The organism is Bacillus sp. RC240, assembly GCF_044907945.1.
GTDB lineage: Bacteria > Bacillota > Bacilli > Bacillales > Bacillaceae_G > Bacillus_A > Bacillus_A mycoides.
This window is the reverse complement of the sequence record NZ_JBIYCT010000005.1, coordinates 288,357-346,027: the sequence shown is the minus strand read 5'-3', so window position 1 is coordinate 346,027 and position 57,671 is coordinate 288,357. Positions and strand designations below refer to the sequence as shown.

At 36.8% G+C, this 57,671-nt stretch carries 56 protein-coding genes and 1 pseudogene (2 of these 57 cut by a window edge); 16 read left to right on the top strand and 41 right to left on the bottom strand.

Translation table 11 applies throughout. From position 1 onward, the window contains the following. The 10 genes from uvrB to ABH955_RS19035 form a co-directional block, all read right to left on the bottom strand. Positions 1-1,732 carry the 5' portion of an excinuclease ABC subunit B gene (uvrB, locus tag ABH955_RS19080; RefSeq protein ID WP_002016097.1) on the bottom strand. It extends 245 nt beyond the left edge of the window, so only the first 1,732 of its 1,977 coding nucleotides appear in the window; it begins with the start codon at positions 1,730-1,732; its stop codon lies off the left edge, out of view. Between the two features lie 150 nt (positions 1,733-1,882). Continuing rightward, positions 1,883-2,314, bottom strand: a complete 432-nt coding sequence (locus ABH955_RS19075; RefSeq protein ID WP_404454910.1) for a DUF4362 domain-containing protein — start codon at positions 2,312-2,314, stop codon at positions 1,883-1,885. A 46-nt stretch (positions 2,315-2,360) separates the two neighbouring features. Then, positions 2,361-2,981 (bottom strand): hypothetical protein, encoded by a 621-nt coding sequence (locus ABH955_RS19070; protein ID WP_404454592.1) that lies wholly within the window; start codon positions 2,979-2,981, stop codon positions 2,361-2,363. After that, positions 2,978-3,739, bottom strand: coding sequence for a MerR family transcriptional regulator (locus ABH955_RS19065; RefSeq protein WP_404454595.1), 762 nt, complete (start codon positions 3,737-3,739; stop codon positions 2,978-2,980). Before ABH955_RS19065 ends, ABH955_RS19070 begins: the two co-directional genes overlap by 4 nt. Before the next feature lie 100 nt (positions 3,740-3,839). Continuing rightward, a complete protein-coding gene (locus ABH955_RS19060; protein ID WP_404454598.1) occupies positions 3,840-4,067 on the bottom strand; it encodes a hypothetical protein in 228 nt (75 codons plus the stop codon). Positions 4,068-4,083: 16 nt separating this feature from the next. Next, positions 4,084-4,476: a hypothetical protein gene (locus ABH955_RS19055; protein ID WP_012261978.1), complete on the bottom strand. Its 393-nt coding sequence runs from the start codon at positions 4,474-4,476 to the stop codon at positions 4,084-4,086. Beyond that, the gene (locus tag ABH955_RS19050) at positions 4,473-4,694 is read right to left on the bottom strand and encodes a hypothetical protein (protein WP_002143738.1); all 222 of its coding nucleotides are present in this window, start codon (positions 4,692-4,694) and stop codon (positions 4,473-4,475) included. The genes ABH955_RS19055 and ABH955_RS19050 overlap by 4 nt, the downstream gene beginning before the upstream one ends. Positions 4,695-4,711: 17 nt before the next feature. Next, a complete protein-coding gene (locus ABH955_RS19045) occupies positions 4,712-5,101 on the bottom strand; it encodes a hypothetical protein (protein WP_404454601.1) in 390 nt (129 codons plus the stop codon). A gap of 11 nt (positions 5,102-5,112) precedes the next feature. Then, a complete protein-coding gene (locus ABH955_RS19040) occupies positions 5,113-5,310 on the bottom strand; it encodes a helix-turn-helix transcriptional regulator (protein ID WP_002143740.1) in 198 nt (65 codons plus the stop codon). A gap of 122 nt (positions 5,311-5,432) precedes the next feature. Then, on the bottom strand, positions 5,433-6,455 hold the full coding sequence (locus ABH955_RS19035) for a YeiH family protein (protein ID WP_404491490.1): 1,023 nt from the start codon (positions 6,453-6,455) through the stop codon (positions 5,433-5,435). Between the two features lie 152 nt (positions 6,456-6,607). Here ABH955_RS19035 and ABH955_RS19030 point away from each other — a divergent pair, with 152 nt between their 5' ends. The 4 genes from ABH955_RS19030 (at position 6,608) to abc-f (ending at position 10,371) form a co-directional block, all read left to right on the top strand. After that, positions 6,608-7,501: a LysR family transcriptional regulator gene (locus tag ABH955_RS19030; RefSeq protein ID WP_044439365.1), complete on the top strand. Its 894-nt coding sequence runs from the start codon at positions 6,608-6,610 to the stop codon at positions 7,499-7,501. Between the two features lie 51 nt (positions 7,502-7,552). Next, entirely contained in the window at positions 7,553-7,921 is a 369-nt protein-coding gene (locus tag ABH955_RS19025; RefSeq protein ID WP_002016114.1) for a MerR family transcriptional regulator, read from the top strand. 4 nt (positions 7,922-7,925) lie between these two features. Then, on the top strand, positions 7,926-8,471 hold the full coding sequence (locus tag ABH955_RS19020) for a flavodoxin family protein (RefSeq protein ID WP_404454608.1): 546 nt from the start codon (positions 7,926-7,928) through the stop codon (positions 8,469-8,471). A gap of 265 nt (positions 8,472-8,736) precedes the next feature. Next, entirely contained in the window at positions 8,737-10,371 is a 1,635-nt protein-coding gene (abc-f, locus tag ABH955_RS19015) for a ribosomal protection-like ABC-F family protein (RefSeq protein ID WP_404491489.1), read from the top strand. 133 nt (positions 10,372-10,504) lie between these two features. Here the strand turns inward: abc-f and ABH955_RS19010 are convergent, their stop codons facing one another. The 10 genes from ABH955_RS19010 to ABH955_RS18965 all read right to left on the bottom strand — a co-directional run bounded on the left by ABH955_RS19010 (position 10,505) and on the right by ABH955_RS18965 (position 23,176). Next, on the bottom strand, positions 10,505-10,816 hold the full coding sequence (locus tag ABH955_RS19010) for a heavy metal-binding domain-containing protein (protein ID WP_002068307.1): 312 nt from the start codon (positions 10,814-10,816) through the stop codon (positions 10,505-10,507). 65 nt (positions 10,817-10,881) lie between these two features. After that, positions 10,882-12,597 (bottom strand): ABC transporter ATP-binding protein, encoded by a 1,716-nt coding sequence (locus tag ABH955_RS19005; RefSeq protein WP_002089591.1) that lies wholly within the window; start codon positions 12,595-12,597, stop codon positions 10,882-10,884. Between the two features lie 128 nt (positions 12,598-12,725). After that, positions 12,726-13,910 (bottom strand): PDZ domain-containing protein, encoded by a 1,185-nt coding sequence (locus ABH955_RS19000; protein ID WP_404454614.1) that lies wholly within the window; start codon positions 13,908-13,910, stop codon positions 12,726-12,728. A gap of 95 nt (positions 13,911-14,005) precedes the next feature. Further along, a complete protein-coding gene (locus ABH955_RS18995) occupies positions 14,006-15,442 on the bottom strand; it encodes a S41 family peptidase (RefSeq protein WP_012261984.1) in 1,437 nt (478 codons plus the stop codon). A gap of 118 nt (positions 15,443-15,560) precedes the next feature. Continuing rightward, a complete protein-coding gene (gene ftsX, locus ABH955_RS18990) occupies positions 15,561-16,454 on the bottom strand; it encodes a permease-like cell division protein FtsX (protein ID WP_002089596.1) in 894 nt (297 codons plus the stop codon). Continuing rightward, on the bottom strand, positions 16,444-17,130 hold the full coding sequence (ftsE, locus tag ABH955_RS18985; protein ID WP_002016128.1) for a cell division ATP-binding protein FtsE: 687 nt from the start codon (positions 17,128-17,130) through the stop codon (positions 16,444-16,446). Before ftsE ends, ftsX begins: the two co-directional genes overlap by 11 nt. A 323-nt stretch (positions 17,131-17,453) precedes the next feature. Then, the gene (gene cccB / locus ABH955_RS18980; RefSeq protein WP_002089600.1) at positions 17,454-17,777 is read right to left on the bottom strand and encodes a cytochrome c551; all 324 of its coding nucleotides are present in this window, start codon (positions 17,775-17,777) and stop codon (positions 17,454-17,456) included. 456 nt (positions 17,778-18,233) lie between these two features. Then, positions 18,234-19,332 (bottom strand): peptide chain release factor 2 gene (gene prfB, locus ABH955_RS18975; protein WP_100248371.1). Its coding sequence is split into 2 segments (ribosomal slippage): positions 18,234-19,259 and positions 19,261-19,332, totalling 1,098 coding nucleotides; the frame shifts between segments, so codons are not numbered across the junction. Between the two features lie 143 nt (positions 19,333-19,475). Next, positions 19,476-21,983, bottom strand: coding sequence for a preprotein translocase subunit SecA (secA, locus tag ABH955_RS18970; RefSeq protein ID WP_002034761.1), 2,508 nt, complete (start codon positions 21,981-21,983; stop codon positions 19,476-19,478). Positions 21,984-22,237: 254 nt separating this feature from the next. Further along, entirely contained in the window at positions 22,238-23,176 is a 939-nt protein-coding gene (locus ABH955_RS18965) for a helix-turn-helix transcriptional regulator (RefSeq protein ID WP_085312788.1), read from the bottom strand. Between the two features lie 82 nt (positions 23,177-23,258). Here ABH955_RS18965 and ABH955_RS18960 point away from each other — a divergent pair, with 82 nt between their 5' ends. Next, complete coding sequence (locus ABH955_RS18960; protein WP_002139133.1) at positions 23,259-23,702, top strand: VOC family protein; 444 nt, start codon at positions 23,259-23,261, stop codon at positions 23,700-23,702. A 103-nt stretch (positions 23,703-23,805) separates the two neighbouring features. Here ABH955_RS18960 and hpf read toward each other — a convergent pair whose 3' ends face one another. The 7 genes and pseudogenes from hpf to ABH955_RS18925 form a co-directional block, all read right to left on the bottom strand. Continuing rightward, complete coding sequence (gene hpf, locus ABH955_RS18955; RefSeq protein WP_000671183.1) at positions 23,806-24,348, bottom strand: ribosome hibernation-promoting factor, HPF/YfiA family; 543 nt, start codon at positions 24,346-24,348, stop codon at positions 23,806-23,808. A 320-nt stretch (positions 24,349-24,668) separates the two neighbouring features. Further along, positions 24,669-24,866, bottom strand: a complete 198-nt coding sequence (gene cspC / locus ABH955_RS18950; RefSeq protein WP_002034757.1) for a cold shock protein CspC — start codon at positions 24,864-24,866, stop codon at positions 24,669-24,671. Between the two features lie 126 nt (positions 24,867-24,992). Then, positions 24,993-25,697: a ComFC family protein gene (locus tag ABH955_RS18945; protein ID WP_404454619.1), complete on the bottom strand. Its 705-nt coding sequence runs from the start codon at positions 25,695-25,697 to the stop codon at positions 24,993-24,995. After that, positions 25,697-27,046: an ATP-dependent helicase ComFA gene (gene comFA, locus ABH955_RS18940; protein WP_404491492.1), complete on the bottom strand. Its 1,350-nt coding sequence runs from the start codon at positions 27,044-27,046 to the stop codon at positions 25,697-25,699. Before comFA ends, ABH955_RS18945 begins: the two co-directional genes overlap by 1 nt. 130 nt (positions 27,047-27,176) lie before the next feature. Continuing rightward, positions 27,177-28,620: pseudogene (locus ABH955_RS18935) on the bottom strand (C40 family peptidase). Between the two features lie 138 nt (positions 28,621-28,758). Continuing rightward, positions 28,759-29,073: a winged helix-turn-helix transcriptional regulator gene (locus tag ABH955_RS18930; protein WP_002089608.1), complete on the bottom strand. Its 315-nt coding sequence runs from the start codon at positions 29,071-29,073 to the stop codon at positions 28,759-28,761. Positions 29,074-29,246: 173 nt separating this feature from the next. After that, positions 29,247-30,089: a DegV family protein gene (locus tag ABH955_RS18925; protein WP_002016143.1), complete on the bottom strand. Its 843-nt coding sequence runs from the start codon at positions 30,087-30,089 to the stop codon at positions 29,247-29,249. A gap of 238 nt (positions 30,090-30,327) precedes the next feature. On the opposite strand from ABH955_RS18925, the gene ABH955_RS18920 reads away from it, so the two are divergent. Both ABH955_RS18920 and ABH955_RS18915 read left to right on the top strand, forming a co-directional pair. Continuing rightward, positions 30,328-30,963 (top strand): YigZ family protein, encoded by a 636-nt coding sequence (locus tag ABH955_RS18920; protein ID WP_002034752.1) that lies wholly within the window; start codon positions 30,328-30,330, stop codon positions 30,961-30,963. Between the two features lie 74 nt (positions 30,964-31,037). Then, the gene (locus ABH955_RS18915; RefSeq protein WP_002016146.1) at positions 31,038-32,165 is read left to right on the top strand and encodes an LCP family protein; all 1,128 of its coding nucleotides are present in this window, start codon (positions 31,038-31,040) and stop codon (positions 32,163-32,165) included. A gap of 52 nt (positions 32,166-32,217) precedes the next feature. Here the strand turns inward: ABH955_RS18915 and wecB are convergent, their stop codons facing one another. Together wecB and ABH955_RS18905 are read right to left on the bottom strand one after the other, a co-directional pair. Beyond that, positions 32,218-33,333, bottom strand: coding sequence for a non-hydrolyzing UDP-N-acetylglucosamine 2-epimerase (gene wecB, locus ABH955_RS18910; protein WP_002034751.1), 1,116 nt, complete (start codon positions 33,331-33,333; stop codon positions 32,218-32,220). Positions 33,334-33,408: 75 nt separating this feature from the next. Continuing rightward, on the bottom strand, positions 33,409-34,779 hold the full coding sequence (locus tag ABH955_RS18905) for a UDP-glucose dehydrogenase family protein (protein WP_404491488.1): 1,371 nt from the start codon (positions 34,777-34,779) through the stop codon (positions 33,409-33,411). A 450-nt stretch (positions 34,780-35,229) separates the two neighbouring features. Here ABH955_RS18905 and ABH955_RS18900 point away from each other — a divergent pair, with 450 nt between their 5' ends. The 3 genes from ABH955_RS18900 (at position 35,230) to ABH955_RS18890 (ending at position 40,112) form a co-directional block, all read left to right on the top strand. Beyond that, positions 35,230-36,303 carry a glycosyltransferase family 4 protein gene (locus tag ABH955_RS18900; RefSeq protein WP_002068377.1) on the top strand — a complete coding sequence of 358 codons (1,074 nt, stop codon included), beginning with the start codon at positions 35,230-35,232 and terminating at the stop codon, positions 36,301-36,303. Positions 36,304-36,511: 208 nt separating this feature from the next. Continuing rightward, positions 36,512-37,249 (top strand): polysaccharide deacetylase family protein, encoded by a 738-nt coding sequence (locus tag ABH955_RS18895; RefSeq protein WP_404454627.1) that lies wholly within the window; start codon positions 36,512-36,514, stop codon positions 37,247-37,249. A 184-nt stretch (positions 37,250-37,433) separates the two neighbouring features. Beyond that, on the top strand, positions 37,434-40,112 hold the full coding sequence (locus ABH955_RS18890; protein WP_404491487.1) for a sigma-54-dependent transcriptional regulator: 2,679 nt from the start codon (positions 37,434-37,436) through the stop codon (positions 40,110-40,112). Between the two features lie 187 nt (positions 40,113-40,299). Here the strand turns inward: ABH955_RS18890 and exsM are convergent, their stop codons facing one another. Further along, the gene (exsM, locus tag ABH955_RS18885; RefSeq protein ID WP_404491486.1) at positions 40,300-40,713 is read right to left on the bottom strand and encodes an exosporium regulatory protein ExsM; all 414 of its coding nucleotides are present in this window, start codon (positions 40,711-40,713) and stop codon (positions 40,300-40,302) included. Positions 40,714-40,902: 189 nt separating this feature from the next. Here exsM and ABH955_RS18880 point away from each other — a divergent pair, with 189 nt between their 5' ends. Further along, on the top strand, positions 40,903-42,084 hold the full coding sequence (locus ABH955_RS18880; RefSeq protein ID WP_404491484.1) for a chromate transporter: 1,182 nt from the start codon (positions 40,903-40,905) through the stop codon (positions 42,082-42,084). A gap of 40 nt (positions 42,085-42,124) precedes the next feature. Here ABH955_RS18880 and chbG read toward each other — a convergent pair whose 3' ends face one another. The 8 genes from chbG to ABH955_RS18840 form a co-directional block, all read right to left on the bottom strand. Beyond that, positions 42,125-42,829 carry a chitin disaccharide deacetylase gene (gene chbG / locus ABH955_RS18875; RefSeq protein ID WP_404491482.1) on the bottom strand — a complete coding sequence of 235 codons (705 nt, stop codon included), beginning with the start codon at positions 42,827-42,829 and terminating at the stop codon, positions 42,125-42,127. A 51-nt stretch (positions 42,830-42,880) separates the two neighbouring features. Further along, complete coding sequence (gene celF / locus ABH955_RS18870; protein WP_002034744.1) at positions 42,881-44,206, bottom strand: 6-phospho-beta-glucosidase; 1,326 nt, start codon at positions 44,204-44,206, stop codon at positions 42,881-42,883. A 3-nt stretch (positions 44,207-44,209) separates the two neighbouring features. Next, the gene (locus tag ABH955_RS18865) at positions 44,210-44,533 is read right to left on the bottom strand and encodes a PTS lactose/cellobiose transporter subunit IIA (RefSeq protein ID WP_000989054.1); all 324 of its coding nucleotides are present in this window, start codon (positions 44,531-44,533) and stop codon (positions 44,210-44,212) included. A 183-nt stretch (positions 44,534-44,716) separates the two neighbouring features. Further along, positions 44,717-46,024 carry a PTS cellobiose transporter subunit IIC gene (gene celB, locus ABH955_RS18860; RefSeq protein ID WP_012261997.1) on the bottom strand — a complete coding sequence of 436 codons (1,308 nt, stop codon included), beginning with the start codon at positions 46,022-46,024 and terminating at the stop codon, positions 44,717-44,719. Positions 46,025-46,040: 16 nt separating this feature from the next. Continuing rightward, positions 46,041-46,343: a PTS sugar transporter subunit IIB gene (locus tag ABH955_RS18855; RefSeq protein WP_002089627.1), complete on the bottom strand. Its 303-nt coding sequence runs from the start codon at positions 46,341-46,343 to the stop codon at positions 46,041-46,043. Between the two features lie 308 nt (positions 46,344-46,651). After that, positions 46,652-46,969: a PTS sugar transporter subunit IIA gene (locus tag ABH955_RS18850; protein WP_002016162.1), complete on the bottom strand. Its 318-nt coding sequence runs from the start codon at positions 46,967-46,969 to the stop codon at positions 46,652-46,654. Positions 46,970-46,978: 9 nt separating this feature from the next. Beyond that, a complete protein-coding gene (gene celB / locus ABH955_RS18845; RefSeq protein WP_242247621.1) occupies positions 46,979-48,280 on the bottom strand; it encodes a PTS cellobiose transporter subunit IIC in 1,302 nt (433 codons plus the stop codon). 14 nt (positions 48,281-48,294) lie between these two features. Then, positions 48,295-48,597, bottom strand: a complete 303-nt coding sequence (locus ABH955_RS18840; RefSeq protein ID WP_002139105.1) for a PTS sugar transporter subunit IIB — start codon at positions 48,595-48,597, stop codon at positions 48,295-48,297. Positions 48,598-48,821: 224 nt separating this feature from the next. On the opposite strand from ABH955_RS18840, the gene ABH955_RS18835 reads away from it, so the two are divergent. The 3 genes from ABH955_RS18835 (at position 48,822) to ABH955_RS18825 (ending at position 51,941) form a co-directional block, all read left to right on the top strand. Next, positions 48,822-50,039: a dicarboxylate/amino acid:cation symporter gene (locus tag ABH955_RS18835; protein WP_002089631.1), complete on the top strand. Its 1,218-nt coding sequence runs from the start codon at positions 48,822-48,824 to the stop codon at positions 50,037-50,039. A 168-nt stretch (positions 50,040-50,207) separates the two neighbouring features. Further along, positions 50,208-51,365, top strand: coding sequence for an acyltransferase family protein (locus tag ABH955_RS18830; RefSeq protein ID WP_404491479.1), 1,158 nt, complete (start codon positions 50,208-50,210; stop codon positions 51,363-51,365). A gap of 195 nt (positions 51,366-51,560) precedes the next feature. Continuing rightward, on the top strand, positions 51,561-51,941 hold the full coding sequence (locus ABH955_RS18825) for a VOC family protein (protein ID WP_219300911.1): 381 nt from the start codon (positions 51,561-51,563) through the stop codon (positions 51,939-51,941). A 40-nt stretch (positions 51,942-51,981) separates the two neighbouring features. Here ABH955_RS18825 and ABH955_RS18820 read toward each other — a convergent pair whose 3' ends face one another. Next, entirely contained in the window at positions 51,982-53,982 is a 2,001-nt protein-coding gene (locus ABH955_RS18820) for a YhgE/Pip family protein (RefSeq protein ID WP_404491477.1), read from the bottom strand. A 135-nt stretch (positions 53,983-54,117) separates the two neighbouring features. Between ABH955_RS18820 and ABH955_RS18815 the strand changes: the two genes are divergently transcribed. Continuing rightward, positions 54,118-55,002 carry a LysR family transcriptional regulator gene (locus tag ABH955_RS18815; RefSeq protein WP_002129960.1) on the top strand — a complete coding sequence of 295 codons (885 nt, stop codon included), beginning with the start codon at positions 54,118-54,120 and terminating at the stop codon, positions 55,000-55,002. Between the two features lie 67 nt (positions 55,003-55,069). Here the strand turns inward: ABH955_RS18815 and ABH955_RS18810 are convergent, their stop codons facing one another. Next, on the bottom strand, positions 55,070-56,155 hold the full coding sequence (locus ABH955_RS18810; RefSeq protein ID WP_404491475.1) for a transcriptional regulator: 1,086 nt from the start codon (positions 56,153-56,155) through the stop codon (positions 55,070-55,072). A gap of 89 nt (positions 56,156-56,244) precedes the next feature. Beyond that, complete coding sequence (locus ABH955_RS18805) at positions 56,245-56,394, bottom strand: hypothetical protein (RefSeq protein ID WP_404491473.1); 150 nt, start codon at positions 56,392-56,394, stop codon at positions 56,245-56,247. A gap of 252 nt (positions 56,395-56,646) precedes the next feature. Here ABH955_RS18805 and cydA point away from each other — a divergent pair, with 252 nt between their 5' ends. Then, a protein-coding gene (gene cydA, locus ABH955_RS18800) for a cytochrome ubiquinol oxidase subunit I (protein ID WP_002034780.1) crosses the window boundary here: on the top strand, positions 56,647-57,671 show its 5' portion. It continues 331 nt past the right edge of the window; 1,025 of the gene's 1,356 nt are visible here — the first part of the coding sequence; it begins with the start codon at positions 56,647-56,649; its stop codon lies beyond the right edge, outside the window.

Sequence of the window (57,671 nt, the reverse complement as noted above, 5' to 3'; positions counted from 1 at the left end):
TGTAAGCTTCTTGTATACTACGACGACGCTGTGTTTCTTCAATTGCAATTCCCATTGATCTCGTTATGCGATCTGCGTACATAATAACGCGGCCGTTTGCATTACGCGCCGCACGACCAATTGTTTGAATTAATGAACGCTCTGAACGTAGGAACCCTTCCTTATCAGCATCTAAAATAGCTACAAGTGATACTTCTGGAATATCTAATCCTTCTCGTAATAAGTTAATACCGACAAGTACATCAAACTTACCAAGGCGAAGATCACGGATAATTTCAATACGCTCTAATGTTTTAATTTCAGAGTGAAGATAATTCACTTTAATTCCTACATCTTTTAAATAGTCCGTTAAATCCTCTGACATTTTCTTCGTTAAAGTCGTAATTAATACACGTTCATTTTTCGCAATCCGGTCATGGATTTCTCCTAATAAATCATCTATTTGTCCTTCAATTGGTCGTATATCAATTGGTGGATCTAAAAGCCCTGTTGGACGAATAATTTGTTCTATTGCTTTCGGTGACTGCTCTAACTCGTACGGTCCTGGCGTTGCCGAAACGTAAATAACTTGATTCGTTTTCTCTTCAAACTCATCAAACGTGAGCGGTCTATTATCTAAAGCTGATGGCAGACGGAATCCATGATCAACAAGCACTTGCTTACGTGCTTGGTCCCCGTTATACATCGCTCTTACTTGCGGAACCGATACATGCGACTCATCCATAACGATTAAGAAATCCTCTGGAAAATAATCTAAAAGCGTATACGGCGTTGAACCTGCTGGACGAAGTGTTAAATGACGGGAATAGTTTTCAATCCCTGAACAAAAGCCCATCTCTCGCATCATTTCTAAATCATAACGCGTTCGCTGTTCTATGCGCTGCGCCTCTAACAACTTACCGTTATCATTTAATTCTTTTAAACGCTCTTCTAATTCTTTTTCGATATTTTCAATAGCGACCTTCAGCTTTTCTTCACGTGTAACGAAGTGAGATGCCGGGAAGATTGCTACATGATCACGTTCTGCTAATACTTCACCCGTTAATGCATTTACTTCTCGAATACGATCTATTTCATCCCCAAAAAATTCAATTCGAATACAATGCTCATCAAGTGATGCGGGGAAGATTTCAACTACATCCCCGCGCACACGGAATGTACCACGCTTAAAATCAATATCATTACGTCCATACTGTACATCAACAAGTTCACGAAGCAATTGATTGCGGTCCTTTTCCATACCAACTCGTAGCGAAACAACTAACTCGCGGTATTCTTCCGGAGAACCTAAACCGTATATGCACGAAACACTCGCAACGATAATAACATCATCTCTTTCAAATAAAGAAGACGTTGCCGAGTGGCGTAATTTATCAATTTCATCGTTAATTTGCGCATCTTTTTCAATAAACGTATCCGTATGTGGTACGTACGCTTCCGGCTGATAATAATCGTAATAACTAACAAAATACTCCACAGAATTGTTAGGAAAGAAATCTTTCAGCTCACTATATAACTGTCCTGCTAACGTTTTATTATGAGCCATTACAAGTGTTGGCTTCTGCACTTCTTTAATGACATTTGAAATCGTAAATGTCTTACCCGTTCCTGTCGCTCCAAGCAACACTTGCTTTTTCTTTCCACTATTAATTCCCTCTACAAGCTTCTCTATCGCTCCCGGCTGATCACCTTGCGGGGAATACTCTGAGATAATTTCAAATGGATGTTCCAACTAAAAACCGACCTCCTCATAAAAATCTGTATTATTATTTTACCACGAATGCCCATAAAAAACCTAAAAAAACGAACAGATATTCGGTAAAATTTTCGACAAGATATACATAAAAAAAGAAGGAATAAATACTTCCTTCCCCTACTAACTCTATTTTTTAAGTACATATAATAAGTCATATCCATTGCGCCCATTTTCATTCGTACAATCTATTAACCTATATGCCGTTTCTGATTCACGTTGCTCTTTAACAATCCTTTTACAACTATCTTTATGTAACCCTTTATGGTCACCAGCAAATTGATCTTGCCTATTATCTAACACATAAAGTATATCTTTCTCACTATGCTCTAACGTTTGAAAAATCGGGTCACCTTCATGTGTATACTGTACAATTCTTATTTTATCAGCTTTCCCTTGTTCCACATTCCAAATGAACTTTTCGAATTTATCTAGATTAGAAATTTCTGCCCACTTCGCAAAGACATCATTCTTCCTATCAATTGCACTGTTAGGTTGTGAACATGCTACTAAACTAAAGAGAAATAAGCATATGAAACCTGTTCTTTTTCCTGTTGTTATCCTCTCCTATACAAACTATTGGTATACTAGAAAAAGCTACTTTCCTCTATGAAAGTAGCTTCTTGTTTCCTTTCTCCTTCTTCGGAAAAATAGCATATGAAAATGAAATCACAGTATCCACTAAAAGAATAATAGCCCACACTTTGCTTACACGGCTTGCTGTTTTATTTAAAACGATTCCTGACTCTAACCAATTTCCCCACTGCTCTACCGGAATAAGCCCATACATGAAGAAAAAGAATATATGAACCGCAACAAACAAAATAAGATGTAAAACCCAATTTTTTATTTCCTGCTTCGCATGCGCCATCCCTGTTACTTCAAGTGGTTCTTCGATAATAGGCGCCGGTTCATTCCGCCACTTCGCAACTAATTTTTGTACATATATATCTAATTTCTTCAAATCCTTTTTCCCATAAAAAACTGCATATAATAAAATGATTACCGTAATGATTTGAAAATTAGAGAACTTCCCTGTTTGATAATAGTCCACTACCCCTAAAGTTAAAATAAACACTTCATTTACGAGGAGTACAATCCCCATAATAAAACTCGCCTTTTTCAAACGGAATCCGTAACGAAGTAAAAAGAAACCGATAGCTGATAACCAAAATACAATTTCTGCCCCAATTAAAAAATACCAACGATATTCTGCGAGTATACTCATTTATCCCTCTCCTTCTCATCATATATACGAAAAGCCTCATCCATATATAATAAAAGTTCTTCTTCAATTGGATACATGCTCATTTTCTGTGAATCTTCCTTCGATTTTCTAACTTCCCATAACTTATCTAAAAACGCTTCGTCACCATTGGCCATTTCTAAACACTTCTGCATTAATCTCTTCGTTGCCCCTTGTACCTCATCACTCGCGGCTTCTTTGCCGTCTTTCATAAAAGTACGTAATTGCTTTAATAAATCTACCCATTCTAAAATATTCGGATCCTCTTCACTCATATTCGGCAAGTTATGAAGCAATTTTTGTTCTTCCTTTGAAAATACTTCATTTTGAAACATTTCACGTATACGAGACGACTGTTTCGAAAGCTGAATAAGTTCAAACATAACTTTCCAATCAAGTTCTCCTTCCACATCTACCGAATAAACAACAGCTTGTAAAACACGCTCCATTCGATTGAATTTCTTTTGTTCTTCCTGTACAAACCGAAGTTGTTTTTCAAGAGAATCCTTTAAGTTAAGCTCACCTTTTACTAACATATTCGCAGCCTCTTTTAATGAAAATCCCATTTCCTTTAAAAACAAAATTTGTTGTAGTCGAATGACATCAGTTTCACTATATAACCGATGTCCACCCTCCGTTTTCCCGCTCGGCTTTAATAAATCTATTTGATCATAATAACGTAATGTACGTACTGTTACCCCTGTCTCTTTCGTCAATTGTTGTATTGAAATCACTACCATCACCTCTTCCCCTTCATTATAAAAGATGACGTTACGTAACTTTCAAGACTTTTGTAAAAAAAATACAAAAAGCTGTTTATACTCTTTGTATCAACAGCTTTTACGGAAATAATCCCTTTTGTATAGAGCGCCCACAAAATAAAATAAGTGCGCCAACAACAACACTCGTTGCTGTTTTATGATAATGAGTTGAAACTAATAAATAATATGATAAACCTACAGTACCAAGCATAATACAAATACTTGGCACTGGATTACGAGAGAAATTTTGCATCCCCCAAAACAAAGCAAAAATAGCCGTAGCGACACATAATACCGGTAATCCCATCCCAGTTCCCCTTTTTCTATCTATTCCTTGTTGCTAACACACTCGTCGATGCCATACTTATTAATAAACCAAAAATAGCAATATATAATAACTCATTTACATGCACTGCTTGCCTATCTAAATACTTATTTACACAAAGATACATAATGAACAAGAAAATGAAGCTTGTAATACAAATCGTAAAATACGACTTTATCTTATTCACAACTCGCTCATCAATCGACGGTACTCCCTCTTCTTTCAAACGCTTTTGTTCTCTATATTCCGAAATACCATATAAAATGACTAGTGCTACATTTGAAATCAATATCGCTCCCCACGAAATATTTAAAATGACTAAACTTGTATTTAAAATAAGCCCCGCTAAAGATAAGCTTCCTATAAACCTCATAACTTCTTGCTTATTCATGTATTACCAGCCTCTTTCTTATTTCTATACTTCCACTTCGGCCAATAATTCACAAAGAAATAAACAAACTGTCCTAATACAAATAAAACAAATGGCATGCCCGCATTTCCATAAACAATTAAATTATACAAACTCCATACCGCTAAACTCATTGTTAAAAACAACCCTAAATATTTAAACGCTTTATCCGACTGAAATCTCTCAAACTCATCTTGCATTTTCATTCCTCCTATCGTTATGCCCGTTTTCCCGCCATTACTCCTATGATGAGACTACCCGCAAATAAGGAACTACATATCATAAATATTTCTTGCACTGGTATAACAGCTCTGCCTATTGCTTTACTCGCAACAATATAAACAATAAGCAATAAAAACGCGCATACAAATGAAACATTTACATACCTTTTTATGTTTTCATTTACTCGCTCATCTATATCTGGAAGTTCTTCTTTTTTGTACTTACGCTTTTTGTAATACACACACACTATCAAAAATGCAATTGCTAAAATGTTACTCACTACGATTGATAAAATTGGTATAGCCGGATTCATAATATGAACTACAATGTCTCCCAAAAACAATCCAAAAGTCACACCGGTAAATAATTTTTTAGTATCGTTCATTTTTTCTCCCCTTACTCTAGCGTAAATATTTCCTCCACCTTCATCCCAAAATATTTGGCGATTTTTAAGGATAACTCTAGACTCGGGTTATAATGATGGTTTTCAATCGCCACAATTGTCTGCCGCGTCACTTGCATCGCCTTTGCCATTTCAACTTGCGTTATATGATTTTGCTTTCTTAACTCTTTTATTGTATTTTTTACACCCATAGGCTCCACCTTCGAAAGTAAAGATATCTTTACTTTAATTATAAATATTTTCCAATTGCAAGTAAAGATATCTTTACAAAAAAAGGTAAAAAAAGAGACACCTATAAGATGCCTCTTTGCTACTACATAAATCCTAATGCATATACAAGAACGTACCCAAGAACAGATAAGCAAACCGAGCCAATCAATCCTGCCACGAATGCCCTACTTCCTAATTTGCGGAACGTTTTAAACTCTACATTTAAACCTAGCCCTGCCATTGCCATTGCAATAAGCATGTACGCAATTACTACAATATATCCGGCAACAACTTCTGGGATAATCCCAATCGAATGCACCGCACTCATTGCTAAAAATCCGAAGATGAACCAAGGAATCGGAAGGTCGCGCCACGATCTTTTTTCCTTGCTTTCCTCGCTCTTACCAAACCATAATCCAATTAAAATCGCTACTGGCACAAGCATCGCTACGCGCGTTAATTTCACAATAACCGCGATATCTACAGCCGTGCTACCTCCTGGCGCCGCCGCAGCGATAACGTGAGCAATTTCGTGCAATGTCGCACCTGAAAACACCCCGTAACCGTACGGTGAGAAGCCAAGCACTGGGTATAATAGCGTATAAATAAGTGTAAATATTGTACCTAAAATTGCAATAATTGCTGCCCCGACTGCTGCTTCTTCATCTTTCGCTTTCACTTGCGGTGCAATTGCCACGACCGCTGCCGCACCACAAATTGCCGTCCCACATGCTGTTAAAATCCCAAGTTTCTTTTCTACTTTAAATACTTTCGTTAGTCCATATACAACGAAAATTGTAAATGTAATAACAACCGCTGCGATGACCAATACTTTCGGCCCCGCCTTCGCAATATCTACAAGATTTAACCGCATTCCAAGTAAAATAATCCCAAAGCGAAGCAACTTCTTACTCGCAAAGTTCGTTCCCACTATCGCTTCTTGAGGAATCCCGATTGCCGCGCGCCAAACCATCCCGATTAGAATAGCGATTACTAATTGTCCCATAATATTTAAAAATGGAAGCTCTGCTAAATATTTCGCGGCGATTGCGATTAATAACGTAATCCCAATACCTTGCGAAAATCCAAAGCCCTTCTTCTTTTGTATAACAAGTGTTTGTTCCACTTTGTACCACCCCAATAATCGTATTGGAACATGCATGTTCTTTCTAGTTACATTATAAGAGAGTTTTAATAATAAGTTTAATATCAATATTTAATCCCTATCATCAGAAATACTTATGATAAAATAAAAGCAAAAATAAAGGGGCCTAACAAATGAACGTCGACATTTTAAAGATTTTTGTTACTGTCGTTGAACAAAAACATTTTTCGCGTGCTGCGGAACTATTAAACCTTTCACAACCTGGCGTTAGTATGCACATTCGCAACCTGGAAAATGAATTTGGGACTACACTTATTCAGCGGTCCCCAAAGCACGTCCAAGTTACGGAAGCTGGAAACATATTATACATACACGCAAAGCAAATGCTTTCACTTTATGAAGATGCAAAACAGGAAATTAATGCGCTGCATAACGTCGTAACAGGGACACTTCGCATCGGCGCTAGCTTTACAATTGGCGAATACTTACTTCCAAAAATACTTGCGCGCTTTGCCAATGAAAATGCACACGTCGAAGTTCATACATTTATCTCCAATACGGAAGAAGTTTTGCAAAGCCTCCGCTCTAATCAAATTGATATCGGCTTAGTGGAAGGCCAAGTCGTATACGCTGACGTAGATGTTGAAACTTTTATGCAAGATGAAATGAAACTCGTCGTCCCGCCAAACCACCCATTGCTCCATATCGAGGGAATTAACGAAAATACATTGCAAGATCAAGTCTGGGTATTAAGGGAGAGCGGCTCTGGCACACGTGCCTATAGCGATCGCTTTATACACCAACATCATTTAAAAATGAAACGCTTCTTTACATTTAGCAGTATTCAAAGCGTGAAGGAAGCCGTTGCAGCCGGTCTTGGCATCGCTATCCTTTCAGATTGGACTGTTCGAAAAGAACTATTAGCACAAGAAATATTCCACATCCCTGTTCCTAACGAAGAGCTAATCCGTCCATTCTCCATCGTGCGCGGCAAATATTTTATCCCGTCTAAAGCTATTCAAGTCTTTTTAAAACACGTAGATTCTTTTGCGAAAAAACAGAGTTGACCTTCACATTAGTGTGAAGGTTTACAATACATGTAAAAGGAGTGAAACGCATTGCGAATTGGAGAGTTATCAAAAGAAACTGGGGTTAGCGAAAGGGCACTAAGACATTATGAAGAAAAGGGATTACTTCCTTCGAAACGCCTAGCAAATGGCTACCGTGATTTTGATGAAAGTGCAATCGAAAAAGTAGAGCTGATTCAAATGTACTTGCAAATCGGCTTAAATTTAGAAGAAACAGAACGAATGCTACGTTGCCTTGAAATCGAGCCACATCTCTACGAAAATCCGTGTAGTAGTATCCTTGCACTTTACGAAGACAAACTTGATGAGGTAACGAAGCAAATCACATTACTTTCCAACATTCAAACGAATTTACAAAAACACGTTTCACTCCTAAAACAAGCAAAAGAAAAGGGATGATTACATGTTTGTTATACATGGCAGTTCAAGACAAAACGGAAATACGGAAGCTTTAACACATATGGTGATTGATGGGATTGAAACAGAACAAATTTACTTGCGTGATCATATCGTCCACCCAATCATAGATCAGCGCCATGATGTAGAAGGATTTCAACCTGTAAATGATGATTACGAGCAGTTAACCAAACGCATGCTAGAGCACGACACGATTATCTTCGCTACACCGCTATACTGGTACGGAATGAGCGGCCACATGAAGAACTTCGTTGATCGCTGGTCACAAAGCTTGCGTAATAAATCTCTTCATTTCAAAGAAAAAATGAAAGGCAAAAAAATGTACGTTGTCATCGTTGGCGGAGACAGTCCAAAACTGAAAGCATTGCCGCTTATCGCCCAGTTTCAATATATCTTTGATTTTGTTGGTTCATCATTTGAAGGGTATATTATTGGGGATGCGAATGGACTAGATGAAATCAAGAACGATGCTGAGGTGCTGGCAAAAGCACAATTGTATAATAATAAATTCAAAAATAGCACACAGAAATAAGTTTGACAAATCCATTTGTATGCGCATACAATAAAAATAATATTATGAAAGGAAGGTACTTTGACCAATGAAGTTCTAATTCTCTTATTTATTTCATCCATCACAAATAGTGAACAAAAATGATGAAAACTAGCAGAGGATTAGTCTGTCCATTTGTCGATACTTTCTTTCGATACGATCATGTAAAAAATCGTTTATTTATGTACGATTTTTACATTGAAGGGCGACATTTATCCTCTCTAGTGAAACTAGGGAGGTTTTTTTTATGACTATTTTAATCGCACGTAATATCGAAAAGAGCTTTGGTGATCGCACCATATTTACGTTACCATCACTAGAAATTCAAGCAAACGATCGTATAGGGATTGTCGGAGTCAACGGAGCTGGAAAATCTACGTTATTACAAATATTAAGTAAAGAAATAGAAGCTGACAAAGGCACAGTAACTCATCATAGTTCTATCGCCATCATTCCACAGCTTAGCGAGGGGATACCGGAAACCGCTTCTTCCCTCGCTAAGGGCAAATGGAATATTTCAAACGTCGCAAATTCAATGAGCGGCGGTGAACGAATGCGCCTAAAGATCGCCCATGCCCTCGAACAAGATGCAGGCATTCTATTTGCTGATGAGCCAACAAGTCACTTAGATATGTTCGGTACAGAGCAATTAGAAAAGGCACTTTTATCTTATAAAGGTGCACTTGTTTTAATATCGCATGATCGTGATCTTTTAGATGCCATATGTACAAAAATCATCGAAGTTGAAGACGGTACTATTCAAGAATATAAAGGTAATTATTCAAACTATCGAAAGCAAAAAGAACGTGAGCGAATACAAAAGCAAGCAGAATATGATCAATATATACAAGAAAAAAATCGGTTAGAACAGTCAATTTCACAAAGAAAGCAACGTGCTTCTAGCATGACAAAAATCCCAACAAGGTTCAGTTCATCTGAATCTAAACTTTATAAGTGCAGCGGGGCTCATGGGCAAGAAAATGTTAGCAAAGTAGCGAAAGCACTAGAAACACGCCTTGAAAAGTTGGAACAGAAAGAAAAACCGAAGGACTTTTCTCAAGCTCAGTTTGACGTACAATACCACACACCAATTCATAGTAAAGCAGTTGTTCAGTTTAATAAAACAACGAAGAAAATAGGGGATCGCACATTATTTAAAAATATGAATGGAACAATTGTCCCTGGGGCAAAGCTTGCTATTTTAGGGACAAACGGAAGCGGAAAAACAACTTTGTTCAAAATGCTTCTCACGAACGAGCGTGGCATTCAGCTTTCGAAAAGTTGTAAAATTGGATACTTTGAACAAACATTATCTATTTTAAAAACAGATAAAACAATTTTAGAAAACGTTCTAGAAGAAACAAACTATACAGAATCGTTCGTTCGAACAATACTTGCACGGCTCCTATTCCGCCGTGAAGATGTTCATAAACCTGTGCACATCTTAAGTGGTGGAGAACGAATGAAGGTTGCACTCGCAAAAGTATTTTTAGGAAACTATAATATGCTTCTGCTCGACGAACCGACAAACTATTTAGACTTGGCAACGCAAGAAGAATTAGAAAGCATGTTACAGGAGTATCCTGGTACAATATTTTTCATTAGCCATGACCGTGCCTTTATTCGTTCTGTTGCAAACCATATTCTACAAGTAGATGAGAGCGAACCAAGAATATTCCACGGCAATTACGAGCAATACACAAAAAGAACCACCCAAGCTTCTGTAAACGTTACTGAACAAGAATTATTACGATTACAAACAAAATTAACTGAAATCATCAGCCGGATTTCTATTCCAAATCAGCATGATGACATCACATTTCTCGAACAAGAATACGAAAAATTATTAGTTCGAATTCGGCAGTGTAAAGAAGCGCTCTAATGTCTTCCCCATATATCGACGGGACCTTCCACATTTCCCAAGAAATATCGAGGCTTCGACATAGAATATCACCCTACCTATCATGTTAGACACAATAACAACAAAAAGCCGTGCACCAGCACGGCTTTTCACTTTATATACGGACAGCAGTCCCACTCACCGCAACCATTAGCATTCCTTCGCGAACTACTTCGTAGTCCACGTCGATACCAACAATGGCGTTCGCATTTTTTTGTCTTGCGAGAGTTTTCATCTCTTCCATTGCAATGTCGCGCGCTTCTTTTAATTTACTTTCGTAGGCGCCTGCGCGACCACCGACAACGTCACGGACAGAAGCGAAAAGGTCACGCACGATATTCGCACCCATGATTGCTTCGCCATTAACGATATCGATATACTCAATAATTTCTTTCCCTTGAATTGTAGAAGTTGTTGTTACAATCATGCTTTATAGCCTCCCATATAAGATTTTCACTTACTTATGGTGCACTAATTCAGCAGAAATTATATTTACGAACTAAACTGCGCCTCATACAATCGGCTGTAACCCTCGCCTCGTTCGATTAGTTCCTCATGTGAACCTTGTTCTGCAATACCGTCTTTATTTACAACGACGATGCGATCTGCATTTTTAATAGTTGCAAGCCTGTGAGCGATAACTAATGTTGTACGACCGACAGATAGTTCTGCAAGTGATTTTTGGATAGCAAGTTCTGTCTCTGTATCTAGCGCAGAAGTTGCTTCATCTAAAATTAAAATTGGCGGGTTCTTCAAGAACATACGTGCAATCGCTAAGCGCTGCTTTTGTCCTCCTGAAAGTTTCACACCACGCTCACCGATAACTGTATCTAAACCGTCTGGTTGCGAGTAAATTAAGTCCTCTAGCTGAGCACGTTTTACCGCCTGCCAAATTTCAGATTCTGAAGCTTTTAAGTTTCCGTAAGCGATATTTTCACGAATTGTTCCTGAGAATAAGAAAACATCTTGCTGTACAATTCCGATTTGCTTACGAAGTGACGATAAAGTCATCTCTTTAGTGTCAATGCCATCAATTTGAATTGATCCAGATGAGTGTTCATAAAAACGAGGTAATAAACTACATAGTGTTGTTTTCCCTGCCCCTGATGGTCCAACGAAAGCAACTGTTTCACCTGCATGTATTTTCAAACTAATATCGTTTAAAATCGGCTCTTTATTTTCATATCCGAACGTGATGTTATTGTATTGAATATCGCCGTGTACATGTTTAACTTCTATTGCATCTTTAGAATCTACAATATCCGGCTCTGTTTCCAGAAGTTCTACATATCTTTTAAAACCAGCGATCCCTTTCGGATAACTTTCAATAACCGCATTAATTTTTTCAATTGGGCGGAAGAAAATATTCGTTAATAAAACAAATCCAATAAATCCACCGTACGTTAATTCACCTTGCAGAACAAACCATGTACCACATATTAATACAAAGAGTGTTACAAGACGCATCAGCATATAACTAATCGATGAATTTAACGCCATAATTTTATACGCCATTAATTTTGTTGTACGGAAACGAGCATTATTTACAGCAAATTGCTCTTTCTCAAACTTTTCATTTCCGAATGCTTGTACAACGCGGATACCACCTACATTGTTCTCGATACATGCATTGAAATCAGCAACGTCTGAGAATAAACGTCTAAACGTACCTGTCATTTTTTTATTGAAGTAAAGTGCCAACCATAATAAGAACGGGATTACGAAGAATGTTAGAAGTGCTAACTTCCAGTTAATCATCATCATAAATGAAAATGCTCCAACTAAAGTCATAATGGCAATGAATAAATCTTCTGGTCCATGGTGAGCAATTTCCCCAATTTCCATTAAATCGTTTGTAAGACGTGAAATTAAATGACCTGTTTTATTATTATCAAAAAATCTGAATGATAGCTTTTGAATGTGATCAAATAATTTCTGCCTCATATCTGTTTCAATGTTAACCCCAAGCATATGTCCCCAATATGTAACGACATATTGCAAACCTGCATTTAACACATAAACTACGAACAAGCCGAAACAAGCCCATAAAATAAGCGTCCAGTTTTGTCCTGGTAATAACTTATCAATAAATTGATTTACGATAAGCGGGAAACCAAGTTCGAGTAAACCTGCGATAACTGCACAGGAAAAATCGAGTACGAATAAACCTTTGTACGGTTTATAGTAAGAAAAAAATTTACGTAGCATATCTTTCCTCCCTTTTCCAAATTAAAAGACTCTCTAAATGATAACCATTATCAAATAATTATTCAAGTTATCCGTCTATGAAACTAAAAAAACCTTCATCTATATTTGATGAAGGTTTCCATTTTATTTTATATAGCTTCCGAATCCCACTCGTGCTCTTGCTGAACAAATACAACACCTAATTCATGATGTCCCCCGGCGTATAATGCCGTTTGAGCAAGACGAAGCTCACCATTTGTATCTACTACTTCTAATTTACAAAACGCTCCTGTCGTCTTCGTTTGAAGCGCGTCATAAAACTCTTCGGTACTTCTTGGAATGATTCCATTTACTTTCGTAATAACTTCTCCAGGTTTTAAATTCATCTCTGCCCCAATTGTATTAGGAATTGTATCTAACACAACAAGTCCATCATTACGTGCGGCAAAGTATGCTGGTCTTTTCTCGTCTGCAATTTTCTCTTGCATCGAGATTGTAAAGCGTCCAAGCATTGCGACTCCCATCGCGATAATTGCGAATACGTGCCACCAGTAACTTGCGATACCTAAAACGAGTACGAGCCCCGCTAAACCATAGACACGTCTTCCTGTAAATAATAAAGCTTCCGTCGGCTCATAACTTCTAACCTTTCTCATAAATCCAATTAAAAATGGAACGAGGAATAAAGAGTATGTAGTCGAACCTATTGAAACGACAGGCCACCAAGAAATAAATCCTGTCACCGCGTCTCCTGGTATAAGAATAAATACTGGTACAAGCCATAAACGATTGGATTCATGTAGTCCAATTCGTAGCCCACGCTTACCTTTGTTAATTTTTGGCGTAGAATAACGAACTGCATTTTTAGAGATTAATAAACCCTCTACAACGAGCATAACGCCTAGTAAAATAGCAAGGGATACAATCGTACCCTCTTCACCTTCTCCAAGCTGTAAGAAGGAAACTGGCATCTTAGACGATAACAACACGAGTGCAATCGCGATTCCGAAAGTATAAGCTACAGATAAATATCGATACATAGCAGTTAATCCGAATAATAACGTCCAAAGTAAAATTGCCCATAAACTCGCTTTTGAAACAACAAGCCCGAGTCCAATCGTAATAATAGATACGATTAATCCGTACCCAATACCTGCAAATAGAGTTGTTCGTAGTTCAAACCAAATATCATATACTTTAAAAGAAAAATCTTTTCGTTCTCGTAATATACGTAAGTATCCAACGAAGATACTACTAATTAAAAATACATAGACAGCAGGGTGTAAGAAAAAACGTCCAACTCCTCGTAGTATTTCAAAAATCCATGCCTCCACGAATTCATTCACCACCATTTATATCATTCTTTCTTTTTATTTTATCATATTTAACACATAAAAAAATACAGGCATCGAAGTGCCTGTATTCTTTCTTATTTCGCTATTAATTTCAATGCCGTCTGTAATTGTAAATCGTTTTCTCCAGAACGGATTTTTTCAATGATTTTAGTTTGAATCGCTTCAGCTGTCTTTTTATCGAGTTGTCCTGTTGCTTCCATCTCATTCGCATTTTGGAATGCTTTTAGTGCTGATTCTGTCTCTTTGCTAAAGTATCCATCTTCACGTCCTGGTACATATCCTAAGCTCTTAAGCATTTCTTGTGCGTGTTTTACTTGTACATCATTTGAATTGTATGAAAGTGTCTTTTCAATTTGAATTGGTGTCGCATGATAATAATCTGGTTGCTTCACTTCTACAGTTGGCGCGATTCCTTTTTTATGAATCCAATTGCCATCTGGTGTTAACCATTTAAACATTGTTAATTTAATGTTGCTGCCATCTTTAAATGGAACAGCCTGCTGAACAGTACCTTTACCAAACGTTTTTTCACCAATTAAATCGTATCCTTCTCCTTCTTTTAGCGCACCAGCTAAAATCTCTGAAGCAGAAGCACTTCCGTTATCAATTAATACTGAAATTGGATATGACTTTCTCTCTTTCAGTTCCGTAGAGAATTTCTTCTTCTCACCATTTCGCTGTTCTACTTGTAGCATTGGCTTTTTATCTGTCATGATGTCTCCTAGTATATCTTCTACACTATTTAAATAACCGCCAGGATTACCACGCACGTCAATAACTAAGCCTTTTATGTTTTTCTTCTCTAGCTCTTTTAACTGATCCTTAAATTCTTTCGCAGTATTTTCAGCGAAAGAAGTAATTTGCATATAACCGATATCTTTTCCGCTATCTTGCTTTACGGAACTAAATACAGTGAAAATCGGAATCTTTTCACGCTTAATTTTAAATTCTATCGGATCAGCCACTCCTGCGCGCTTAATTTCAATTGCAACAGTCGTTCCTTTTTTACCACGAATTTTTAATACTGCTTCTTCACGTGATAAATCTTTCACACTATTTCCATCTACAGATAAAATTTGGTCATTCGGTTTAATTCCTATCTTTTCTGCTGGTGAACCTTTAATTGGCGATACGATAATAAGCTTACCGTCCGTCTTGTTCACTTCAGCTCCAATCCCTTCAAGTTCAGGATCCAGTGACTGACTAAACTGTTTTGCCGTTTCTTTATCCATATACGTGGAATAAGGGTCCTTCAGCGTAGACAACATTCCCTGTATCGCACCTTCGACTAATTTGTCGTCTTTCACGTCTTCCACATAACGTGAATCAATTAGTGCATACGCCTCATTAATCTTTACCAAATTCCCTTGCGCTGTGCCAGCATTACCATTCGATACTGTTTGCGTTACATACGCTGGGTTTATCCCAAACCAGTACATACCACCAAACATCCCGCCAGCACCAATTAAAAATGCAACAACCATTCCAATAATTGCAACTCTACGTTTCAATGCGGAATTCCCCTTTCCAGAACACACAGGTGGTGTAGCAAAAGGCATCACACGATGTGTGATGCCTTTACCTATTTCTACTATATGATAAGCTTGTACGAATTATGTTTGCAACTTTTTATACTTTTAAGAAGCGACGAATTGACATTACACTTCCCCACATACCGATTAATGCACCGATTAACATTAATAAACCAGCTAATTGGAATACGAATGGGTTGTATGGTAGAAGCTCGAAAATTGTTCCGCCAAGTTTTTCATTAAACACACCTTGCAACGAATTATACATAACTAAAATTAGGCCAATTGGAATAATTGATCCTAATACTCCTAGGAATAATCCCTCTAACAAGAACGGCCAACGAATAAACCAGTTTGTTGCACCAACAAGTTTCATAATTTCAATCTCAGTACTACGAGCATAAATTGTAATTTTAATTGTGTTAGAGATTAAGAACATCGCTGTGAATAGAAGACCCGCAATTAACGCAATCCCGATGTTACGACCAGTTTTTACAGTATCAAATAATTTTTCAACTTGACCTTTACCGTATTGAACATTACTTACAAACTGCATTTTCTCAATCTTTTTCGCAATTGTTGCCGTATCTGTTGGTTCTTTCGCCTTTACAACAAATACGTTTTTCAGTGGGTTATCTTGCTCAAATAACTCGAACGTTTTTCCACTATCGCCTAAGCTTTTAATTAAACGTTTCAACTCTTCTTCTTTAGAAGAATATTTAATAGAATCTACTTTCGCAATTTTACTCATATCTTCTTCTAATTTCTTTTGATCAGCTTCTTTTGCTGCTGGATCAACATGCACACGAATTTCTACATCTTGCTCTACTTTCGTCGCAAAATGGTTCATATTCATAATCGCTGTCAAAAAGACACCTACAAGTAATAATGTAACTGTTACTGCACTTACAGAAGCAAATGTCATCCATCCGTTACGGGATAGATTTTTCACACCTTCTCGCAAATGTCGACTAAGGGTTTTAGCCTTCATATCCGTATCCTCCCTCAATCTCGTCTCGAACAATTCTTCCGCCTTCAATTGCAATTACACGATGACGAATTGTATTTACGATATCTGCGTTATGTGTCGCCATAACAATCGTTGTACCACGCTCATTAATACGTTTGAAAATCTTCATAATATCAAGAGCTGTTTCAATATCTAAGTTACCTGTTGGCTCATCGGCAATTACAACCTTTGGCTTATTTACAATCGCTCTTGCAATCGCCACACGTTGTTGCTCTCCGCCCGAAAGCTCATTTGGAAGTGCATCGGCACGCTCTTCAAGACCAACAAGACCTAACACTTCTGTAACGCGCTCACGAATCGCTTCCTTCTCTTCTTCAATTACTTCTAAAGCAAACGCAACATTCTCATATACCGTTAATTTAGGTAGCAATTTAAAATCTTGGAAAATTACGCCTAATTGACGACGGAAATACGGAACATCTCTTTCTGCTAATGTTTCAATTACAAGTCCATTTACATTAATTGATCCTGTAGATGGCTTCTCTTCACGATACATCATTTTAATAAATGTAGATTTTCCGGCTCCACTCGGTCCAACTACGTATACGAATTCACCTTGTTTAATGTTAACTGTGAGACCAGCAATGGCTTTCATACCATTTGGGTACTCCTTATAAACATTCGTCATTTTTATCATTATTTATCACCCAATACTTAATGATTTTTTTCGAAATACTTTTCTGTACATTTGAAAATAAAAAAACAACCTTTATTTTCGCTCGACCATTCTTGTTGAAGGTAGCTTCCATACATGCTCTTTATTAGCAACGCTACTCTATGTAATATATTTCATCAAAATTCTACAAACCCCATTGTAACATCAATCGGTTTCCAATTCGGATACAGTTTTGTTACAGTTCTGTTACATCCCAAGAAAAGGTAAACGAGCTCATGTAATTACTTAACCCGAAGCACTTTTCGGTCAAGTTATACAATCAGCTCGTTTATTAATTACGTTTCTTATTTATGCTCCGCTAACCATTCAGCTACTTTTTTTGCGTCTTCACCTTGAATAAGTCCAGGTGACATTGAGCCGCGACCTTTTTTAATAATTTCTTCGATATCTGCAGCGTCATACTTACTGCCTACTTTTCTTAAATCAGGTCCAGTTGCTCCTGATAAATCTTTAGCGTGACAACCTATACAACTTTTTTGGTAAATTTGCTCTGCGCTATCTGTGCTTGCAGATTGTTTTGATGGTTTACTCTCTTCTTTATTTCCACATGCTCCTAAAGCAAAAACGACTGATGTCCCCAGCGTAATAGCCAACAATTTCTTTTTCACTTCTATCGCTCCCCATTGTTGATATTCTTTTCATTCATAACTAGGCAATAGTTTTCATAACACATTCAATATTCATTATAAGCATTATCTTTATATAGAAAAACTAAGGTGTATTTCATATTTTTTACAAATATAGTGAGAAGCCTAATGAAATAAGCTTTCATAAATTGTTTCAATTCTGTGAACACCTTAGAAAGTTCTATAAAGAGCCTTTTTCTCCAATCAAAACTGAGAAATTCTATATAAAGTCCTACTCTATTACCACTTTGTTTTACTATTCTCTACCTTTTACAAAACAATATACGGCATTGTATTCTACATATAATCTCATCAAAAAGAGAAGTTGTCGTTTCCAACTTCTCTTCCTCTTTATTTCATCAATATAAATAAGATAAGCCTCTTTATATCCTCTTGGACCTCAACATGTGCCAACAATTCTGTTGGCTTTTTCTCTTATTAAATACGAGAACGTAAATACGCATCAATAAACGGATTAATTTCTCCATCCATAACTGCTTGTACGTTACCAACTTCTGTATTTGTACGATGGTCTTTCACAAGAGAATACGGGTGGAATACGTAAGAACGGATTTGGCTTCCCCATCCAATTTCTTTTTGCTCTCCGCGAATCTCATCTAATTGTGCTTGTTGTTCTTCTAATTTCTTTTGATATAATTTCGCTTTTAGCATTTTCATCGCATGCTCACGGTTTTTAATTTGAGAACGCTCTGACTGACATGTTACAACCGTGTTTGTTGGTAGATGAGTTATACGAACTGCTGAATCTGTCGTATTAACGTGCTGTCCACCTGCACCACTTGCACGATACGTATCTATTTTCAAATCTTCTGTACGCACTTCAATTTCAACTTCATCATTGAATTCAGGTACAACTTCACAAGATACGAACGATGTATGACGACGACCTGAAGAATCGAACGGTGAAATACGTACAAGACGATGTACACCTTTCTCCGCTTTCAAGTAACCGTAAGCGTTATGACCTTTAATTAATAATGTAACACTCTTAATACCAGCTTCATCGCCCGGTAAGTAGTCAACCGTTTCTACTTTAAACCTACGTTTTTCAGCCCAGCGCGTGTACATACGTAATAACATAGAACCCCAGTCTTGTGACTCTGTTCCACCTGCACCTGGGTGTAATTCTAAAATAGCGTTATTTTTATCATAAGGATCGCTTAATAGTAACTGCAGCTCGTACTCATTCATTTCTTGAATTAAAGTTTTCACTTCAGATTCTAGTTCCTCATGTAAATCTTCATCATACTCTTCTTTAAGTAAGTCATGCGTCATTTCTAAGTTTTCGAACGTCTCATCTAACTGACGGAACCTTCCAACCATATCTTTCAGCGCATTCGCTTCATTAATTACAGCTTGTGCGCCTTGTTGGTCATCCCAAAATCCTGCGCCCATCATCGTTTCTTCTAATTCTGCAATTTGTTTTTCCTTAGTAGGAAGGTCAAAGAGACCCCCTAAAAGCCGCTAATCTCTTAGCCATTTTTTCTAATTCTTGCCTAATTTCTACTAATTCCATTTCCTTCACCTCTATGTAATTGCTGTTACTTTCATATGAAAACAAGGGAAACTCTCTCCGCTTATTACGGAGAGAGTTTAATCCTTTTCATTATACATTTTTGATGTAAAAATTTGCAAAGCAGTCTAAACTACAGTTTCTTATTACTGCCCAATGCCACAACAGTTTTTATATTTCTTGCCACTACCACATTTACATAAATCGTTGCGTCCCATTTGGTCACCTTTTACAACCGGTTTTTTCTTCGCGTCTTCGCCATCGCTTGATGGATGAACAGCTTCACCTTGAACAACTTCTTGACGCTCTAAGTTTTGCTCAATTTCAGCTTTCATAATGTAACGAGAGATTTCCTCTTCAATAGAAGCGATCATCGACTCGAACATTGCGAATCCTTCCATTTGGTATTCACGAAGTGGATCGATTTGCCCGTAAGCACGTAAATGAATACCTTCACGAAGATGATCCATTGCATCGATATGATCTGTCCATTTCGTATCTACAACACGGAATACAACAACCTTTTCGAATTCACGCGTCTGCTCTTCAGGTAGAAGCTTCTCTCTTTCATTATAACGCTCTAACAATTTCGCGATAATTGATTCGCTCATTTCTTCTGGAGCAAGGCGACGTAACTCTTCTTCTTTTACATCTCCTTCTTCAAGAAGGTTTGTATTTAAGTAATCGACAAGACCTTTAATGCTCCAATCTTCTTCGATTTCTTCTTGCGTATGAAGTGCAACAGCACGTTCTATCGTAGATTTCATCATACCTTCAATAATACTGCGTAAGTTCTCTGAATCCATTACTTCTTGACGCTGTTTATAAATTACTTCACGTTGTTGACGAAGTACATCGTCGTATTGCAATAGTTGCTTACGTGCATCATAGTTATTTCCTTCCACACGTTTTTGTGCAGATTCTACAGCACGAGAAACCATTTTACTTTCGATTGGCTGTGAATCATCCATACCAAGACGATCCATCATCGCTTTCATATTGTCAGAACCGAAGCGGCGCATTAGTTCATCTTCCATTGATAAGTAGAACTGTGTTACACCAGGGTCCCCTTGACGACCAGAACGACCACGTAACTGATTATCAATACGACGGCTTTCGTGACGCTCTGTACCGATAACTGCTAGACCGACGTTTCTAATATCGTCGCCTAACTTAATATCCGTACCACGACCAGCCATATTCGTCGCAATTGTTACAGCGCCTTTCATACCAGCTTCTGCAATGATATCTGCTTCACGCGCATGGTTTTTTGCATTTAAGATATTATGACGTACACCTTTACGTGTTAACATTTTTGAAATAAGCTCTGACGTTTCAATTGCAACTGTACCAACAAGAATAGGTTGCCCTTGCTTATGACGATTTACAATATCCTCAACAACTGCATTGAATTTACCTTCCATTGATTTGAAGATTAAATCAGCACGATCATCACGAATAATATCTTTATTCGTTGGAATTACGATAACATTCATATTGTAAATACTACGGAATTCTTCTTCTTCCGTTTTCGCTGTACCAGTCATACCAGATAATTTTTCGTACATACGGAAGTAGTTTTGGAACGTAATTGTTGCAAGCGTCATACTTTCATTTTGAATTTCTACGCCTTCTTTTGCTTCAATAGCTTGATGTAAACCTTCGCTATAACGACGACCTTTCATAAGACGACCAGTGAATTGGTCTACGATTACGATTTCGCCTTCTTGTACAACATAATCTGTATCAAGGTGCATAACAACATGTGCACGAAGCGCCTGATTAATATGGTGAAGAAGTGCTACATGTTTTAAATCGAATAAGTTATCGATATGGAAAGCTTTCTCAGCTTTCGTAATACCATCTTCTGTTAACATTACATTTTTCGTTTTCACATCAAATGAATATTCTTTTTCATTTTCTAATGTACGAACGAATGCATTTGCAAACATGTATAGCTCTGCTGATTTTTGAGCTTGTCCCGAAATAATAAGCGGCGTACGTGCTTCATCGACTAAAATAGAATCGACTTCATCGATGATAGCAAAATTAAGTGGACGCTGAACGCACTGCTCTCTATATAACACCATGTTGTCACGTAAGTAATCGAACCCAAGCTCGTTATTTGTGCTATACGTAATATCAGCAGCATAAGCAGCTTGTTTCTCTTCACGTGACATACTATTTAAGTTAATCCCTACAGTTAAGCCAAGGAACTCATGAAGTTGTCCCATTTCGCTCGCATCACGTTGCGCTAAGTATTCATTGACTGTAACAACGTGAACACCTTTTCCTGTTAATGCGTTTAAATATACAGGTAAAGTAGATGTTAACGTTTTACCTTCACCTGTTTTCATCTCAGAGATATTTCCTTCATGTAAGGCGATACCACCCATTAGCTGTACGCCATATGGACGCATTCCAAGAACACGATTCGCTGCTTCACGAACAACCGCAAAAGCTTCAGGAAGTAGATCATCTACTGTCTCACCTTTTGTCAGACGTTCTTTAAATTCAATCGTCTTTCCTTTTAATTGTTCATCAGTTAGCGGCTTAATAGATGATTCTAATGCATCAATTTGCTCCACTGTCTTCTGCATACGTTTAATTTGGCGTTGGTTGACATCAAATACCTTTTTTAAAATACCGATCATAGGAAATACGCTCCTCTTTTATTAAAATAAAACTTCCGATTGCTTTCTTTTTCTCTTTACAATCAGTCGTTATAAAAATCAAATTTATGTTATGCCAATTTTTCTCCTAATTTAAAAAGCTAAAATGTATAAACCTAATGATAATTGTAACACTTGTCTTATAACTATGACAACAATCGTCCAAATGTCGAGCCATAGATTCAGAAAAAATTTTTATTTTATTTTATTTCTTCCAACAAACTACTATCTCTTCGTTACAAATTTTGTATTAAATCTAAGTAGTATTCTTTCAAGTTCTCTTTTAAAGAAGATGGCTCAATTATTTTTATAGTTTTACCAAAACTAGCTAGATATGAAATGATAAAGTTGATTTCAGCAGGCTCATAAGTTCCTATTAAATATGTATCTTCACATTCTTCCCATAATTTCATCGAAGGATATTGTTGTTGCTTGAATATCTCTATCCCCCTCGCAGTAATTGAGCATTTAAATTGAATAGCTTGTTCAGTTGCCTTCCAAAGACTATGTGCGTTATGTATATTTATATTTTCCAAATCCAGACTATCCTGAGCATCTACCATTTCTAACGACCTAATACGATCACAGCGAAACACTCGATAAGTCGCTTTATCTAAATCGTAAGCCTGACAATACCAATAACCTTTCATTGCATAAATCGAAATCGGCTGAATACGGCGCATTGTCGTTTGTTTCGGCGTTACATAGTTTATAGTTAAAGCCCTATTTTGAACAGCAGCTAACAAAATCTCTTCTAGATAACCACATTCATGTGCTTGTTCCAAATGAAAAAAGGATACTCTTTTTTGCAAGTTTTCAATTTGCTCACGCTGTTTTGACGAAACACTATCTAAAAATTTCTTATTAATGGAACGAAACGAGATTTGAAAAGGAATACTTACAAAACTACTTAGTGCCTGCATTGCAAAATAAAGTGCAAAAACTTCATGATTTGTAAATGAAATCGGTGGTAATGTCATCGTTTTTATTAAACGATACCCTCCATACCGACCATACTCTGCAAAAAGAGGTACACCCATTTCCTCTAATGATGCAATATCACGTAAAGCTGTCCTTTTTGAAATTTGAAATTCATCCATTAAATCTTTCAATGTGAATATTTGTTTTTGATTAATAAAACGTAGCATCTGATTTAAACGCTCAACTTTTTTCATAAACTCTCCCTATAGGTGCCACATATTGGCACCTTATATTTGTATAGTAATAAGTGTAAACATATATGAAGGAGGCAATACAATGAACTTTGAAGTAATCCCTTTTTTATCATTAAATGGGCAAGGTGCTAAAGCAATTGCATTTTACGAACAGTATTTAGACGCAAAAGTTTTATTTAAAAAGAATTATAAAGAAATGAAAGAAATAGATCCGAATTTCACGTATAAAGAAAGCCAAGAACATTATATTACCCATTCCGTTTTACAAATTGGCACTAATAAAATTATGATTGCAGAACAGGCAGTGGATTCCACACGCCCTTGGCAATTAAGTAATAGCTCATCATTATGCATTCAATCTAAAGATTTCCAAACCATTGAAGCACTCTATCACAATCTAATTCAACATGATGAGGTTTATATTTTAACACCTTTTGAAAAAAACTCCTTCAGCCCTGGTTACGCCATTGTGCGAGATCCTTTTGGAATAGTAATACAATTGACCGTTACAAAACATGACTTCTAAATTTCATTACGAATAAGCCATTTAAATTCATATCAATATTACAAGATAGGAAGGCAAAAACATATAAAAAAAGCGCAGCCATTTCGGCTGCGCTTTTGAATGATTATTTTGTTTCGATTAAACCATATTTCCCATCTTTACGGCCATATACAACATTAGTTTCATTTGTATCAGCATTTGTGAAGACGAAGAAATTATGTCCTAGCATATCCATTTGTAAGATCGCTTCTTCAACGTCCATCGGTTTTAAATCGAATCGTTTTGTACGTACAAGTTCTAATTCATCCTCTTCTACCGCATCCAGAACAGCTACTGCTTCTGGAAGGATAAAGTTAGTTTTCACAGAACCTTTTTCACGTAATTTACGGTTTACTTTTGTTTTATGTTTACGAATTTGTCGCTCAAGTTTATCAACTACTAAATCGATAGCAGCGTACATATCGCTATTTGTTTCTTCTGCACGAAGTAATAAATCTGTAAATGGAATTGTTACCTCGATACGTTGCTTGTCAGAGTATACTTTTAAATTAACTTTAATCTCTGGGAATGTATCAAAATAACGCTCTAATTTACTTAGTTTTTTCTCTACATATTCCTTTAATGCTGGAGTTACTTCAATATTTTCACCACGAATGTTGAATTTCATAGATGAATTCCTCCTTTCAAGCCTATGTACTATAATTTCGACATTGGCTTAAAAACTCCTTCTAATTTTTTTGAAAAATTAGTGGAATTGCGATTTTTTTATCGTTTTTTGTTGAAATGAAAAGATGCATCGTTTCTATCTTTATTTTATCCTATTAACATCATGAATAACGAATGTAACTGTGGACAATTAGTTACAGAAAAGAAACAACTTTTTGACAACTTACCCACAACAAAAAAGCCCTTGTTACGAGCAAGAGCTTTCGCCATCTATATAATGCTGCTAAAAATACAGCTCTATCTTTTCCAAAAACTTAATTTTTACAGTTTCACAACATTATCCGCTTGTGGCCCACGTGCTCCATCAACAATATCAAACTCCACTTGTTGACCTTCTTCTAACGACTTATACCCATCTTGTTGAATAGCAGAAAAATGAACAAACACATCGTCACCATCCTCACGCTCAATAAACCCAAATCCCTTTTCTGCATTGAACCATTTTACTCGTCCTTGCATGTTCATTCCATTCCCTTCACTCTTAAAATCAGGGCATTCGCCCCATATTCTGACTATAGCGAATGACAAGACTGTAAGTCAAAGAAGACCTGTCGTCTTTTTATTACCCCTTTCGACATTCACATATTAACCTCTACAAAGCGTCAAACAAGAAACCTCTCTCGCTCCTCGATCATACAAAAGGCTTCCAATTTGCCTAACAGTAATTCCTGTCGTATACACATCATCCACGATTAAAACATGTTGCTCATGAAACATCTCTTCTCCCTGAAAATAAAAAGGATTAACTCCTGATATCCTTTCTTTACGCTTCTTCTTACTTTGTTTTTCTGTTTCAATTCTTCTTAATGATGTACAAAACATTTTGATAGGCAAACAAGAAGCTAGTAACTCCGCTTGATTAAAACCACGCTCGTATTCTCGCGCTTCACTAAGAGGAACAGGAATGGCAACTGAAACATTCGCAAAATATTTTTGAAAAAGACTTCGAAAAGGCTGATGAAAAATACGCACTAATTCAGCATCTCCTCGAAATTTAAACTGTGCTAATATTTCTTTCATCGCTTCATCATACACATACAACGAACGATTTATGAGAGGCGGAAACCCCTGCTCGTTCGTCCACCTTATGCAGTCCATACAAATATCCCCGTTTTTATATTCAGCTGGTACAAGTTCTAAAGGCCGACCACACTCCTTGCAAATATCTCCTATAATATAGGAAAGTTTTTGTTCACATCTATCACATATATACTTTTTATGAAGCTTAACAAAAAAAGTGTACCAACTAATCGCATATGAAATATACTCATCACAAAGTAGACAATGCATCAATCTATCAATCCTTGTTCTTTAGCATTCTTATTCATACTTTGAATATGTTTTTTCGCACGCACCATCGCCTCTGTCTTTCCATAATGAAAATAGATAACATCTCCATGCGGTTCATCAGAGCTTCTGCCAGCACGCCCTGCAATTTGAACGAGAGCACTTTCTGAAAATATTTCTTCCTCAGCTCCTAAAACTGCAACTTGTAAATTTTTCACAGTTACTCCTCGTTCCAAAATCGTCGTTGTAACTAATAAAGGGATTTCTCCTTTTCTAAAAGCTGCTACCTTCTCTTTTCTCGCCGAATCTTCTGCATGCACACCGTCAATTTGATTGTTTAATGATTTTAATAACTGGCTAATTTCTTCTACATATCGCACATGAGGAACAAATAGAAAAATGGGGTATCGTTTCGATAAGTACAGATTTAACCATTGTAATAAAGCACGAGGAATTTTTTTACGTATAACACCCTTTTTCCAATTTCCGCACCACCGAAATATCGGAACTGGCAATGGATGACGATGGTATCGCCCTGAAATAATAACCCCTTTTTGCTTACCACTTCGCAACTTACGCTTCCACTTTTCATCTGGAGTTGCAGTTAAATAAATACGTGCTGCCTTCTCTTTCATCGCTTCGTTTACTGCATACTGCAACATCTTATCTGCATGATACGGAAAAGCATCTATCTCATCTACAATCATGACATGGAACGCCCTATAATAACGTAACAATTGATGTGTAGTTGCAACGATTAACGCCGCATCTTTTTCTCGGTCTAAACTCCCTCCATATAGAGCAGCTACATTTATATTTGGAAACACTTCTTGTAATCTTGGTGCTAATTCAAGTACAACGTCCGTTCTCGGCGTTGCAATACAAACCCTTTCTCCCTTTTGTAGTGCCTCTGCAATTCCACGAAACAACATTTCTGTTTTTCCAGCCCCGCACACCGCCCAAATAAAAAATGATTCTTTCTGCTTAACAGCGTCAACGACACTTTGCGCAGCTAACTCCTGACCGTCAGACAAAATGCTTTCCCACTGTAACGGATTCAAATAACTTTCTCCGCTTATTTCAGCAATCCCGCGAACAAGTACAGTACATTCACTTACCCTGCCCATCGTTATACATTTCCGGCAATACGTACATACTTTATTGCACCTTTTACATAGCAATGATGCAAATAGTCGCTGCTCTATATTTCCGCAGCGCTGACACATATATTTTGAAGACTTCTTAATTACCCCTTGCACACAAACGACGTCTCGATTCCTTTTCAGATGATCCAATTTATTCTGCAAATCTGAAGAGAGTTCTTCTAACAGTAACTGTCTACCAGCTAACATCATCAATAGCCACCTCCAGCACTACTATAAATCCTTCTCTTTATCTCGTAAAAACTCAAAAAAGCCGATAACCTACTTATAAAATAGTAAGCTATCGACTTTATACACGTTTTTTATTCAATTATAAATCCTATAATCTACCGTAACCTAAGAAATGTTTTTGGTTGTAAGAGCTATTTACACTACCGTAAGTAACACCTGTTGACTCATCAGCAGCATGAATTATTTGACCGCCACCGATGTAAATTCCAACGTGAGATACGCCTTCTCTGTAAGTACCTTGTAAGAAGATAAGATCTCCTGGCTTCGCTTCAGATGCACTAATTTTTTGTACAGAGCTCCATAAGCTTCTTGTATCTTGACGACCTAAACCGTAAACATAAGAGATTAGTCCACTGCAGTCAAAACCACCATTTGAAATTGACGCACTACCCCATACATATTTTAGGCCCACTAAACCTCTAGCTTTTTCAACAACATCCTGTCTGCCACCATCTTGAGTATCTTGAACTGGAACTGGAGTTGGAGCTGGCTTTTTCGCTTCTTCTTTTTTAGGTTCTTCTTTTTGAGCTTGTCCAGCATTGTTTGCTGGAGCAGCTTGTTCTGCAGGCGCTTGCGCTGGTGCAGCTTGTTGAGCTTGTGCTTCTTTAGCAGCTTGTTCTGCTTGTTTTTGAGCAGCAGCTTCTTGTGCAGCTTTTTCTTGCGCTTCTTTTTCAGCGATTTGTTGTAATTTTAATGCCTGTTGTTCAAGCTCTTTCAATTGACCTTCCGTACTTGTCATTGTGGTTACAACTGTATCCATTTTACCGCTTAAATCGTTTACTGCTGTTGCTTTTTTCTCTTTTTCAACGTCAAGTTCTTTCTTAGCAGTTTCAATTTGAGCTTGTGCTTCTTTTAATTCTTTTTGTTTTTCTTTTACTGTCTCAACATCTTTTTTCACGTTCGTTTGATCTTCTTGTTGTGTTTTCATGATATCTTCGTCAGATTCCATAATTTTAGACACAGAAGCTAAACGATCCACTAAATCTGCAACGTTTTTAGAGTTTACAAGAACTTCTGTTACAATGTTCGTATTTGGCTGTTCTTGTAGTGCAACTAAACGTTTTCTTAATAACTCTTCACGTTTTGCAATCTTTGTTTGTAGTTCTGCAATATCTTTATTTTTATTTTCGATTAATTGCTCAGTATCAGAAACTTTTTTTGTTGTTTCATCAAGTTTTGAAGCGTTCTCTTGAACAGACTTATCCAAACCTTGGATTGTTTTGTTTAAGTCATTCATTTGTTTTTGTAATTCATCACGTTCTTGTTGTTGTTTATGTAAAGTATCATTTTGTGTGTTAATTTGTGATTTCACGTCAGAAATTTTATCTTCTGCAAATACATTTGGTGTTAGCCCTGAAAACATTAACCCTGCAACTAATGCGCAAGATGCCATTTTTAGCTTTTTCATTTTATTTTTTACACCGCTTTCTTTTTTCATTTTCCGTATATAACCTATTAAAATTTATACCATAATTCGGGAGTTTTTTTGCTAATGTTACGGTTTTGTAAAATAAATGTAATATTACATTTATCTCTATAGCAAAGTATATCTAAATTTGTATATATATGTAGAATTTTAAGAGCCTTACACCGTTTTTTATAGGATTGAAAAAAACGTAAGGGAACCCCTTACGTTTTGAAAATACTCCAATATGAATGAAATAGAAACGTTACTTCATCCATTTCTCAGCCCAATTTTGGACCTCATCCATAACACTTTCCAACGCTTTCCCTTTATCAGTTACACCGTACTCGATTCTAACTGGTACTTCTGGGTAAACATTACGAACTACAATACCTTCGCCTTCTAATTCCTTTAAACGTTCTGACAACATACGATCGCTCATATTCGGTATAATATCTGCGATTTCTCTGAAACGTTTCGGCTCTTCAAGTAAAGATTTAATAATTAAGCCAGTCCATTTCTTACTAAGCATTGTAAAAGCTGACTCAAACTTTGGACATAAACAAGAATTATGCTCCATATGTTTCACCTCTCTTCTATTATAATATAGTTTCTTGTAAAAAGTAAGTAATAAAACTTTCCTCATTATTTAATTTTACATACATTTTACCATTTCCAAATATTAACTTGTCAAATCCCCGTAAAATACCCGTAAAAAAACCCTCTTCAAGTAAGAGAGCTTTTATATCTTTATCACTTCGTATACCAACCTAAACCAAGCGCACCTTCACCTAAATGCGTCCCAATTACAGCTCCGAAATAACTCGTACGAATTGTAACATGAGGGTATATCTCTTCTAATTCTTGTTTCCATTCATTAGCTTCCTCTTCACGATTCGCATGAATAATAACAGCTTCCATAGGCACACCTTTATTTGCCTGCTCATCAAAGATTTCAACGATACGCTTTAACGCTTTTTTACGCGTACGAATTTTTTCGAATGGAATAATTACTTTATCTCTAAAGTATAATACTGGTTTTACTTGTAACAAACTACCAATAAAAGCTTGTGCACTATTTAATCTTCCACCACGTTGTAAATGATGTAAATCATCCACTACAAAATAAGCATCCATCGTTTGCTTCATTTCATCAAAGCGAGCGATAATCTCTTCTGGGGCTTTCCCTTCACTTACTAATTTCGCCCCTTCACGCACGTAAAACCCTTGTACTTCACAACTAATTTCAGAGTCGTACGTATATACATCAATACCATCTACCATCTGTCCAGCTGCCGTTGCTGTTTGATATGTACCACTAATTCCACTGGAAAGGTGAATGCTAATAACTGCATCATATTCTTTAGATAACTCTTCATATAACTCTAAAAACTTTCCAATTGCTGGTTGCGAAGTTTTCGGAAGTTCTTCTTGTTCACGTACCTTTATATAAAAATCATTTGCTGAAACTTCAGCCTCTTCTTGATAAGATTCCGTTCCAAACACAACGTTTAATGGAATCATATATATATTGAGTTCGTCACGAATATGCTTCGGTATATATGCTGTACTATCGGTAACAATAGCTGTTTTCATTTTCGTACCTGCCTTATAAAAAATTTTTATCCCCTAATTTTACACGAAAACTAGAAAAGGTGCATCCATACATAAAAATGCCGGCTAGAAACTACAACCACTCGCTCGACAAATTACAACAAAAAGATAAAATACTCACCAAAAATTTCAACATATTTGTAAAAAATGTTTGAATATAAAAACGCTCGCTTTTAAAATGTAAAGTACTAGTTATTTTGAAAGATAGGGGCGTATACCATTGTTATTACAATATTTAACAATAAAAGGCTATGGAGAGCACGAAATTGTGATTCAAAAATCAAGATTCATTTGCTATGTGAATCGCGCCACAACGGAAGAGGAAGCTCAAGCATTTATACAAAAAATAAAAAAACAGCATTGGAATGCAACACATAATTGTTCCGCATATTTAATCGGTGAACAAGATCAAATTCAAAAGGCAAACGATGACGGCGAACCGAGCGGCACAGCTGGTGTACCTATGTTAGAAGTATTAAAAAAGCGAGGTCTAAAGGATACTGTCGTTGTCGTCACGCGCTATTTTGGTGGCATTAAACTTGGTGCTGGTGGATTAATTCGCGCATATGGAAAATGTACAAGTGAAGGACTTAATCACGTAGGCGTTGTTGAGCGAAAACTAATGCGCGTTATGGAAACAGAAATTGATTACACATTGCTTGGCAAAGTTGAAAATGAATTACGTAATTCAGAATATAACATTAAAGATATACATTATCTAGAAAACGTCACATTCGATACGTATGTAGAAGAAAATCGAAAACAAACATTTACAGATTGGATGATTGAATTAACAAACGGGAAGTGTACAATTAAAGAAGGAGATATGTTGTACTTAGAACAAGGTGTTATCTAAGAATAGCTAACGTCTCACCTTTAAAGATTAATGTAGTGAATTAATTCCCTACAAATGAACTAAGGAGATTATATATGGAAGAACGTTATTATCATCTCCAAAATAGCAGAATAAAAAAGAAACGTAGAAGAAAGTTTTTCTTCTTTCTTATTTTCGCATTTTTATTTGGTAGCGTAGGACTTTATATGTTAAATTCCTACACTTCTCTCATGGGGATGTACAGTGGATTTAGCCGTGAAAAATCTAAATTACGAGCAGAAGATGTGGAAATCACAAAAAAACCTTTCACAATACTAATTATGGGTATTGAGGATTACGCAACAGATGGTCAAAACGGCCGAACAGATTCACTCATGTTCGCGACAGTTAATCCCAACTCAAAAAAGGTTTCACTTATGAGTATCCCACGCGATTCTCGTGTTAAGATTGTTGGCAAAAATAAAGAAGACAAAATTAACGCTGCCCATGCTTACGGTGGAGAAAAAATGGCAATCGACACTGTCGAAGAGTTTTTAAAAGTTCCTGTTGATCATTATATTAAAATTGATTTCCAAGGATTTAAAGGTATCGTTGATGCTGTTGACGGTATTACCGTTGATGTCCCCTTCGATTTCTGGGAACGCTCTGACGTGGATTACTATAAAAAAATCCAATTTAAACAAGGTCAACAGAACTTAAATGGTGAAGAAGCACTCGCATACGTCCGTATGCGAAAGCAAGATCCTAACGGTGATTATGGTCGAGCTGCTAGACAAAGGCAAGTACTGGCTGCTGTTGCCCAAAAGCTAAACTCTGCTTCTACCGTATTTAAAATTAAAGATTTAACAAAGGTAGTTGGAAAATATATAAAAACCGATATTCCTATTTCAGACGGACTTGCTCTTTACAATAAAATCTCTGGATTCGACCCTTCTACAATACAAACGTTAAAACTTGAAGGAGAAGACAGAAAAATTGGCGGTATTTATTACTTCCTTCCAGATCCAATCAGTGTAGAGACTGTACGTAACGAAATTGAAAAGGAAATAGGAGAAAAAGCAAAAGTTCCAACAGAGACTACGAAAAATGAGAATACAAATTCCGATTCAAATTCTAACTCCAGCGCAAAAGCAAAGAAGGAACCGAGCGAGAACAAAACACCACCGCCTCCTCCCCCTTCTACAAATGCTCATGCAGAGTGGATTATGAGGAATCATGAATAAAAAAGAGCCAAATCGTATACGATTTGGCTCTTTTTATTTCACGCAATTGTTGTTACTTCTTAAAGTGTTGTAAAATCGCTTCTACAATACGCTCAGATGCACGACCATCGCCGTAAGGGTTAGATGCTTTCGTCATCTTATCATGAGCTTCTTTATCAGATAACAACTCATCAGCAAGACCAAAGATTGTCTCTTCATCTGTTCCTGCTAATTTCAGCGTACCTGCTTCGATACCTTCTGGGCGTTCCGTCGTATCACGAAGGACAAGGACTGGCACACCTAGTGATGGTGCTTCCTCTTGTACACCACCAGAATCAGTTAACATTAAGTATGAACGAGCTGCAACGTTATGGAAATCAATTACATCTAACGGCTCAATTAAATGAATACGGCTATGCTCGCCTAAAATATCATTCGCTATTTCGCGAACAACAGGATTCATATGAACAGGGTATACAACTTGTACATCTTCGTGCTTATCAACAAGACGCTTAATTGCACGGAACATATTGCGCATTGGTTCTCCTAAATTTTCACGACGGTGTGCTGTCATAAGTACAAGACGATCATTTCCAAGTTTCTCTAACACCGAATGGCTATAAGTTTCTTTTACAGTTGTCTTCAGTGCATCGATCGCTGTATTTCCTGTTACGAAAATGCGTGACTCATCTTTATTTTCTTTTTGTAAGTTCGTTGCTGATTTTGTTGTAGGTGAGAAATGAAGATCCGCCATTACACCTGTTAGTTGGCGATTCATCTCTTCTGGATATGGAGAATACTTATCCCATGTACGAAGTCCTGCTTCAACATGTCCTACTGGAATTTGATTATAAAAAGCAGCTAAGCTTGCAATAAATGTCGTCGTTGTATCACCATGCACAAGTACGATATCAGGCTTCGCTTCTTTCATTACTTTATCTAAACCTTCTAAACCACGTGTTGTAATATCGATTAACGTTTGACGATCTTTCATGATATTCAAATCGAAATCTGGCGTAATTCCAAAGATATTTAATACTTGATCTAACATTTGACGGTGTTGTGCTGTTACAGTCACAATTGATTCAATCTTTTCTGGGTGCTTTTGCAACTCTAATACAAGAGGTGCCATTTTAATTGCTTCTGGTCGTGTCCCGAAAATTGTCATTACTTTTAAACGTTCAGTCATTTCATTGCCTCTTTTCTTTCACTAGTTAAAACTTCTATTATCGCATATAAAAATATGCATGTGAAAATACATTTTTTAACGCGCCTGAGAAACATTACTATTACAGACGTCTTTTCGCCCAACTGAGTAATAATCTAATCCATGCTTCTCGGCATCCTCATTAGTATAACAATTTCTCCCATCAAATAGAATAGGTTCCCTCATAAGCTGTGCATACTTTTCTAGCGGATAATTTCGAATTGATTCCCATTCTGTTACGATAAAAACTGCATGCGCCTCTCTAATCGATTCATCTATACACTCAGTGTATCGTATCGTATTTCCAAATAAACTTCTTACATTTTGAATAGCTTGCGGGTCATATAAAACCACATCCGCACCTATATTAATTAATCCCTCTATTATAATAAGAGATGACGCTTCCCTAATATCGTCAGTATTCGGTTTGAATGCTGCACCAAGAACCGCAATTCGCTTCTTCTTCATATCTATAATTTTCTTCGCTTTTTCAACTAACAACAACTGTTGTTTATTATTCACTTCAATGACTGCTTTCAACAAGCGAAAATCATGAGAAACATTCCCTGCAATTTGCACAAGTGCTTTCGTATCTTTTGGAAAACAAGATCCTCCATATCCGATGCCTGCATTTAAAAAAGATGCACCAATTCTCTTATCCATCCCCATCCCTGTAGCTACATCTACTATATCTGCACCCACTTGCTCACATATATTAGCAATTTCATTAATAAAACTAATCTTCGTAGCTAAAAAAGCATTAGATGCATATTTAATCATCTCAGCACTTCGAATATCTGTAATATACGTTTGTAAGCTTAATTTGCTGTACAAATTCTCTACTTTCCTTGCCGCTTCTTCACTACATGATCCAATTACGATACGATCACCATGAAAAAAATCATAAATACCAGAACCTTCTCTTAAAAACTCTGGATTCGATACAATATATAATTCATGTCTACCTTGTAGTTTCCCCTCAATCCATTCTCTCATTACATCATTTGTCCCTACAGGAACCGTACTTTTCGTAACAACAATAATATCGTTATTCACATATGTTCCAATATCATCACAAGCACTACGAATATACGTTAAATCTGCTGTTCCATCTAATAAAGATGGCGTTCCAACTGCAATAAATATAAACTCTACATCATTAAATGCCGCTGATTTACTTGCTGTAAAAGTTAAATGATTATTCTCGTATGCTTCATTTATTAATTCATTTAATCCACATTCATAAATAGGTAACTCGCCTTGTTTAATCCGTTCAATTTTCCCACTATTTATATCGAAACATGTGACTGAATGTCCCAATCTCGCCAATCCTACTCCTGTAATCAATCCAACATATCCGGTACCTATTATCGTAATTTTCATTTTCTTTTCGCACAGGAATATACATAAGAAAATATACGAATACATAGAACTCCCCCTGTGCTTCCCCCTCTCACACTAAGAATGAGAAAACTCTTTCACTTCTTTATTATATGAATCGTTTTTTTATTATTTTTTAAGATTTTGTAAAGTTAAATGATGCAATATATACAAAATGTAAATTCCCACAATTTAACACGGAACTTACTCATTTTACGTGCAACACTTATAATACTGAAACAAAAGTCATCGCTATATGAGAGGAGAGTACAATGTCATATTACAAGCCACAATATGAAATCAACCTTCTCAAAGGAAACAACATTCCATATCCAATTGTCATATATTCTATTCACTCCCCTTTACAGTCAAAAGAAAAAAAGATTGAATTCTAATCTTTTTGTGATACCATATGTTATGAGCCTGTAAACAAACATCATAATTTTCAGATAAATACGATTGAAAAAATTACGTTAAACTATAAAGGGTGGGGTATTAATGGACTCACAAGTGATTTATGCCATTTTGGCATCTTTCATCACTGTACTCGTCGTTACTCCTTTAGTTATTAAATTAGCTTTCAAAATAGGAGCAACAGACAAGCCAAATGCGCGTAAAGTACACCAAAAAATTATGCCTCGTCTTGGCGGGTTAGCAATTTTCATCGGTGTAGCCGTAGGGTTTGTTGTCGGTGGATTGTACGAACAAAGAATGTTATCGATAACTTTAGGTGCTATCATCATTGTTATCATCGGGATTTTAGATGATATGTACGAACTATCTGCGAGGGTAAAATTCGGTGGACAACTATTAGTTGCCATCATGATTGTAAAAAGTGGATTATTAGTGCAAGTATTATATATTCCAATTCTTGGAGATACTGAACTCGGATGGCTTGCTTATCCAATTACTGTATTTTGGATTGTAGGTATTACAAATGCCATCAACTTAATTGATGGATTAGATGGATTATCCGCAGGGATTTCATCTATCGTACTTGCAACGCTAGCATATATGGCCTTCACTAGCCCATGGGGTACTGGAGCAGCTATTATATTACCTCTAGCACTGATTACATTAGCAAGTACAATTGGATTTTTATTCTACAACTTCCATCCAGCAAAAATTTTCATGGGAGATACAGGAGCACTATTTTTAGGATACTGTATTTCTGTTATATCGTTACTTGGATTATACAAAAGCGTAACGTTATTCAGTTTTATCGTTCCAATCATTATTTTAGGTGTACCTATATTTGATACGACATTTGCAATTATCCGCCGTATCGTAAATAAAAAGCCTATTTCAGCACCTGATAAATCGCATTTACATCACCGTTTGCTTGCAATGGGATTCTCTCATCGTAAAACGGTACTAATTATTTACGCATTGGGTATTTTCTTTAGTGTAAATGCAATTATTTTCAGTAGTGCAACATTATGGTTATCCATTATTCTTCTTTTCATTTTAATCTTCTTTACAGAAATCATTGCTGAAGTAATCGGTCTTGTACACGAACGTTACAAACCAATTATTTCCTTCTATAAAAAAGTGAAAAAACGCGAAGACTAATTGTAGTATAGCCTTTACTATTATGAAATATTCAAATAGCATCCTCTTTTCATAAGAGGATGCTATTTTTTATTTTTTAATCCTTATTCCCCATTTCCAAAATATAGATTGTTTGAGAGTGCCTCTATTGGAGAAAGATATACGTATAACGAAAAAAGTATCAAATTTTCATTTTTACATCTTGATTGTCAAACTGAGGGTGAATGTTATGATCAAGCGATTACTTCAATGTATAATTTTATTTTTAACTATTACTATGTACGCATCATCGAATACAAAAGCTACTACAGACATTCAAGTAAAAGATTACCAAAGTACTCAAACTACCTCTCCTACAACAAAAATTGCGTACTTAACATTTGATGACGGACCAAATAAATACACACCACAAATTTTAAATATTTTAAAAGAGAAGAACGGAAAAGCAACTTTCTTCGTTATTGGCGGAAAGGTGCCACATTATAAAAAAACGATGGAGCGATTGATTAAAGATGGACATTATATCGGTCTCCATAGTATGTCGCATGATGTAAAACGTCTTTATACTGGCGATCCATCTGTTTTAATTGCAGAAATGGAGCAAACCCAAAGCATTGTCCAGCAAGTTACACATTTAAATACACATCTCGTTCGGGTCCCATACGGTAGCATGCCTTACTTAAAAAAGAATTACCGTGACGCACTCGTATCGGCCCAGTATAAAATGTGGGATTGGACAATTGATACATATGACTGGAAAAGCTATGATAATCCTTCCGCAATACTAGAAAGAGTACGAAATCAAAGCGATGAACAAGTAGAGGTTATTTTAATGCATGATTCTAGTGTCACAGTGCAAATACTCCCAAAAGTAATTGATTATTTATACTCACAAGGATATAAACTACTTCCCTACAATCCATCTTCACATCTCGAAGTGAATTTTTGGAAAGACACAAGATTGTAACAGCTTTAGTGCCTATGTACTAAAGCTGTTTTACCCCGCGTTAACGGGCAATTGGTGAAGGCTAATAATCAGTGGGAATGAACAAAAACCCCACTGATTAAAGTTTCACTTTATTTTTCTCTTCCCACACTTCTCATTTTTGTGTAAAATTTTAAATAGTGATGAAGTTTCGAGGTGAATAGAAATGAAACGAATAGATCTCATTTTTAACGCAATACAAAAAGGGAATTATACAGAAGGTATAACAGCATCAGAAATCGCTACACTTCTACAGTTAGACCGTGCAAATGTTAGTAGCGATTTAAACAAGCTTGTGAAAGATAATCGTTTATTAAAAACGAGTACACGCCCTGTCCGTTTTCATATAGAAACGAACTCTTCATTGGAAACGCATTCAAAAAAAGGCACTTCATTAGATACATTTGCTATTGAAAATACAAGCCTAAAAATTGCAATTGAAAAAGCAAAAGCTTCTATTCTCTATCCTCCAAACGGTATGCATACTTTATTACTTGGAGAAACAGGTGTCGGAAAATCGATGTTCGCTTCTTTAATGCACGAATACGCAATTGAAGTGGAACAACTTCCAAAAGATGCACCTTTTATCGTCTTTAACTGTGCTGATTATGCAAACAATCCACAACTACTACTTGGACAGTTATTTGGGATAAAAAAAGGAGCTTACACAGGTGCCAGTGATCAAAAAGGGTTAATTGAAAAAGCACATGAAGGAATCCTCTTCTTAGATGAAGTACATCGCCTTCCTCCAGAAGGACAAGAGATGCTCTTCACATTTATTGATCGCGGAGTATACCGCCGCCTTGGAGAAACGGAAAATGAACGTAAGGCACGAGTGTTGATTATTACTGCAACAACCGAAGAACCGAATTCATTTTTATTAAAAACATTTACAAGACGTATTCCGATGACCGTTACGCTTCCACCACTTCGTGAGCGAACACATAAAGAACGGTTTGCTTTACTACAGCTATTTTTCACAAATGAAGCAATTCGTCTAAGGAAAGAGATTCATGTTAGTCCAAATACAATGCGTGCTTTCGTCTTTTACAATTGTCCAAATAACATCGGCCAATTGAAAACGGACGTACAAATTGCCTGTGCAAAAGCTTATTCTGATTTCGTAACAAAAAAACGTGATTCTGTCTGTGTTTCAAGTACAGATTTACCTTGGTATATGAAAGAAGGATTATTTATTGAAAGAAAGAGCCGTCATCTATATCAAATACCAAATGAAACATTTGTATTTACAGGTGATGAAGGTTGGAGTAAACATACAATAAAACCCGAAGGAAGTCGCTCTTCTATTTACGATTATATTGATTATAAATATGAAGAACTTCAAGCACGCGGCATTGAAGAGGAAGAATTAGAATTACTAATAGAAAATGATATTCAAAGCTTTTTCGTCCAATACTTTAACCAAATATCTAAAAAAACAAGTCATGAAAATGTTTTTAAAATTGTGGATCGTAATATCGTTTCCGTATGTGAAAAAATTGCGGAACTAGCTGAAAAATATTTATCTAAAACTTTCGATGAAAAAGTATTTCTCGCTTTAAGTTTACATGTACAGACAACTCTACAACGTTTGCAGGGTGGGAAACAAATTCACCACCCACAATTAAATCAAATTCGCACGAAATATAAAGAAGCTTTTTCCGTAGCTATGCAATGTATTCAGCTATTAGAAGAAGAATTACAAATAACAATACCTATTGATGAAGCTGGCTTTTTAACAATGTTCTTCGTTGTTGATCCAATTCCTGCCTCACAAACAGAAGTAAAAGTATTAATATTAGCACACGGTAATGGTATCGCAACAGAAATGGCAAACGTTGCAAACGAACTTCTCGGTATTGATGAAGTAACTGGTATCGATATGCCCTTGCATGAATCACCAAAAGACTTCTTAGAGCGTGTTAAAGTGTATATGAAAACACTTCAAAATGTAAACGGGCTTCTCTTACTTGTTGATATGGGGTCTCTCGCTTATATTGGTGATATATTAGAAACTGAATTCAAAATCCCTGTACGTGTTCTTTCCATGACGAGTACACCACACGCACTAGAAGCAGCTCGAAAAGCTCAACTTGGCTATTCATTAGATGCACTCTACGAAACAGTGAAGAACTTAACGCCGTTCTATTTAAACGTACAGGAAGAAAAGAAAAAGCCACTATCGCCAATGAAATCCGTGATTTTAACAGCTTGTTTAACCGGTGAAGGAAGTGCTTTAGCAATTCAAAAAATGTTAGAGAACTATTTACGCTTTGATAAAGACTTAATTGAAATTATTCCGATTAGCATCGTTCATGAAAAAGATTTAACGAAAATGATCGAGAACATAAAAAAAGAGCGTAATATCATTTGTATCGTCACGAATTTCGATATGCAAATACCTTGCTTAACATATCATTTCCAAGATATTGTGAACTACACAGCTATTCAACCAATTCAAGAATTGATTACGTATGAAGAAACCTATGCAAAAATGGCTGATATTCTTGAACAACAAATGCAGCGTAACGATGGAGCATTACTTATTAAAACAATTCGTTATGCATTAAATACAATTCAAGAATTGATTTCTTTACAGCTAACTCCCGACAGTTTAATGGGTGTGATTTTGCATATGAGCTGCATGGTTGACCGTCTTCAAAAAGGCGAAAGTCTCCTCCCTCATCCTGATAAAGAGAAACGAAGACAAGATGAGTACTGGATGTATATGAAAGTGAAAAAAGCATTGCAACCTATTGAAAATACATTTGAGATACAAATCCCAGATGACGAAGTATTTTATATAATGGACTTCTTCATTAAAAATCAACCTGTAAAAAATTAAACTAGGCAGTTTTTTAAATATATCGACCGTAACACGAATTATATCAGCGATTTTTTAAATATATCGGCGTAACCCGGATTATATCAGCGATTTTCAAAATATATCGATTTACTGACAATAATCGCTAAAATTTGCACCTTATAGCAGAAAAGGCTGTTCCAAAATGTTTTTTGGACAGCCTTTTCGCTTACTTCTTTACTTCCCTTATTCTCCCCCTTATTTCTCCCTTTTTATTAGATTTCGTATTAACATTTACATATACATTTGCTTGCATTATCTCTTGAAACAAGCTGTCAAATGCTCTCCCCTGTAAAGGCCCTTCAAAATCCTCTATTCTAGCTACACCAGTAACGACTCCTTCATTCACACTAATTCCTTGCTCTAACGGACCAAACAAACTTAAAATAACTGGACCAATTTGATTCGCTTTTCCTAAATGAATTTGGCATGACGTGATTTTTTTTATATTTTTTAATATGACCCGATATTGCAACTTCTTTAAATCTTCACTAAAAATGAGCTCTGTTACACCGTAAGCTTCTGTATTTACAGGAGGTACTTCCCTCTTTCCTGTTAACCTAGCAAAGAAATGTGTTGTCATACGGGCATTCTCCTCATATAAATTTCCCAGCACTACTTCTACTACTTTATGGTTTAGACATAATCATTTATGACTTTTTCAAATTTTAATTACGAAGAAAAGATTCACACAATCTTTACATTAAAATCGTTTCTTTTGCTTTACTCCCTCTTGTATAATGCACTTAGAAAAACAGTCTAGGAGGAAATTTTGAAAAATAATAACTACTCTTTCCAATCATTAATAGAGATTTTTCTCGTATCATTTAAATTAGGACTTACTTCATTTGGTGGTCCCGTCGCCCATCTTGGTTATTTTCATCATGAATACGTGCAAAAAAGAAAATGGATGGATGAACGAAGTTACGGAGACTTAGTAGCACTATGTCAATTCCTTCCTGGCCCTGCTAGCAGCCAAGTCGGTATGGGAGTTGGCTTATTGCGCGGCGGATTATTAGGAGCCATTATTTCATGGATCGGATTCACTCTCCCATCTGTGCTCGTTTTAGTTTTCTTCGCTTCATTTCTTAACCAATTCGAGCTTGGAAGTACTGGCTGGATTCACGGACTGAAACTTGTAGCGGTCGCAATTGTCGCTCATGCAATATGGGGAATGGCTCAAAAGTTAACACCAGACCGAAACCGTGCAACAATCGCAATTGCAACTGCCGCAATCGCCCTATTATGGCCAAGTAGCTGGACACAAGTAATTCTCATTATAGTATCTGGTTTCATCGGTTGGTTTTTATATCGCGATCAACCAGTTAGCCAAGCTCATAAAATAAACGTACCTATTTCAAAAATGGTAGCCATATCTTGTCTCGTCTTATTCTTCGGACTATTAATACTGTTACCGATGTTACGACCATACTCTTATTTCATCTCTTTATTTGACAGCTTCTATCGCTCTGGTGCACTTGTATTTGGCGGAGGGCACGTCGTACTTCCTCTTCTTGAAAGTGAGTTTGTACAAAACGGGATGATGACAAAAGAACAATTTCTTGCTGGATACGGATTAACACAAGCAGTGCCAGGGCCACTATTTACATTCGCTTCTTATATAGGAGCAGTGCTAAATGGAACCGCCGGAGCAGTTGTTGCAACGATCGCTATCTTTCTTCCTGCCTTCCTGCTCGTTGTTGGCGTTTTACCATTTTGGGACAGTGTAAGGAGATTATCTTACATACAAGGTGCACTACTTGGAGTAAACGCAGCCGTTGTCGGCATTTTACTTGCAGCTTTTTATGATCCAATTTGGACGAGTACAATTATGAATTCTGTAGATTTCGTTTTTGCTTCTCTTCTATTTTGCTTACTCGCTTTTTGGAAAACACCACCTTGGGTTATCGTTATACTCGGGGCCTTCGGTGGATATGTTCTATCCATTTTGTAAGCACAAAAAACGACGGCCCCATTTAGCCGTCGTTTGCCTATTAAAACTTCACAAGCTCCATTCCCTCAGGCAACTCACTCTCCGTTAAAATACGCAACTCTTTCACGCGATCCATTACGTAAGAAGAACGCTTCACAAGCTCTGGGTCAATATAAGCTGGATGCACCATAATTTCTACCGTTTGCTCATCCTGTACTCTTTCTTTTAACTGCACAAAGTAATCTTCCGTCACACCGTCAGCGTAAAAGTCACTGTAAAACACATCTGAAAATGGGCGCACCGCTCGCTCTTCTTCACAACGACGAATTGGAACATTATACTTAGCCGCTAATCTCTCAAGAACGTCATGTAAAAGCGGTAATCCATGCACGTGATGATGACTATCTAAATGAGTTGGTGTTAATCCGTAAGATAAAAACTTCTCAATTTGAGCAGTCCATTCTTTTTCTACCTCTTCTGGATTTATATTTCCTTCCCATACAACACTTTGTTTATGAAACAATCCATCGCTACTTACAAGTGATGGAACGTCTTTAAGAAGCGGTTCTCCTGCCGTTAATACGAGATGAACTCCTACTCCTAACGTTTTATACTCTTTCGCTAAGCGTACGGCATGCTCTGTCCCTGGCATATTCATCATCATCGTCGTTGAATTTACAATCCCGTTTTTATGTCCATCAATAATTCCGTAATTTGTACCTTCCGTAAGACCGAAATCATCTGCATTTACAATTAGTTTAATCATCGCAATACCTCCTACTAGAATTAAAAAAAGCGGGCTAAACAGCGCCGCTTTTTATTTCTCTATCTTCTTAAAGAATTGTGGAAGATGTTCTTTATGTGCTTCCAACATTTCATCTAAAATTTGTTTTGCAACTTTATCTGATGGTACAAGTGGGTTAATTGTCATAGCAAGCAGCGCCTTATGATAATCCCCTGTAACAGCAGCTTCAATTGTTGTGCGCTCAAATGATTTAATTTGCTGTACTAAACCGCGAACTGGTACCGGTAAGTCTCCGACCGCAATTGGTTTTGGACCTTCTTTCGTAATAATACAGTTCACTTCAACAGCCGAATCATGTGGCAAGCTTGCAATTGTTCCGTTGTTTCGTGTATTAACAGGCTGGATATCACCTTTATTATTGTAAATAGACGTAATTAAGCTACATGCTGCGTCACTATAATAAGCTCCGCCGCGCTTTTCTAATTGTGGTGGCTTAATATCTAAATTCGGGTCTTTATATAGCTCGAATAAATCATCTTCTAATTGTTTTACTACTTCTGCACGTGTACCTTTTTCAATCGAAGCTGCTTTCTCTTCTTCCAACATTTCACGTGTTTTATAGTAGTAACGATGATATGGACACGGAATTGCACGAAGACCGCGAATAAAGTCTGGCTCCCAGTTAAGCGCAGCAATGTTTTCCATCGTAATTTGCTTTTCTGGATCTGTTACAAGTTCTAATACACGATCCATTACGCTTACGCCATCCAAGTATACATCTAATCCGTATACCATATGATTTAAACCAGCGAAATCAACGTGTACCCGGCTTGCATCTACTTCAAGTAATCTCGCAAGACCCATACGAATTCCAATTGGAACGTTACACAGACCAACTACTCTTTGAATGTTTGTATAACGAAGGACAGCTTCTGTTACCATACCAGCCGGATTCGCAAAGTTAATTAACCATGCATTCGGACAAAGTTCCTCCATATCCTTACAAATATCTAAAATAACAGGAATCGTTCTCAGCGCTTTGAACAAACCACCAGGACCATTCGTTTCCTGACCAATTACATCATATTTTAATGGAATTGCTTCATCTTTTGCACGTGCTTCTAACAAACCAACGCGAAGCTGCGTTGTTACGAAGTCAGCATCTTTTAATGCCTCACGGCGATCAAGTGTTAAATGAATATCAATTGGTAAACCTGATTTTTTCACCATACGTTTCGCTAAGTCACCAACGATTTCTAACTTCTCTTTTCCTGCCTCAATATCTACTAACCAAATTTCACGAACAGGAAGCTCGTCATAACGTTTAATAAACCCTTCAATTAACTCTGGTGTATAACTAGAGCCACCGCCGATTGTAGCAATTTTAATTCCAGTCATGCTTTATTCCCCTTTCGCTTCTAGCTTTTTATAAAGGTCAATAAATTCTGCCGCTAATTCTTTTACCGTAATAGAATTCATTAAATGATCTTGCGCATGAATTAAGAGAACACTAATCTCTGTTTTTTCCCCTCTTGCTTCTGATTGTATGAGCTCTGTTTGGAAATGATGCGCTTCATTAATCGCTTCTTTCGCCTTTACCATCGCTTCATCAGCTTCTGCCATTTTCCCCTGTTTGGCGAATTGCAGTGCCTCCATTGCAAAGCTTCGTGCATTACCACTATTTAAAATTAATTGGAATGGAATTTGTTCTGCTGTAGTCATCATAATTACCGCCCTCTCTATTATGGTTCAACCGATTTAAATACCCCTTCAGTTTGAACATTTCTATTAAATTATTATTTTATTAATGATAGTTTGGTGTTCTTGTAGATGGGTTTCATCTTTCTGAACATGATATAAAGGTAATTGTTCTCACAGACAATATCGTCTGTGAGAACAATCTTTATGTTACATAGGTACAGAGTTGTTATTTCCTTGTGCTGCTGCTTTTTCAGTACGAACAACAGAACGGTCAGATAATACAACGAATGGATAGTAGATTACCATCGCAATTACAAAGTTGAATAACTGTAGAATTGCACCTGAAAGATGTCCACCTGTTACAAGATAACCACTAATAATTGGTGGTGTTGCCCATGGAATCATCACAACTGTTTTTGGTACCCAACCAATAGATAGAGCTGTATAAGAAGTAATTACTAATACAATTGGTGTTAGGATAAACGGTAAGAATAAAATTGGATTTAAAATAATTGGTGTACCAAAGATTACTGGTTCGTTAATATTGAATGCACCTGGTCCAATTGATAAGCGAGATACACCGCGTAATTGTGCACTTTTTGCTACAAGTAATACGACCACTAAGAACGCTAATGTTGCACCAGAACCACCAAGATATACAAAAGTATCAAAGAATGGTTTTGTAATAATGTTTGGAACATCAAATGCAGATGTACCACCTTGGAATAACTTCATATTTTTCTCTAATGCCGGTAAGTATAATGGCTCAATAATACCACCAACGATATTTGGCCCATGTAAACCGAAGAACCAAAGAAGATGAACAAGGAGTACAATGACAATTGCACTTGGTAATGTCCCTGCTAAACTTTGCAGTGGTGATTGAATCGTATTAAAGATAAATTCATGAACACTTGTACCAGCTAATTTCACTGCTAATTGAATACCTGCAACTGCTGTTAAGATAACAAATGCTGGAACTATAGCTGCGAAAGATCTTAAAACTGCTGGTGGTACTCCATCAGGCATTTTAAAAGTAATGTTTCTTTGTACAAAGAAACGGAATACCTCAGTAACAAGGAGTGCCACGATAATTGCTACAAATAGCCCTTGTGCCCCTGTCCAAGCTAAGTTCAATCCGCCTTCTTTCGGTGTTGTTGGCGTAAGAATAATTAACGCACCAAATGAAATAATACCTGCTGACAAACCATCAACGCCGTAAGATTTTGCTAAGTTATAACTTGTTGTAAATGCTATGATTAGTGCTAGAATTGCGAAAGAACCAGTCCACATTCCACCGCCAACTTGTTTCCACGTTTCACCAAACAAACCTTTCATGAACTCTTGGAAAGCTTCAGACGGAAAACCATTAATTAGTGATGCCAATGCACCAACTAAAATAAGTGGCATAACTGCAATAAATCCATCACGGATCGCAGCTAAGTGACGTTGCGATCCGATTTTACCAGCGACAGGAACAATATACTTCTCCATAAATGCAATAAATTTTTGCATTTCGCTTCCCCCCTAATTATTTTTTAAGTGTTAATGCGTGATCTAAAACTGCTTCTCCATTCATCATGCCGTAGTGCATTGAGTTAATAACATCGACTCCAACATTTTTCTCATCGGCAAGCGTTTTCATTGTAGAAAGCATGTAACGAACTTGTGGTCCTAGTAATAATACATCTGCTTGATCGATATTGTTTTTTACTGCATCCCCAGATACAGCCCAAATTTTACCTTCTAGACCACGAGCTTTTGCAGCCGCTTCCATTTTTGTAACTAGTAAACTTGTAGACATCCCTGCTGAACAACATAATAAAATATTCATTTATAAATCCCCCTTGTGTAGTATAAAAATTTTATGTTTTATTTATTTTTCTTTACGCTATTTATTATTGCAATTAGCGTGCCAACTTTTCAAAACGCCTAAAATCAGCGTTTTTTCGAGTGATTTCTTTGTGTGTTACCGCTTTCAATCAGTGTGTCCCCCAGAAAACACACAGTGTGTTATAAAACACCTCACTTTTAACACATAACTGTATGAAAATAGATTAGTGTTTAGTTGTCTAGTTGTGTTTAAACAAAAAAACACTAAATTATTTTTTAACACATAAAAAAACCTTGCCTAAGCAAGGTTCATTCATCCACCGACATCTTCCTATATAATTCTACAAACTCACTCGCCAATTCCTTCACCGTAATTGCGTTCATTAAATGATCTTGTGCATGCACCATCAGAAGGGTAACTTCGGTTTTTTCCCCGGCAGCCTCTTTCTGTATGAGCTCTGTTTGTAAGCGATGCGCCTCTTGCAATTCATTTAAAGCTTCTTGTAGTTTCGCTTCTGCTTCCTGAAATTCACCGCGCTTTGCACAATCAATTGCTTCCATTGAGCAGCTTCTCGCATTACCACCATGCAAAATTAAGTGAAAAGCTTTCGTCTCTATCGTATCCATTTTAGTTCTTTACTCCCCCTTTTCTTCCGCTACTTTTTGTTTATCCCATATTTTTAAGAACGGTAAGTAAATAAAGAATGCAAGTGCAAAGTTAACAAGTTGTAAAACAACACCTGAAATTTTCCCGCCTGATCCTAAATATCCACTAAAAAGAATAGGTGTCGTCCAAGGTACAGCCGCTCCGCTCGGACGTGCGACCCATCCCCATTCCATTGCAAAGTAAGAAACAACCGTTAACACAACTGGAACCAGTATAAATGGAATAAGTAAAATTGGATTCATTACAATCGGCATACCAAAAGTTACCATTTCATTAATATTAAATATACCAGGCGCAATTGACAATCGCCCTAAACTTTTTAATTGCTGACTTCGCGCAAATAGTAACATTCCTACAACTAAAGCGAGTGTTGCACCAGAACCACCCATATAAATCCATAAATCAAAAAACTGTGCGGTAATTGTATTCGGTACATCTTGCCCTGCTTGGAAAGCAACTCGGTTTTGATCCATTAACGACAACCAAACAGGGCTCATTACACCACCAACAATAGTAGCACCATGAATTCCACACGACCAAAGAACATGAACGAGAATAACTGCTATTATTGCGCCCCAAAGACTAGCACCAAGTACACTAAGTGGTTCCTGTAAAATTTGCCCCACAATATTATGGATACTGCCAAAAGAAGTATTTTCTATAATTAAGCGCAAAATCCAAATAACCGTTACAACAATAAAACCTGGAACAAGTGCCGCAAATGAACGTGTCACAGCTGGTGGAACTGTCTCCGGCATCTTTATAATCATCTTTTTTTGTACAATAAACCGATAAAGTTCAGTAGATATAATTGCAATAATCATCGCTACAAATAAACCTTGGCTTCCCATTAGCGCCGCTGGGATTGCTCCATCTACAATCACACTTTCCTTCGTGCCTGGTATAATATATGCAACTTGAAATGGAGTTGCAAGTAAAAACGTCACAAGCGACAATGCTCCAGATGCTAAAGCGTCCACTTTATAATATTCTCCAAGTCTGTAAGCGATTCCAAAAACGGCTATTAAAGCCATTATATTAAAAGTTGCACTAACTGGATACCCTAAAGCCCTCTGCCAATTCTCACCAAATAAACCTGCCATAAAATCATTATATCCTGGTATTGGTAATGCACTAATAATAAGGAAAAATGATCCAATAATTAAGAAAGGCATCGTTAAAACAATTCCATCACGAATCGCTTGCAAATGCCTCTGCTCTGCAACCTTCCCTGCCACTGGCATCACATATTTCTCTAAAAACTTTATCATCTATCCCACTCTCCTCATGGTTTCATGGACAAAGCTGCTTGTAAGATAGCCTCTCCATTACAAAGTCCGTAATGGACGGATTGAATGACATCAACAGGTATTCCCTTCTCCTTACATAATTCCTTCATTTTCGGTAATAAATAACGTACTTGCGGTCCAAGTAAAAGTACATCTGCAGTATCAATATGATTTCGCACTTCTGAACCTGATACTGCCCAAATCTTTACCTCTATCCCTCTTGCCTCTGCTGCTTTCTCCATTTTTGTAACAATCAAACTGGAAGACATTCCCGCTGCACAGCAAAGTAAAATATTCATCTCGCTCCCCTCCCCCTTTTTCCAAACCTAAGTTATGGTGTAGCCCTTGCCACCACTAGGTTACAAATATATATGTCTAGATTTCTAACTGTATGCCGAGCTTAAAAACAAAAATTTCTCGGTTTTCACGCTATTCCATCTATCCGTATTTTCCTAGTAAAGAAGTCTCTAACTCGCTATAATGATTCAGTATGATTTTTTATAATCGATAGGAGGATATATTTATGAAGGCATATCGCTTTCCGCTTATTTTATTATCTTCTATCCTAATTGGTGGTTTCATTGGTTATTTCATGGGTGCCGATGCAGTTGCTTTAAAGCCGCTTGGTGACATTTTCTTAAACTTAATGTTTACGATTGTTGTACCGTTAGTGTTCTTTAGCATCGCGTCATCTATTGCTAATATGGATGGATTAAAACGTTTCGGTAAAATTATGTCTAGTATGGCTGGAACTTTCTTATTTACAAGTATTTTAGCTGCTATTTTTATGATTATTATCGTGAAAGTATTCCCGCCAGCACAAGGTGTTGTATTAGAACTAACGCAGCCTGATAAAGCTGAAAAAGCAGTTAGTGTTGCTGATCAAATTGTTGGTATCATAACAGTATCAGACTTTTCAAAGTTACTATCTCGCGAGAACATGCTAGCTCTTATTTTCTTCTCTATCTTAATGGGGGTTGCAACTTCAGCAGTTGGTGAAAAAGGGAAACCATTCGCTACATTCCTACAAGCTGGTGCAGAAATTTCAATGAAAGTCGTATCTTTCATTATGTACTACGCTCCAATCGGACTAGCTGCCTACTTCGCAGCATTAGTTGGTGAATTCGGACCACAACTTCTTGGAACTTACTTCCGAGCTGCAATGGTATACTATCCAGCTTCTCTTATTTACTTCTTTGTATTCTTTACATTCTATGCGTACCTTGCAGGTCGCAAACAAGGTGTACAAATATTTTGGAAGAACATGGTCTCTCCTACAGTTACATCACTTGCAACTTGTAGTAGTGCCGCAAGTATTCCATCGAACTTAGAAGCAACGAAGAAAATGGGTATTTCTTCTGACGTTCGTGAAACAGTTGTCCTTCTTGGATCTACACTTCATAAAGACGGATCTGTTTTAGGCGGCGTATTAAAAATTGCTTTCTTATTCGGTATTTTCAACATGGAATTCGAAGGACCGAAAACATTAGCAATTGCACTTGTTGTTTCTCTATTAGTAGGAACAGTAATGGGTGCTATTCCGGGCGGGGGTATGATTGGTGAAATGTTAATCGTTTCTCTATACGGATTCCCACCAGAAGCATTGCCAATTATCGCAGCAATTAGTACAATCATCGATCCTCCTGCAACAGTGTTAAACGTAACAGGAGATAACGCTTGTGCCGTAATGACAGCTCGCCTTGTAGAAGGTAAAAACTGGATCAAAAATAAATTTGCTTAATATATAGAAAGAGGATGCTCGCTTTGAGCATCCTCTTTTTTGTTGTTATTTGTCGAAACGTCGATATAATCCCATCCCGCCACAATTTTGTTATAATCTTCACAAATATTCCACATCCATTATCCATTCTCCGTACTATAATCATGTATGGAAAAGGAGATGGATACAATGACTCAAAGCGCACCAGAATTCAAAGTTTTGCAAAGCATTGCATTTCTTGCTGTCGTTTTGCAAAGTTCCTTATTATATACAATGAATCAAGGAAATGTCTTACTCGAGCAATCCCTCATTATGGGCATGCTATTTAATCTTGCAAAATTTTCAGCACCTGCATTCATATTTATCGTCGGCTTCCATTTAATTCGGCAATATACGAAGAAACTCGTTTATACAGAGTATATTTATGAAAAATCCACACATTTACTCATCCCTTATTTCTTTTGGTCTATTCTTTATCTATTAACAACAAACGATGTCATTACACTACAAGGCGGAATAAAAAGTTTATTACTCGGAACAGCTGCACCTCATCTTTGGTACGTTATTATGATGTTCCAAATTCACTTATTGTTCCCGTTACTATGCACACTATTTTATTGGTTTCAAAAACGAACAGAAAATAAAAAAGACATATATAAATATATGACCATTTTCGCTTGTCTATATTTCTTCTTAATGTGGTATTCTTCCCACTACATTTTTAATGGAGAGAAACTGACTAGTTCAACCATTTTACATTATACAGATCGTTCCTTCTTCTTCTACTCATTCTATTTCGTCATGGGAGGAATAGCTGCTGTATCATTAAAAACTTGGCGTATATTTGTCATGAAACATATTCCGCTTATCACAATACTATTTTTCATCTTATTTTTATTCATCAATTATGAGTTATTTAGTTTTTACGGCGCCAATTCTATTCATTTAACGGTTTCTACTTATATAAAACCGTCCATGTTTTTATATATTGTTTGTGAAATTATGATACTGTACGTGTTATCTATTACAATTGTACAGCGACGTGGTTTCTTATATAAAGCTTTACGCTTTATCGGGAATTACACGTATGGCGCTTATTTAGCTCATTTTTTCTTCTTACAACTATGTACAAAATTTCTTTCTTTATTTACATTGCAAGAAAACACAATATTATATAGCCTATTATTATTTATATTAACGACCACAACCTCTATTTCAGCAATGGTCATTGGTAGCATACTACCATTTCACACGTGGGTTACAGGGCCTTCCCCTACGACAAATATGAAATGGGCGAAGATTGTACTTCGGAAAAATCACGAAAAGGTATTCAAACCATATCTTTGATATAATAAAGTGAAACTTTAATCAGTGGAGGGGTTCTTCATCCCCCACTGATTATCAGCCCTCACCAATCGGGCATTAACGGGCAGCCCGATCCCCACTTAACTTCTTTTCTTTTGCTGAATTTTGAGGTAGGGGTCTTACTGCCCGTTAATGCGGGATAGTATTTCATATAAGAAAAGAAAGTAGGACACACCTATGATTAATCAAATTGGACAAATTATGTTATATGTAAATAACCAAGATGAATCAGTACAATTTTGGACAGAAACAGTAGGATTCCAAATCGTTGCGGAAGAAAATAACGGTCAAGGATTTCGCTGGATTGAAATTGCGCCGGCAAAAGAAGCTGGAACAAGCATCGTCCTTCACGATAAGGCGTTAATTGCGAAGATGCAACCTGAATTAAACTTAAATACACCTTCACTTATGTTCTTCTCTAATAACTTAGATCAACTGTATAAAGATCTTTCTGAGAAAAACGTTACAGTTGGACAAGTTGTAGATTTACCTACTGGTAGAGCATTCAACTTTGCTGATAATGAAAATAATTACTTTGCGGTAATGGAACGTAAATAAAAAAGAAGCTATCCTAAAAAAACGGATAGCTTCTTTCATTTTAAGAAACTTGTTCTGCATTCGTTTCCCTATGTTGTATATGACTCGTAATCCAAGCAATTCCGCCAGCAACAACGAGATAGCATAACAATATTAAAATTTGCATTTTTAATTGTGACCAATCTCCTAAAGAGATAACATCTTGTAATCCTCTAAGAGAATGGGACATTGGGAGAAACTGTCCAATTTTGCTAAGAACAGCTATATTTAATTCTCCTGGGAAAGTCCCCCCGCTCGCCGCTAATTGCAGGACGAGAAGCGTTACTGCTAAGAACTTTCCAACAAGACCAAATACCGTTACTAGCATAAGAATAAATGTCATGAACGTAAAGGAAATAACGATACTTGATAAAACAAAGAGTGGCACACTTGCAACTTCTAATTTCATAACTCCTAGCACAGCCACATCCACAAGTAATGCTTGAATAAGTCCAATTAAATATACCAATCCTAGTTTATTAATAAAATGTACTGTTCCGCTTACCTTCATATTTTGTCTACGGCCAAGAGGTAAAATATTCGATGCCATAATTCCGCCAACATAAAATGCCAGTGATAAAAAGTATGGTGCAATACCTGAACCGTAGTTAGGCACATCAGAAACTGTCGACTTCACTAATTGAACCGGCTCTGAGAACATCGTATTGCGTGCATCATCATTGCGAACATCCGCTATCTTCTCTGCGCCCTCTCCCAATTTCGTAGAAAGTTCTTTCGTACCATCGTCAAGTTTAACAAGTCCGTTCGTTAACTTATCAGCACCATGATTCAGCTCTGTTCCGCCACTCGCAAGGTGATTTACACCTTCTTGTAATGATGTAAATCCATTTCCCCACTTCGTAAATCCATCAGCTAAATTCGAAGTACCATCTGCTATCTTTTTCGTTCCAGCGGTAGCTTCGTTTAACTTAACTCCGAATGTATTCATGCCTTCCTCAATCTTATGCTGACCATCAGTAAGCTTCCGCGCACCTTGTGTCAATTGTTGTTGGCTATTATTTAAAGTGTTTGTTGCTTTAGCTAATCCGTTAGAAGTAGCAATGATCTTTTGAAAAGCAGGATCTTGCTGCACTTCTGGATGACTTTTCACGTACTCTTCTAATTGTTGTTTTACACTATTTGCTGCATTGTCCGCTTTCACTTGCCCTTCAGCAAGTTTCTCACTTCCGTTCACCCATTCATTTGTACCAGCACTTAATTCACTAACTCCTGATTGTAAAGACTTCTCACCTTGTGCTAGCAGCTCCATACCATTATGAAGTGATGTCGCTCCTTGACTAAGCTCATTTGCTCCCCCAGTTAAGGCCGATTGACTAGAGGCAAGCTTATCACTTCCTTCTTTTAACTTCACTGTTCCATCATTTAAACGATGAATACCATCTGCAAGCTGATTCGCCCCATTTTTCGCATCCGTCGTTCCTTCGTGCAACTTCTCAGCGCCATTTCTTGCATCACCCAACCCTTGTGCCAAATCTTGAAACTTTGAAAAGACACCTTCTGTATAAGATTTCGTAATACTATTTGAAATTTTTGTTTTCATATTTTCAACAGCTGTCGTTCCAATTTGAGCTGCTACAAAGTTTTTCCCTGGATTTACTTTGTACTGCAGCCTCGCCGGCTCTGGTTTCTCATCCATTAGTGTACTTACCTTTTTAGAGAACTCCTCCGGAATCGTAACCACCATATAATACTTATCTTCTTTTAGCCCTTCATCAGCATCTTTTTCTGATACGAAATGAAACGCCAATTCCTTATTCTCTTTTAAATTTTCAACAAAATCGTCTCCAGCCTGGATTGTTTTTTCATCCATCACAGCACCCTTATCTAAATTAACAACTGCAACAGGTAATTTATCTAATTTTCCGTACGGATCCCAATATCCAGCTAAGAAGAATCCTGAATAAATTAAAGGAACGATTAATAAAAAAATTAAAGCGATACGTCCATGTTTATGGTTCCACATCGCCTTCCAATCTTTAAATATAAGTTGAATTCCCTTCATGAAACATACTCCTTCTCCTAATTTAACACCCTTCGAATGGTTTAACAGATTTACTATACACGTCACTTTCCATACTGTATAATACATCTTTAATTATCAATTCATTCCTTTTGGTCTATAGAAAGGAGATTCGAAGTGGAACTTCTTCAATTAAAATACTTTCAGACAGTCGCACGACTAGAACATATGACAAAAGCAGCTGAAGAATTGCATATCGCGCAGCCTTCACTCAGTAAAACAATCGCTAGACTAGAAAAGGACTTAGGCGTCCCCTTATTTGATCGCCAAGGTCGACAGATTACATTAAACTCTTTCGGCAAAGTATTTTTAAAACGAGTAGAACGCATTTTTCATGAATTAAGTGAAGGGGAACGCGAAATTAAAGATTTAGCTGAATTACAACAAGGCTCTATTACACTTGCAGTTTCTATTCCAAGAATACTACCCGAGTTACTCGGTTCTTTTTTACTAGAACACCCTAACGTTCGATTCCAACAATTTCTCGCATCTACTCCTTCTATGAAACGGCAACTAGATAATATGGAAATTGATTTTTGTATCTCCTCTGTACCAATTGAAGGCGAGGAAATGGTTTGGGAACCACTTATCACAGAAGAAATTTTCTTAGCTGTTCCTTCAGGACATCGGTTATCAAACCGCGAAAGTATCTATTTGCATGAAGTAAAAGACGAATCGTTTATTAGTATGAACACTGGTTACGGATTTCGGCACTTAACAGATGAATTTTGTAAAAAAGCTGGTTTCACTCCACATATCGCTTTTGAAGTAGATGAACCAACCGTGATTAGCGATCTCATTAAGCAAGGTCTTGGCATCGCCTTTGTCCCAAGTTTAACTTTATTAAAAAACTCTACTTTAGCATCAAATAAGTTACGTATCATTGAACCTAATTGCGAACGAACTATCGGCTTAAGTTGGTCGAAGAAGCGCTATTTATCAAACACCGCCCAGCAATTTCGTGAATTCGTGATTGATTACTTCTCCAATATTAGGGCGTAAAATTATATCGCTTTACAAACAAATAACGACACAAATAAAAGGTACCATCCCCATAGGGTGGCACCTTCTATTTTTTACTCTTATCCAATTCCATTTCCGCTAAAAGCGGCAATACGTTATCGAAAATATGTGTATTATTATTCTCACCTGTTACATATCCACCATAATATCTACTAAATACATTATCATTTCGGAATGTATTCATCCGCTCATACAATTCCTTCGCAAACTTTGTATCACCTGTTTGTAGTACGTACAAAATTGTTAATCCGTAAGATGCTGGTGATTCATAGTTCACAGCTTGTTTTCCCGTTTCTAAGTTATAACGACCATATAACTTTTCGTCTTCGCGAAATTTCTTCTTTATAAATTCCAAATAAGCATCTGATGAAAGACCGCCTAAACTACGATGATAAGCAACGTATGATTGATCAATAAGATTCACTTCTTTATCGTACGTAAATGTCCCATCATCTTTATACTCTTTCGGGAATGCCCAGCCCTGCCTTGGATAATCCGCTAAAAACTGAACAACTTCCTGATACTGCTGTGCAGAAATTTTTCCATACTTTTTCATATAAGAGAATGCATGCGGATTTATGTAAGATGTTGTTGCAAAGTTATTTTGTTTCCCTGTATCTGCATCGTAATAATCAACGTAATAATTACCTTTTTTATTATAACGAAGTACAGAATCACTCAATTGATCTGCAAGGTTTTTATAGCGATCTTCCTTGTACATTTCATAAGCACGATATAATTGTTCTATAATACGAAGATCATCGATAAGTGCATTAGTAGCTGACTGCATTTCTCCCTTTTCAGAGATTTTCCATATAACGATGCGATCCTTGTGTACAAAGTTATTTTGAATAACCTTCACTTGTTCATCAAATAAAGCTTGATCATCTTTATCAAGTGTATATTGTAGCCATAACCCTGCAGATTCTGATAAAGCTTCACGGCCCTTCGCTTCACCCTTACCTACCTTTGTATCCTCTAAGCGATACGTTGCAAGTGTTCCATTTTCATTCACCATATGTCGTAAAATAAAATGCTCGGTACGATTTCCTTGTAAAGCTGACCAAAATACAACTCCACCTAAAGCGATTAAGAGAATAACCCCAATCCCTATATATAAACGTTTTCGCAAGCTTTTCACCTCCTTTTAAGGCTAACCTTAATTTTACCAGAACATACGCAAATATAAAAAAGACAATCCTTTAGATTGTCTCTCCCACCTTATCCTTCGCAAGCCTCTTTAGAAGGTCTATATAGCGATTCCACAAGTCGATCATATTCACGACGCGTAATTTCTTTATTATACAACTTTAATAATAAATCTCTATGCCCTCTTGAAAATGCCATCTTTTTAATGACTTCAGGATACATAAAACACCCTCTCCATTTCACATAAACTTCTTCATCCCGGAAACAGAACTTACGTTCGCATAAAAGATTATAAAAGATTCAGCCCTAAAAAACAAATAAAATATTACCAAATATCAATTTCTTTTTCTTTAGAATATTTAAACATTAAATTATCGTACTCATTTTTTAAATACATATATATTTTTGGTAGTTTTTTGAATAAATTTTCCAATTAAATCAGAAAATAATGGCAAAAAGAAGAGGAGTATACATATGGATACCGTAACATTAGCAAGGGCATTTTTTGGTTCTTCATTAGCATTCCACATTATCTTTGCAACGCTTGGAGTCGGGCTTTCTTTAATGATTTTTATAAGTGAAATACTCTATCACTGGAAGAAAGATTCCGACTATGCCATTATGGCAAAAAGATGGACAAAGGCTTTTGCTATCCTTCTCGGTGTAGCAATTCCAACTGGAACAATTGTTGGTGTACAAATTTCACTTCTTTGGCCTGGTTTCGCCAAAATTGTTGGGCAAGTTATTTCCGTTCCGTTTCAAATTGAGATTTTCGCCTTCTTTTTAGAGGCTTTATTCATGTCTATTTACGTATATGCGGCTGATAAACTCCCTCCAGTTATGAGATTAATCTCGCTATTTTTCGTTATGATTGGCGCCACTGCATCCGCCGTGCTTATTACATCGGCAAACACATGGATGAATACACCTGCGGGCTTTTCAATGAATCCAGATGGCTCAGTCTTTAACGTTGATCCGTGGAAAGCTTTCTTTAATCCGAGCTTTGGCACAAGTGCATTCCACGTCGTTATTACGGCCTATACAACTGGAGCTGCTGTTATCGCTTCTATCGCTGGATTTAAATTATTAAAGAAAAATTTAAGCGCTCGTGAAATTGCTTACCATAAAAAAGGATTACTGTTAGGGCTTGTCGTTACATTTATCACAGGTGCTACGATGTGGCTTTCAGGACACGAATCTGCTATTGCCTTACATAAACATTCACCTGAAAAACTAGCATCTGCTGAAGCTTTGTTTGAAACGACATCACACGCGCCTTTATCGATTGGCGGGGTTGTGGACCCTAACACACTTGAACTAAACTATGCCCTTGAAATTCCGAACATGCTTAGCTTATTAGTGGGACTAGACCCTAACACCGTTGTAAAAGGTCTAAAGGAATTCCCGCAAGAAACATGGCCACCATTTTACACACATACACTGTTCAATTTAATGGTTGGCACCGCTGCCTTTACCTTTGCAGTTGCAGCTATTGCCCT

Coding starts and splice junctions, on each gene's coding strand:
- ABH955_RS19055 (WP_012261978.1), bottom strand. CDS start 4,476: ATGAATAAGCAAGAAGTTATGAGGTTTATAGGAAGCTTATCTTTAGCG.
- ABH955_RS18840 (WP_002139105.1), bottom strand. CDS start 48,597: ATGAATATTTTACTTTGCTGTGCAGCGGGAATGTCTTCCAGTTTGATT.
- ABH955_RS18900 (WP_002068377.1), top strand. CDS start 35,230: ATGGACTCACAAGTGATTTATGCCATTTTGGCATCTTTCATCACTGTA.
- secA (WP_002034761.1), bottom strand. CDS start 21,983: ATGATCGGTATTTTAAAAAAGGTATTTGATGTCAACCAACGCCAAATT.
- ABH955_RS18850 (WP_002016162.1), bottom strand. CDS start 46,969: ATGGATACGATAGAGACGAAAGCTTTTCACTTAATTTTGCATGGTGGT.
- ftsX (WP_002089596.1), bottom strand. CDS start 16,454: ATGAAGGCTAAAACCCTTAGTCGACATTTGCGAGAAGGTGTGAAAAAT.
- ABH955_RS18905 (WP_404491488.1), bottom strand. CDS start 34,779: ATGTATTCGTATATTTTCTTATGTATATTCCTGTGCGAAAAGAAAATG.
- ABH955_RS19060 (WP_404454598.1), bottom strand. CDS start 4,067: ATGGGATTACCGGTATTATGTGTCGCTACGGCTATTTTTGCTTTGTTT.
- celB (WP_012261997.1), bottom strand. CDS start 46,024: ATGCAAAAATTTATTGCATTTATGGAGAAGTATATTGTTCCTGTCGCT.
- chbG (WP_404491482.1), bottom strand. CDS start 42,829: ATGATTAAACTAATTGTAAATGCAGATGATTTCGGTCTTACGGAAGGT.
- ABH955_RS18925 (WP_002016143.1), bottom strand. CDS start 30,089: ATGAAAACAGCTATTGTTACCGATAGTACAGCATATATACCGAAGCAT.
- ABH955_RS19070 (WP_404454592.1), bottom strand. CDS start 2,981: ATGAGTATACTCGCAGAATATCGTTGGTATTTTTTAATTGGGGCAGAA.
- ABH955_RS18835 (WP_002089631.1), top strand. CDS start 48,822: ATGAAGGCATATCGCTTTCCGCTTATTTTATTATCTTCTATCCTAATT.
- ABH955_RS19065 (WP_404454595.1), bottom strand. CDS start 3,739: ATGGTAGTGATTTCAATACAACAATTGACGAAAGAGACAGGGGTAACA.
- ABH955_RS18965 (WP_085312788.1), bottom strand. CDS start 23,176: ATGAAAAAAGTTGAGCGTTTAAATCAGATGCTACGTTTTATTAATCAA.
- ABH955_RS19045 (WP_404454601.1), bottom strand. CDS start 5,101: ATGAACGATACTAAAAAATTATTTACCGGTGTGACTTTTGGATTGTTT.
- ABH955_RS18890 (WP_404491487.1), top strand. CDS start 37,434: ATGAAACGAATAGATCTCATTTTTAACGCAATACAAAAAGGGAATTAT.
- ABH955_RS19040 (WP_002143740.1), bottom strand. CDS start 5,310: ATGGGTGTAAAAAATACAATAAAAGAGTTAAGAAAGCAAAATCATATA.
- celF (WP_002034744.1), bottom strand. CDS start 44,206: ATGACTGGAATTAAAATTGCTACAATCGGCGGTGGCTCTAGTTATACA.
- ABH955_RS19050 (WP_002143738.1), bottom strand. CDS start 4,694: ATGCAAGATGAGTTTGAGAGATTTCAGTCGGATAAAGCGTTTAAATAT.
- ABH955_RS18825 (WP_219300911.1), top strand. CDS start 51,561: ATGATTAATCAAATTGGACAAATTATGTTATATGTAAATAACCAAGAT.
- ABH955_RS18820 (WP_404491477.1), bottom strand. CDS start 53,982: ATGAAGGGAATTCAACTTATATTTAAAGATTGGAAGGCGATGTGGAAC.
- hpf (WP_000671183.1), bottom strand. CDS start 24,348: ATGAAATTCAACATTCGTGGTGAAAATATTGAAGTAACTCCAGCATTA.
- abc-f (WP_404491489.1), top strand. CDS start 8,737: ATGACTATTTTAATCGCACGTAATATCGAAAAGAGCTTTGGTGATCGC.
- ABH955_RS19010 (WP_002068307.1), bottom strand. CDS start 10,816: ATGATTGTAACAACAACTTCTACAATTCAAGGGAAAGAAATTATTGAG.
- ABH955_RS19020 (WP_404454608.1), top strand. CDS start 7,926: ATGTTTGTTATACATGGCAGTTCAAGACAAAACGGAAATACGGAAGCT.
- ABH955_RS18895 (WP_404454627.1), top strand. CDS start 36,512: ATGATCAAGCGATTACTTCAATGTATAATTTTATTTTTAACTATTACT.
- celB (WP_242247621.1), bottom strand. CDS start 48,280: ATGATAAAGTTTTTAGAGAAATATGTGATGCCAGTGGCAGGGAAGGTT.
- ABH955_RS18865 (WP_000989054.1), bottom strand. CDS start 44,533: ATGATGACTACAGCAGAACAAATTCCATTCCAATTAATTTTAAATAGT.
- wecB (WP_002034751.1), bottom strand. CDS start 33,333: ATGACTGAACGTTTAAAAGTAATGACAATTTTCGGGACACGACCAGAA.
- comFA (WP_404491492.1), bottom strand. CDS start 27,046: ATGTTAGCTGGTAGACAGTTACTGTTAGAAGAACTCTCTTCAGATTTG.
- ABH955_RS18830 (WP_404491479.1), top strand. CDS start 50,208: ATGACTCAAAGCGCACCAGAATTCAAAGTTTTGCAAAGCATTGCATTT.
- ABH955_RS18930 (WP_002089608.1), bottom strand. CDS start 29,073: ATGGAGCATAATTCTTGTTTATGTCCAAAGTTTGAGTCAGCTTTTACA.
- ABH955_RS18855 (WP_002089627.1), bottom strand. CDS start 46,343: ATGAATATTTTATTATGTTGTTCAGCAGGGATGTCTACAAGTTTACTA.
- exsM (WP_404491486.1), bottom strand. CDS start 40,713: ATGACAACACATTTCTTTGCTAGGTTAACAGGAAAGAGGGAAGTACCT.
- cspC (WP_002034757.1), bottom strand. CDS start 24,866: ATGCAAGGACGAGTAAAATGGTTCAATGCAGAAAAGGGATTTGGGTTT.
- ABH955_RS18945 (WP_404454619.1), bottom strand. CDS start 25,697: ATGCATTGTCTACTTTGTGATGAGTATATTTCATATGCGATTAGTTGG.
- ABH955_RS19030 (WP_044439365.1), top strand. CDS start 6,608: ATGAACGTCGACATTTTAAAGATTTTTGTTACTGTCGTTGAACAAAAA.
- ABH955_RS19005 (WP_002089591.1), bottom strand. CDS start 12,597: ATGCTACGTAAATTTTTTTCTTACTATAAACCGTACAAAGGTTTATTC.
- ftsE (WP_002016128.1), bottom strand. CDS start 17,130: ATGATAAAAATGACGAATGTTTATAAGGAGTACCCAAATGGTATGAAA.
- ABH955_RS18960 (WP_002139133.1), top strand. CDS start 23,259: ATGAACTTTGAAGTAATCCCTTTTTTATCATTAAATGGGCAAGGTGCT.
- ABH955_RS18915 (WP_002016146.1), top strand. CDS start 31,038: ATGGAAGAACGTTATTATCATCTCCAAAATAGCAGAATAAAAAAGAAA.
- ABH955_RS18805 (WP_404491473.1), bottom strand. CDS start 56,394: ATGTATCCTGAAGTCATTAAAAAGATGGCATTTTCAAGAGGGCATAGA.